This window comes from Phytohabitans sp. LZ39, from assembly GCF_059359075.1.
The window spans coordinates 115,344-172,512 of the sequence record NZ_JCADBM010000006.1 but is presented as its reverse complement, the minus strand read 5'-3'; the positions used below and the strand labels follow the sequence as shown (position 1 = coordinate 172,512).

Genomic DNA, 57,169 nt, shown 5'->3' with positions numbered 1-57,169 from the left:
CTCCTCGGCCACCACGACCGCCTCGTCCAGCCGTCCCTGCCGATAGCATGCTTGCAGCAGCAGCCAGCACAGTGCCGGGTCGCTGTCGGTGAGCATGGCGGCCCGCGCCGCCCTCTCCGCCTCCTCCGGCGCACCGTCCCACAGCAGGGCGCGAACCAGATGCAGGCGTAGCGCACCCGCCGCCGGTGCGTCACTGTCCACAGTGGCGAGAGCCTTTTCGAGCAGGGGCACGGCGAGCCGTGGCGCCCGTACGATCAACGCGTCCGCCTGACTGACCAGCCACTCAACGGTGACCGGAGCGAGCGCCGCCCCGGCGAGCAGGTGTTCGGCGACGCGTTCTACCGGGGCGCCAGACGCGGCCAACACCTGCCCGGCCCGCAGCCGGAGCGCGATGCGCACGGCCGCCGGCAGGTGCTCGGCCAGGGCTTCGCGGATCAGGTCGTGCCGGAACACGAACTGCCGGCCGTTGTCGACCAGCAGGCCGGCCTCCATGGCCTGGACCAGCGCCTCGGACACGGTCACCAGTGGGCCGTCCAGCACCGCGGCCAGCTCGGCGACGTCGATCGTCGGGCCCAGCACGGCGGCCATCTCCAGGGTGTCCCGGGCGGTGCGGGGCAGGAAGTCCAGCCGCCGTAGGACGCTCTCCACCAGCGTGGCGGGCAGCGCGGCACGCTCCTGGTCCGGCACGTCGGCCACGCCACGGTCGACCGTGATCGCGGCGGCGCGGTCCAGGGCGTCGACCAGCTCCGTGACGTACATCGGGTTGCCGCCCGCGCGGGCCACCAGCGTGGTCAGGGCGGGGCCGAGCTGGATGGCTCGCTCCGGCCCCGATCCGGGCCCAGGGCCGGCCGGCACCGCCAAGATCTGGCGGACCAGCGTGGCGACGGCGGCCTCGGGGAGCCGGTCGAGCCGGAGCACGTCGGCGCCCCGCGACTGTAGGCCGCGGACGAGCCCGGCGACCGGATCGGGGCGCGGCGCCGACCTCAACGCGACGATCATGAGTAGGGCCTGCTGGCCGATGCCCTGGCCCAGGCGGTGCAGCACCATGACGCTCGACGGGTCGGCCCAGTGTGCGTCGTCGACGATCAGCGCGACCGGTCCGGCGGCGCACCAGTAGTCGATCAGCTCCAGGATCGCCTCGGTGGCCGCGAACTCGTGGTTGGCCGCCGCCACGCTCTGCCCGAGGGCGTCCTCGCCACGCAGCAGCCCGGCGACACGGACGGCGATCTTGTCCCGTCCGTCCGGTTTGGCGCCGGTGCGCAGACCAAGGCAGGTGCCGATGGCGGCGAACGGGAGTCGCTGCTCCAGGTCTTCGGCGGCGCCGCGCAGCAGCCGCATCCCGAGGCGGGCGCACTCGGCACCGATGGCGTCGAGCAGCGTGGACTTGCCGATCCCGGGCTCGCCCTCGATCAGCACCGCCCGGCCCTGGCCCGCAGCGGCCCGCCGGGCCAGGGTGGACACCTGCTCGATCTCGCCTTGCCTGCCCACGAAGGGCGACATGGAGTGAGCGTATCGCCGCGTTGTCTCGTTTCGGCGCCCAAATTGGGCGCGGCGGGATGGCCCCGGACGGTGGTGGGAAGTGTGAGGTCCACCGTCCGGGGCCGCGCCGGTTGGGGGGAACCGGCGGCTATCTCGCGGTGAGAGGCGTGTTCACGATCGCGAGCACGTTGTCGATGGTGGTGTTGGCTCGCGTGGCGACCTGCTCGATCGGGACTCCGCCCGCAAGGGCCTGCCTGATCGCCGAGCGCCAGGTGACGTCGGCGCGGGCCAGCACCTCTGCGGCCTGGTCCAGCACGTAGAGTGCCCGCTCGGATGTTCCGTACATGGCCCAAGCCTCGTCCCGCAAGGCGGCGGGAACATCCGCCAGCATGCGGACGTCCACCGCAACCACACAGATCGATGTGATTCGCCACTTACTCATGCGCCGCGGCGGGCACGCCCCTACGCTGTTTCGCGGGTTCGGGAGAAATCCGCGCGGGTTTTTGGGGAGGAACTGCGATGAGGGTGACCCGACTGAAGACGGCCGCGTGCGCCGCGCTGGTGGCGGTGACCGGCGTGCTTGTCCTGCCGGCGGAGCCGGCGGCGGCCGCGTGTACCACTGGCACCGCACCGCTCACGGTGGAAGAACAGCGCTTGGAGAGTCAGCCCGTGCCTGGGCAGATCCTGGCCAGCAGCGGCTTCGACGCGCGGGTGACCGCGTTCGCGGCCGCGCTGTGCGCGACGACCGGCTACACGCAGGCCACGCAGGTCGTCACCACGCACGCCGGGCAGTTGTGGGAGGCGGCCGTCGACCGGGCCCAGGCCGGCTCCCCCGGCGGCCAGCTCGCCGCGGACGACGACCGGCCCCTGTACTGGGCCAGGCTGGGCATGACCCGCGCCCTGCGCCGGTGGGTGCCCACGTACTCGCTGTCGGCCGCCCGGCGCGCGGCGCTGGAACGGACACTGGAGCGTGCGTCGCGGGGCATCACCAGCAGCACGTTCGACGGCAGCGCCGGACGCCGGCTGCTCGTCACCGGCTTCGACCCGTTCCTGCTGGACGACGAGATCCGCCGGGGCAACCCGTCCGGGGCCGCCGCGCTGACCCTCGACGGCCAGGTGCTCACCGTGAACGGCGTGCGGATCCAGGTGCAGACGGTCGTGTTCCCGGTCCGCTACGCCGACTTCGACCGCGGCATCGTCGAGGAGGCCATCCGGCCGCACGTCGCCGCGGGTGGGCAACGGGCCGACGCGATCACCACCGTCAGCCAGGGGCGTGGCCAGTTCGACCTCGAGGTGTTCAACGGGCGCCGCCGTTCGGTCGACAGCATCGGCGACAACAACAACGTGCAGGGCGGTGGCTCGTTCAACGCACCGGTGGTCTTCCCCGGGGTCGGCTCCGGACCGGAGTTCCTGCGCACGTCGCTGCCGCTGGCCGCGATGCAGTCGGTCGGCGCGAACCCGTTCCCGATCAACATCAACCCGTCGGTGTGGGAGATCCCGGCCGGCGGCACCGGTCCGGAGTTCCGGCCGGACGGGCCGACCCCCGGTTCGATCGCGGTGGAGGGCAGCGGCGGCGGCTACCTGTCGAACGAGGTGGCGTACCGCAACACGCTGCTGCTGGCCGGCACCACGGGCGCGCCGGTCGGCGGGCACGTCCACACGCCGACACTCGGCTCGCCGGCCGACCCCGCCGCCATCACGGATCCCGCGTTCGAGCAGCAGCGGTCGGCGATCGTGGGTCAGGTCCGGGCCATCGTGGCCAGAGCCGTCATGTAGCGAGCCGGCGAGGCTACGGGGTGCTCCGGCGCAACGAGCGCCACACCTGGTACGCGACGGCGGTGATCGGCACCGCCACGAACGCGCCCGCGACACCGCCGGTCAACCCGCCGGCGGTGACCGCGACGAGCACCACGGCCGGGTGCAGCCGCAGCGTGCGCCCCATGATCAGCGGCTGGAGCACGTTGCCCTCGATCTGCTGGACCGCGATCACGACGGCGAGCAGGATCAGCGCGTCGACCGGGCCGTTCGCCGCGAGCGCGACGAGCACGGCTACCGCGCCGGCCACCGTGGCACCGATGACCGGCAGGAACGCGGCGACGAACGTGAGCACCACCAGCGGCAGGGCCAGCGGTACCCCGAGGATCAGCAGTCCGATCCCGATACCCACCGCGTCGATGGCGGCGACCACGACCGTGCCCCGCGCGTAGCCGGCCAGCGCGCCCCAACCTTCGCGGGCGGCGCCGGCCGCCCGGTCACGGTCGCGTTCGGGCAGCCGCGCCAGCGCCCAGTCGGCCATCCGCCCGCCGTCCTTGAGCAGGAAGAAGACGAGGACGAGGGCGAGCAGCGCGGCCCCCAGCGCCTCCACGACCCCGATGGCCGCGGAGGCCGCGCTGCTACCGGCGGCGCGAGCCCGCTCCTGGATCTGTTCGGTGAGGCCGCGCAGCTGCTCCTCGCTCAGGCCCGCACCGACGATCCACTCCCGCGTGCGGTCCCAGCCGGCCCCCATCTGTTGAGGCAGATCGGCCGCCTGCTCCGCGGTCGTCGGCCAGAGCAGCACCGCCGGGACCACCAGCACGGCGAACAGCACCAGGATCGCCGCGAGCGCGGCGACCGTGTCCGGGGCGCGCAGGCGGCGGCGGGCCAGGCCGGCCACCGGCTGGAGCAGCGCGGTCAACAGCAACGCCACGAAGATCGCCAGGGTCAGCGGCGCGACCAGCACCGCGAGGCGGATCAGCAGGTAGAGCGCCGCGGCGATGAGCAGCAGGCAGCCGCAGGCCACCGCACCGTACCGCAGCGACCAGGAAAGCGACTCCCACACGCCGCGCCTGGGGGCGGGAGCAGGAGCCGGGGCCCTCTCGGCAGCGACGTCCGTCGACACGCCCGCGATGTACCCAGCGGCGCCGCCCCGTACACGCCCACGGTCACCACCGTCATGGTGAGCGTCACAGTCACATTCCCGGTCCGCACTTCGTCTTGTGTTCGACGGGAGGGGATGGATGTGTCCAGGCTTACCACTCGGCGCCGGGCCCGTAGCGCGTCGGACACCCGGCTCGTGGCCGCCACACCGTTGCGCGGTCTTCTCAACAAGGTCTTTCCCGACCACTGGTCCTTCCTGCTGGGCGAGATCGCGCTGTACTCGTTCCTCGTGCTGCTGGTCACCGGTGCGTTTCTCGCGGTCTTCTTCGAAGCGTCGATGGACGACACCGTGTACGACGGGTCGTACACGCCGCTTCGGGGCACGCACATGTCGGCGGCCTACGCCTCGACGTTGGACATCTCGTTCGAGGTGCGTGGTGGTCTTCTCGTGCGCCAGATACACCACTGGGCGGCGATGCTGTTCATGGCGTCGATCGTCCTGCACCTGCTGCGGGTCTTCTTCACCGGCGCGTTCCGCAGGCCGAGGCGGTTGAAGTGGATCATCGCCCTGTCGGTGTTCTGGGTCGGCCTTGCCACCAGCTACACGGGATACATGGTCCTGGACGACGGCCTGTCCGGCACCGGCTTGCGGGTCCTGTCCGGCATCACCCTGTCGATACCCGTCGTCGGCACCTGGCTGACATCGTCGATCTTCGGCGGCGAGTTTCCGGGCGACGTGATCATTGGCCGCCTCTACTTCCTCCACGCGCTGGTGCTGCCCGCGCTGCTCGTCGCGCTGCTCTCCGCCCAAGTGGCGCTGCGGTTGCGCCTGAAGCCGAGCCAGTGGCCCGGTCCGCGCCGCACCAACGCGAACGTCGTGGGTGAGCGCCTGGCCCCGCGATACGCGATCAAGCAGGCCGGACTGTTCATGCTCGTCTGCGCGGTGACCGCGTTGCTCGGCGGCCTGTTCCAGATCAACCCCATTTGGCTCTTCGGGCCGTCGCAAGCCGCGGCCGTGTCGGCGGCGTCGCAGCCGGCCTGGTACGTCATGTTTCTCGACGGCGCGGTCCGGCTGATGCCGCCCTGGGAGGTCACGCTCCCCTTCGGCGACGGGTACGCCATCGCGCCGATCTTCTGGGCGGCGGTGGTGCTGCCCGGCCTCCTCGTCATACTGCCCGCGGTCTACCCGTTCATCGAGGCACGCGTGCGTCGGGACCACCGGGAGCACCACCTGCTCGATCGTCCGCGGGACGCGCCGACCCGCACCGCGCTGGGTGCCATGGCCGTCGCCTTCTATCTCGTGTTGACGTCGGCCGGCGCCGCCGACGTCATCGCCCTCGAACTCCATGTCAGCACCAACGTGATGACCTGGGCCGGCCGGATCGGGTTGCTGCTCCTGCCGCCCGCGGCGTACTGGATCACCCGCCGCGTCTGCCTGGGCCTCCAGCAGCACGACCGGCAGGTGCTGGCGCACGGCGTGGAAACCGGCATCATCCGGCGCGGTCCGGACGGCGGGTTCACGGAAGTCCACCAGCCGCTCGCGGCTCCCGGCACCGAGCTGCCGTACGCCGGCTGGGCCGTGCCGAAGAAGATGAACCGCCTCGGTGCGCTCACGCCCTCGGCCACCGGCTTCTTCACGCCGATCGAACAGCCGGCGCAGGCCCCCGCGACGCGAGACCGGCATCCGACCGTAGGTTGATACGTTCGTGCGTGGTTCGACAGGCGTGGAGGTGTGGTGGAGAGCAGCCGCGGCGGCGGCTCTACGACCTCGGACACCGACCCTGCCGGCCCGGCCGCGCGCGGCGATCACGCGGCGGCGTTGGGTACCGAGCCGGTCGGCCGGCTGCTCTGGCAGGCCTGCACCCAGACGACCATGGCGGTCGGCGTATATGGGATCTACGCGCTGACCAACGCCTGGTTCGTCGCGCGTGGCGTCGGCGCGGTCGCGTTCGCGGCGGTCAACCTCGTCGCCCCCGTGCTGCTGATCCTCGGCGCGGTCGCCACCACGGTCGGGGCCGGCGGCGCCTCGCTGGTCTCGCGCAGCCTCGGCCGCGGCGATCCGCGGACGGCGGCGCGGGCGGCCGGAAACGCGTTCGTCGTCTTCTGGGCCACCGCGCTCACGGTCAGCGTCGCCGGTGTCCTGCTGCTCGATCCGCTGCTGGACCTGCTGGGCGCCACCGGCCAGACCCACGCCTACGCGCGCGAGTACGGGCTGATCATCCTGGCCGGCGCGATCACCGCGACCGGGTTCTCCAGCCTCGTACGGGCCGAAGGGCGGATGCGGTTCTCCACCCTGCTGTGGGTGGTGGCGGTGCTCACTCAGATCATCCTCGACCCGATCCTGATCTTCGGCTTCGACCTGGGCGTACGCGGGGCGGCGCTGGGTACCGTCGGCGGTCAGGCGGTGGGGCTGGTGCTGAGCCTGTGGTTCTTCTTCGCCCTACCGGGACGCCCTTACCGCATCCGGCTGGCCGACCTGCGCCCGCACGGACCGACCATGCGGCAGGTGGTCACGCTCGGCGCGCCGTCGTTCCTGGCCGGCTTCGGCGCCACCGTGCTTGTCGCGGTGGCCAACAACCTGCTGGCCGGCTCCGGTGGGGCGGTGGCCCTGGCGGCGTTCGCGTTGTGCGCCCGGGTCGGCACCTTCGTCGCCATGCCGCAGCTGGGCATCGCGCAGGGGTTGCAGCCGGTGGTCGGGTACAACGCGGGCCTCGGCGCGACCGGACGCGTCGCGCGCGCCACCACCCTCACGCTGCGCGCCACCGTCGGGTACGGCACCGTGGTCTGCGGGCTTGTCGTCGTCCTGGCGGGACCGTTGACCGCGCTGTTCACCAACGACGCGGCAGTGCACGAGCAGGCCGTCACCGCGCTGCGCGTCCTGGCCCTGGCCTATCCCCTGGCCGGCGTCGCGCCGTTGATCTCGGCCCGCTTCCAGGCACTGGGCCAGCCCAGGGCGTCCTACCTGATCTCCGTCGGCACCCTGATCGCGATCAAGATCCCGTTCCTCGTCGCCTTCAGCCGGTACGGCCAGAGCGCGCTGTGGTGGAGCTTTCCGGCCGCCGAGCTCGCGGTCGCCGCCGTCGCGCTGCTGATCCTGCGCCGGCGACCCTTCTCATGAGAGCGCTCCCACGCCTATCCTGCGGGGTGCCGCTGTTGGACCGGCGGTGGAGGAAGCGTGGTTGGCATGGACGGCTCGAGACCGACGATCGAGGACGTGGCCCGGGTCGCGGGCGTGTCCCGCGCGACCGCCTCGCGGGTGATCAACGATGCGCCGGGAGCGTCCGACCTGCTCCGGCAACGCGTCCGCCAAGCCGTCGTCGACCTGGGCTACCGCCCCAACGAGACCGCGCGGGCGCTGGCTTCGGGCCGGCAGCGCAACGTCGACCTCGTCGCGGTCATCGACAACCCGGGCCTCGCCCTCGGCGCGCACCCCTACTTCGGCCGGGTCCTGGCCGGGGTCATGGCCGCCCTGGAGACCGTGCACGTCCAGCTGCGCATCCAGGTCGTCGCCGAGGCCGACGCGGTCAGCAGGATCGATACGATCGCGGCGGATCTCACCGCCGGCGCGATCCTGGCCAATGCCACCCCGGACCTCGCCGTCCGGCTCCACCGCCGCAGCCACAAGGTGGTCTCGCTCGTACCCACCGCGCCCTGGGTGCCGGCGGTCGAGGCCGACAACGTAGGCGGCGCCGACGCCGCCGTGCGACACCTGCACGCCCTCGGCCGGCGGCGAATCGCCGCGATCCACGGCCCGGAGTTCAACACCTGCGCCATCAACCGGCGCGCCGGATACCAGCGGGCCGTCCACACCTTCGGGCTCCCCGACGTCTGCGCCACGGGCGACTTCACCCGCAAAGGCGGGCACGCCGCGACGCTGCGGCTGCTCGACGAACATCCCGACGTCGACGCCATGTTCGTCGCCTGCGACCTGATGGCCGCCGGCGCGATCCAGGCGATCACCGCCACCGGCCGGCGGGTGCCGGACGACGTCTCCGTCATCGGGTTCGACGACAGTGTCGTCGCGATCTGCACCAACCCGCCGCTGACCACGATGCGGCTACCCGCCGAACAGATGGCCACCGCCGCCACGCGGATGCTGCTCACCGGCGACCTCTCGCCCGGACAGCGGGAGCGGTTTGCGGTCGAGCTCGTCGAGCGCGAGAGCACCAGCCCGATCTGACAGGTGGTGCCGCGGCCGGCTAGCGGTCGCAGCCACCGTCCTTGTCCGGCCGGACGTACGGCCGGGTGAGGTCGACGGTGCCCTTGTACGCGTACGGGTCCTCGCCGGCGACCAGGGCCACGTCGCGGTAGTCCCAGGAGGCGAGAGCCGCGCCGGGCGGCACCTTCCAGGCGAGCGGGGATTCGGCGCTCATGTAGTGGCTGGCCAGAGCCCGGCGGTAGCCGTGCCGGCCGGTGTTGGGCAGTGAGCGGTGCAGCAGGTACCCGTTGAAGATGACCGCGGAACCGGCGGGGACCTCGACCGGCACGGCGTCGTCGTCGGAGTACGGGAAGTCGTACGCCTCGATCGAGCAGTCGAAGCGCGGGTCGTTCTGGTCACGGTCGGGGTACAGCACGCCACGCCGGTGCGATCCCGGCAGCACCCAGAGGCAGCCGTTTTCCACCGTCGCGTCGTCGAGGGCGATCCAGACCGCGGTCAGCGAGCGGTCCCGCGTCGGGATGAAGAACTCGTCCTGGTGCCACGCCTGCCCGGGCTTGCCCTCCGCCTTGACGAAGAGCATCGACTGCATCGTCTTGACGTTCGGGCCGATCACCTTGGTGAGCACGTCCACGACCCGCTCGTGCGACACCGCGCGCCGGATCACGCCGGAGAGCTTGTGCGGGTGGTGGATGCACAGGTAGCGGCGGAGCACGTCGGCGTCGGCGTCGGTGGTCGCGACCGCCGGCCCCGACCCGATCTCGCCCAGCTCGCCGCGACAGAGCCGGACCGCCTCGGCGTTGATCTCGGCCACCTCGTCCGGCGTCAGCGCGCCGCGCAGCACGCCGTAGCCCTCTTCCCGAACCTGCTCGATCAGCGCCTCGGAGGCTTGGTCGTGCAGGACGGCCGAAGGGGTCGTCGCGGTGGTCCTTAGGTCGATGCTCATCGCTTCTCCCGGTCATGTCACGCGTTCACAGCCTCACCAGTATTGGCGGCGCCGGCTGTTCGGGCCATGTCCCAGGTTCTCGATAACATGTCTGTTCGTGACATCGGCATCTTTCCGGGTGCGCGTCCGCAACGGCCCGGCGGTCGCCCACTACCCGCCCGGCGCGAGCCTCGGCCCGCGAGTGCTGCCCTGCTTCGAGTTCGTCTGGATGCTCGACGGGCGGGCCACGTGGGAGCACATCCCGGACGGCGCCGAGCCGGCGCGCGTGCCGCTGCGCCCCGGCCTGCTTCTGCTGTCCCGGCCGGACCTGCGGGAGCGTTACCTGTGGGACCCGGACCACGCGTGTTCCCACGCGTACGTCTCCTTCTACGCCGACGGCGCGGACGACTACGGTCGCTGGCCGACCACCCAGCCCTTCACCGAGCCACTGACCGGGCTCTGCCGCTACCTGCTGTGGCTGGCCGGCGTGGACTCGGCGGCCGCGTCGGCCCGCACCGCGACAGTGCTGGGCTGGCTGCTGGACGTCTTCCTCGACGGCCCGCTCGGCGACCAGGCCGAGGCCGCGCTGCCGGAACATGTCCTGCGCCTCGCCGACCACGTGCGCGCGGCCTGGCGCGGCGGACCGGCGCGGCCGTTGAGCCTGGAGGAGATGGCCGCGGCGGCGCGCGTGTCGCCCGGTCACCTCGCCCGCCTCTTCCGCGAACGGTTCGGTGTCGGCCCGGTCGCGGCCGTGGAGTTGATCCGGCTCGCCCGCGCCGCGACGCTGCTCCAACGCAGCACGCTCACCATCGGCGCGGTCGCCGGCGCGTGCGGGTTCGTCAGCCCGTTCCACTTCTCCCGGCGCTTCCGCGTCGGGTACGGGGTCGCGCCGCGCGCCTACCGCGCCTTTCCGTCCCAGGACCCGCTCGACCCGGTACGCCGAGCGGGCCTGGCGCCACTGGCACGGCAGCTCCTCGTCGACGACGTGTAGCCGTGCGCGGCCCCGCCTCAGAAGCCGCTGCGGCGCAGGGCGTCGACGAGCATCATGTTGGCGATCAGGGCCTCGACCTCGTGCCAGATCTTCAGGTCGGCGGTGGCCCCGGCGGCCTGCCACGCGGCGGCCGGCAGTGCGGCGTACGTCCGGTCTCCCGGCGCCGGCCACAGCTTGAAGCCGTGCGGAAGGTAGGCCTTGATGTGTGTGGCGTCGAACTGGCGGTAGATGCGGATGCGCGGCCGCGGCTCGCCGGTGGGAACGCTCGCGGCCCAGGCCACCGCGGCGTCGAGCCATCTCTGGTCGTTGATGCCCTCGAAGCGGTACGCCTCGCGCAGGGTCCGGCGCAGGAAGGAGCTCGTGCTGGCGTTGCGGAGGAACGTCTCGGTGTCCTCGGCGCCGGAGGAGAAGGACGCCACGGCGAGCCGGTCGATCGCCGGCGGGATAGGCGCACCCGGCATGCGCCGGGCCGCGTGCGCCGCGATCTCCTGGAGCACCACCTCCAGCGTGCTGCCGTTGGCGAGCTTGCCAATCGACGTGTCCTTCGCGGCGACCTCCTCGAAGCGCGGCAGCGGCAGGACGAGCGCGACTCCGCGGCCGGCCGCCGCGAGCTGGAAGGCCAGGCCCTTGCCCGCGTTGAGACCGGAGAGCGGAGCGCCGGCGTAGTCCAGGTAGTGGTGGAGGCCGAACTCCATGTAGGCGTTGTCGCGCGGGTACGGCTTGCCGGCGTAGACCTTCTTGTTCTGGAGAAGGCGATGGTGGAGGTAGAGCAGGAACCGGAACGGCGACCCGGCGGTCATGCCGGCCGGCCAGCTCACCGACACCCACTTCGGCACGTCGAGGTGGGCGAGCTCGAATACCTCGGTGCGGGCCGGCGTCACCGTGGTGCTGGTGAAGTCCAGCTTGCCGGGCGGCGGGTCGGTCAGCACGTGCACGGCGCGGGTCGGCGGCTGCCACGTCCGGCCCAGCAGCGTCTGTGCCTCGCCGGTCACGTCGCGCACCCGTGGCAACACCACCGGAAGCCGGAACGTCGTGGTGCCGCCGGCTCCGACCGGCACCAGCGGCCCGACCTCCGGGGTCACCCGGTCGAGGAGCACCCGGTCCGGCGTCACGTCGACCTTGAGGTCCTGCGGGAAGACCTGGCCGCCGGCGCTGGATACGTGGATCCGGTACAACCCGACCGCGCGGGGCAGCTCGACGATCACATTGCCGCCCTGCCGCACCGGTGTGATGACCCGTCCCGCGGTGTCTACAACGGACACTTGGGCGTCGGTGACGAACGTCCGCATCGCCGACTGCGGCTCCAACACGATGCGTACGAACAGGGACGGCAGCGCCTGCGCCACACCGGCCGCCGGGTTGGCGGAGGCGACGGCCGGCGCGCGGCTGGTCGGCGCGGAGCTGAGCACGGAGCCGGCGCCCGCCGTCGCGGCCTGGTGCGCGACGGCGGCGCCGGGTGCCTTGTCTCGAAGGACGTCGGCCATCTGCTCACTCCGCGGACTGGCCGGGAGCGGCCGACGCGCCGCCCACGATGACGTGGCCGTCCTCGTCCGCGGCGACCGAGATGGTCCCGGGCAGCGCGACCGCGGTCGGGAAGACCATGCGGAAGAGCTTGGCCTCGTCGTCCTTGCTCTTCGTGACGATGTCGCGACCGAGGGCCTCGCGGTCGAGCTTGGCTTGCGCGGCGGCGTTTTCCAGCAGGCGCTGCTTGACCGCCGTCTCCTGCAACCCTTGCGAGTACGTGTCCAGCGCGTTGCCCTCACCGAGAACCGCGTCCACGAGCACGCCCTCGGTCCGCATGGTGTTCTTCATGACCGAGACGATCACGCCGGGCACGGTGATCTGGACGCCGGTCTGGTCGGTGTACGTGGTGGTGGCGTCTTTGCGGAACCGCCAGTAGAAGTCGGTTTCGCTCAGCTTCCGCTTCTCCACCACCGGCGGCGTCACCAACTGGTCCTTGTAGTCGAAGACGGTCTGGAGCTGAGCCAAGATGTTGTCCCGCACGCTGGCCCGGTGCTCCGCCTTGACGTGCCGTTCGAGCAGGTCGTCCAGGCGCGGCAGGGGCACCTCGTCCTTCGACTCCCCCACGCCGGTCCAGTACGCGACCCGCACGTCGACGAGGTGCAGGATCGAGATGTGTTCCTGGTTCATCTGGCGGAACACGAAGTTGAGCGTGCGGCCCACGTTGATGTTTTCCACCTGCCGGACGATGGAGGTTTCCTCGCCGCTGGACTCGCGTACCTCGCTGCTGGTGTTGATCTGGACGTCCCGCTTGCTGGAGGCCTTCGACGCATGCTTCTGCAAGGCGTTGCTGACGTTCTTGGCGAACTCCTCGCGGGCGGAGGTGGAGCCGCCCTTGATACCACCGCTGATCTTCGCGCTGCCCCAGCCCCAGCCGGCCGATGCCTCCGCCTCCGCGTGGTACTCGAAGTTTTCCGTGCTCGCCTGCTTGTCGGAGTTTTCCTGCATCGTCGAGTTTTCGAAGTCGTCCGAGCTCTCCTTGGTGAACGAGTCCAGCACGCTCGACGAGTCCTTGCGGCTGCTCTCGCTGCGGGTGAACGTCTTCACGCTGATCGTCGTGTTCTCCCCCGGCAGCAGGCTGAACGTTTTGAGCGTGCGGCCCTGCCCGTACGCGCCGAGGAAGGAGGAGAGCCGGTAGCTCTCGACGATCAGCAGCTGCGGCCGGCGCACCTCCGCCGGTGGGTCCGGCTGGAAGCGGTACACGTAGTCACCCCACAGGCTGCGGTGTACGTGCAGCCGGTTGCCGATCTTCGCCTGCTCCAGGACGGTGCCCACCTCGAGGTCGGTCATGCCCGGCCGCAGCGCGCGCGAGGTCAGGGCCGGCTCGGTGAAGGCCGCGGCACGGGCGGCGAGCGACAGCCGCGCGGTCTCGACGGGGGCGGCACCGTTCGAAGTGTCCATTGTGTCCGCCGCCTCGACGTGCGGCAGTGGCGACGGAGGAGGCGGCGGTGGGGTGCTGTCCTCGGGCGGGTTGACCACGCGGCTCACGTCCGGACCGACGGCGCCGGACACGACGGCCCGGCTCACGACGCTCGCGGTGGCCGGGTCGATACCGCCCGCCGACCGCAGCACCGAGGTCTGCGCGGCGAACAGCGAAGCACCGGTCGCCGCCGGCGCCGCCACGTTCGGGAAGACGCGGGTGTTGGCGGTGCGCAACGCCTCGGCGATCTGCTCGACCGACATCGCCGCGACATCTTCGATGGGCACCCGGCCGGACTCGTCCTGATCCTCGAGCGATGTGCTTTCCGCGAACACGTCGGGGGCGAGGTCGAGGGCGATGACATTGCGGCTGGCGTAGCTGATCGGCTCGGGAACGTTGTTGCTCAGAATCGGTCCAGCGGCCAATGATTCCACCCCGATTTGGTCATTCATGGCATCTCCTTTCGGTGATACCCACCCTCCGCCTTTGCCGGACGAATACGGCGGATCTGACCGCTAGTTGACTGTGTCGTCGGCCCGACTGAGTCACCCAAAAGTGTCTGTCCACAAACGACACGGATGTTCGGCGTGATCGATTGTCAGTGCCACCATCCTCCGGTACCGTCAGGAAAGTTTCCTGTCTGGATTGAGTCCCGCTGACGTCGTCGGAGCAGGGAGGCTGACCAGTGATCACGGTCGCTGATCGGGTTGTCGTGGCGTTCGAGGGGGACGGCGCCGGCGCCGGCGAGCTGTCCTGGGGGCAGATGGACATCTGGCAGGCGATGGTCCGCCAGCAGTCGTGGTTGCCCAACGGCGTGTGCGTCCCGTTGCCGGCCGGCACCACCGTCGACGAGCTCGCCGACCAGCTGCGGTACGTGATGAGCCGCTACCCCACCGCCCGCACCCGGCTCGTGTTCGAGCCGGACGGCACCCCGCGCCAGGTCGTGTCCGCCGCGGGCGAGATCGCACTGGAGGTGGTCGACGCCGGCGACGCCGACCCGGAGCAGGTCGCCGACGCGCTGCGGCTGCGGTACCAGGACGCCGCGTTCGACTTCACCGCCGACTGGCCGGTGCGGATGGGCGCCGTCCGCGGGCACGACGTGCTCACCCACCTCGTCGTCGTGATGTGCCACCTGGTGACCGACGGCTCCGGCGCCCGGATGCTGTTCGAGGAGCTCGCCGCGCGCTCGACGGCGGATGTACCCGCCGCGCAGCCGCTGGAGCAGGCACGCTGGCAGGCGTCACCGGCGGGGCGGAGACAGAACACGTCGGCGCTGCGGCACTGGGAGAGCGTCCTGCGCACGATGCCCCTGCGCCAGTTTCCCGAGCCGAGCGACCGGCGCCAGCCACGCCACTGGCGCGGCGAGTTCGTCTCGTACGCGCTGGGCCCCGCGCTCGACGCGGTGCGCGCCAACACCGGGGCCGCCGCGGCACCCGCGCTGCTGGGCCTCTTCGCGGTCGCGCTGGCCCGGGTCACCGGAATCAACCCGGTGGCGGTACGGCCGATGGTGCACAACCGGTTCCGGCCAGGGCTGGACCGGGTGGTGTGCATGCTCGCGCAGTACGGCGTGTGCCTGCTCGACGTGGCGGGTGTCTCGCTCGCCGAGGCCGTCGACCGGGCCCAGCGGGCATCCCTGACCAGCTACAAGAACGCGTACTACAACCCGGTGGAGCTGGACGACCTGGTGCGTCGAGTGGTGGCGGAACGCGGCGGTGAGCTGGAGCTGCCCTGCTACTTCAACGACCGCACGACGCTCGCGAAGCCGGCCGGGGCGCCACCGGCCGGGGCGCGGCCGCACGATGCGGTGTTTCGCTGGACGACCCGCCAGGACACACCCTTCGAGCCGCTGATCGTCCACGTGGACGACGTTCCCGGTGCGATGCAGGCGACCATATTCATGGATACCCACGTGATCTCACCCGCGGACGGCGAGGCGCTGCTGCGCGGCTTGGAGGCGGCGGCGGTGCAGGCGGCCCAGGACCCCGCCGCACCCACGACGATCACGACGCGAGCAGCCCACGCTTCGTCATGAAGGTCTCCAACGTCTCGGCGTCTTCCGCGGTCAGGTAGCGGCGCGGGATCACGGTCGCCGGCATCCGTCCGACGTACACGATCCAGAACTCAGGGTCGGCCACGACCCGCGCCACCCCGTCCCACGCGATACCGCTGGACTCCGAACCGCTGTGCATCATGATGTTGTCGTCGGTGATGTCGTAGCCGCCCTCCACGGCGTATTGGCTGGAGCGGCGCCGGGCCCTGCGCCGTACCCACGACGGGTACAGCATGGAGAGCACGCCGCCCAAGGCCAGCGTGAAGCACAACAGCAGGATCCGATCGCCCCAGTCGACCAGCCGCGAGACGGCCAGACCGATCGCCGCCACCGCCAGCAGCACAGCGCCGACGAAGCTGTACCTACGCAGCCGGGCCCTGCTGAGCGCCGCGGCCACCCGGGCCGGATAGGCCGGATCAGCCGGGATGTCGAATCGAATACGCACGCCAGAACGATAGTGGCCGCGCACTCCACTCCGCTGTGTCCACTCGCGGCGGTGTGCCTGTGCCCATCGGGCGACGACAGTGTGTGATCTTCCGATCACGAGGAGCGATACCACAGTTTTAAGATCATATATATTGAATAAGCGCGATTTTTGCCCCTGGCTCCAAAGTGATCCAGACGCCCTAGCCTAGCCCGGAATCGACCCCATACGGTTCGCATGTCCATATTCCAACTCCATACACGGGGGTTGAAAACATGCGGAAACGCACGAGGAACGTCGTCGCGGTGGTTCTGGCTGGGTTGCTGATGGCCATGGCCAGCCCGGCGGCCGCCCAGGCCGAGCCGACGAAGGGCAGCGAGTCGTACACGGTCGTTTCGCTCTCGGACCTGCGGACTCGGCTGGCCCCACCGTACGGGATCTTGAACCACAAGTCCGAGAAGGCCCTACAGCCGGGCAGCGCGACGAACGGCTCCGTGGTCACCCAGCAGACTCCCACCGGGATCAACTTGCAGAGGTGGGACATCTGCTGCCACGACGGTAACTACGTCACGTTCTGGAACGCACAGACCCCCCGGCTCAACATGGGCATCGACGGTGCCAGCACGGCACCGGGTGCGGCGGCCATCGTGGCGAACGGAGCCGCCCACTTCAACCAGGACTTCGACGTCATCGAGCGTACGGCTACCGAGTTCAACCTGAAGAACCGCCACAGCGGTCTCTGCCTGGGTATCGACGGTGCCAGCGAAAACAACGGCGCGCGCGCCATGCAGTTCGCGTGCAGCCCATCGGCTCCCAACCAGAACTGGAGCTTCATCGACTTCATCTAGCGAGGCGGCCCAGAGGCCCGAGCCCGCCATGGGCTCGGGCCTCTGGTGTTTGGGGCTCAGTTCCCCACGCCGAGGCCGGACATGAACGCGGCCGGGTATCTGTCGCCGCGTGCCGCACCCGGCGGCACCGCTTTCTCGATGTCGGTGAGGTCGTCGGCGGTGAGAGTCAGGCGCGTGGCGGGCAGCGCCTCGGCAAGCCGCTCGCGGGTGCGGGCGCCGACCAGCGGCACGATGTCTTCGCCCTGTGCGGCGACCCAGGCGATGGCCAGTTGGGCGACGGTGCAACCCTTCGCCTCGGCGACCCGGCGCAGCGCCTCGACGAGGGAGAGGTTGTGTTCCACGTTCTCGCGGGAGAACCTCGGGTTGAAGCCGCGGCTGTCGCCGGGGGCGGCTTGGCCGGCGGTCCAGTGTCCGGAGATGAGGCCGCGGCCGAGGACGCCGTACGCGGTCAGGCCGATGCCGAGCTCCCGCAGGGTGGGCAGGATGTCGCCCTCGACCGCGCGGGAAAGCAGCGAGTACTCGATCTGTAGGTCGGCGACCGGGTGCACGGCGTTCGCGCGGCGGATCGTCGCGGCGTCCACCTCGGAGAGGCCGAGGTGGCGGACGTGCCCGGCGTCGATCATCTCCTTGATCGCGCCGACGGTCTCCTCGATCGGCACCGCCGGGTCCAGCCGGGCGGGACGGTAGATGTCGATGTGGTCGGTGCCCAGCCTGGTCAGCGAGTAGGCCAGGAAGTTCTTCACCGCCTCGGGACGGCCGTCCGGCCCGCCGAACTCATGGCCCGGCCCCCGCAGCATGCCGAACTTGACGCTCAGCGTGTAGCTGTCCCGATCGCGGCCGCGCAGCGCCTCGGCGAGCAGCAACTCGTTGTGGCCCATCGCGTAGAAGTCGCCGGTGTCGATCAGCGTGACGCCGGCCTCCAGCGCGGCGTGCACGGTGGCGATGCTCTCCGCGCGGTCGGTCGCGCCGTAGACGCCGGACATGCCCATCGCGCCCAGGCCCAGCCCGGAGACGGCCGGACCGGTGTTTCCCAAGGTTCGTGTCTGCATGGGTCAACCCTGCGCCGGCACCGGAAGGCGCGGGAACGGAGCGTTTATCGTGGGAGAGCGGCTCCCTGGATCGGCTTGCCGGCCGCGAGGGAGCATGGGGTCATGGAGCGTGACCAGCTCGCCGACTTCCTGCGCCGCCGCCGCGAGGCGATCCGCCCGGCCGAGGTCGGCCTGGCCGGCGGCCCTCGCCGGCGCACCACCGGCCTGCGCCGGGAAGAGGTCGCGATGCTCGCCGGCATGTCGGTCGACTACGTCGTCCGCCTCGAGCAGGGCCGCAGCAGTCAGCCCTCGACCCAGCTGCTGGGCGCGCTGGCCCGGGCGTTACGCCTGTCCGACGACGAACGCGACCACCTGTTCCACCTGGCCGGCCATCAGCCCCCGCCCGCCGACGGGGTGGCCCGCCTGGCCCGCGCCGGCCTGCTTCGCATGCTCGACCTGCTCGGCGACACACCGGCCGTGGTGCTCTCCGACCTGGGTGAGGTGCTCGCGCAGAACAGGGCAGCCGTGCTGCTGATGGGCGACCACACCGGTTTCTCCGGCGACCGGCGCTACCTCGTCTACCGCTGGTTCACCGAACCCGCCGACCGCGCCGTCCACCCGCCCGAGGAGCAGGAGTACCACGGCCGCCAGTTCGTGGCCGACCTGCGCGCGACCGCTGGCCGGCGGTCCGGCGATCCCGCCGTCGCCGGGCTCGTCGACCGGTTGCGGGCGGTGAGCGCCGACTTCCGGCGGCTCTGGGCCGAGCACGAGGTGGCGGTCCGGCGGGCCGACCGCAAGACCATCGTGCACCCGCGGGTTGGCCCCGTCCTGGTCGACTGCGAGACCCTTGTCACGCCCGACCAGGGTCAGCAGCTGCTGGTGCTCACTCCCGCGGACGCCGACGCCCGCGAGCGACTGGACCTGCTACGCGTGCTCGGCACCGAGGAATTCCCCGATTACGCGCCGCGCGGTGCCGCGCCGTAGAGCGCGTGGTCGACCAGACGCACGACGATCGATTCGTCGAAGGGCGCTTTGAGCACGAGCATCCGGTGATAGCAGGCGCCCCACAGCTGGTCGACGATGATGTCGAGATCCGCGTCGTCACGCAGCTGCCCCTGCCGCTGTGCGCTCCTGAGGCGTGTGCGGGCGAGTTCGCGGCGGGGCAGCGCGTAGCTTTCGGACCACGCCTGGGCGAGGTCGGGGTCCATCTGGGCCGCGCCGATGAGCTCGGAGACGGGCTTCTCCGCGCCCCCGTCCTTCAGCAGGCGCACGAACGCGCTGATCTGTGTGATCAGGTCGGCGCGAAGATCGCCGGTGTCGGGGAAGTCGAGCGCGTCGCGGCTCTGGGCGAAGTACGCCTCGGCCGCGAGCGCACCGGGTGACGGCCACCACTTGTAGAGGGTCATCTTGCTCGCGCCCGCCTCGGTGGCCACGCGGTCGAACGTCACCGCTCGCATGCCGTCCCGCAGCAGGATGCGCCCCGCGGCCGCGAGCACGGCGGTGCGCACCTCGGCCGCCGGCCGTCGGCCGCGTCCCCGTCGGGTGGCAGAGGTCTCCGACATCCACGATCCCTTCTTGTGGACTGCTTGTACATTTCCGTGGGCCACAGTAATGTACAAGCTGTACACATACTAGCGGAGGTCAGATCATGACGAGCAACTCCGGTCGCGTCGCGATCGTCACCGGAGGGTCCGGCGGCATCGGCAGGGCGAGCGCCGAACGCCTCGGCGCCGACGGCTTCTCCGTCGTCGTGCACTACGCGGGCGGCAAGGACCGCGCCGACGAGGCCGCGAGTGCGGTGGCCCGCGCCGGCGGCCGAGCCATCGTGGCGGGCGGCGACGTGGCGGACGAGGCGGCGATGGCCGCTGTGTTCGATGCTGCCGAGCGCGAGTTCGGAGGCGTCGACGTCGTGGTGCACACCGCGGGCATCATGCCGCTCGCACCCGTCGCGCAGCTGAGCCTGGACACCCTCGACCGCGTTCTGCGCACCAACGTTCGTGGGACCTTCGTCGTCGACCAGCTCGCCGCCCAGCGCGTGCGCGACGGCGGCGCGATCGTCAACTTCTCCACGTCGGTCACCCGGCTACAGATCCCCGGCTACGGCGCCTACGCCGCGTCCAAGGGAGCCGTCGAGGCGTTGACGCTGATCCTCGCCCGCGAGCTGCGCGGCCGGGACGTCACGGTCAACGCGATCGCGCCCGGCCCCACCGCCACGCCGCTGTTCTTCGAAGGAAAGAGCCAGCAGGTGGTCGACCAGATCGCCGCGATGAACCCGATGGGTCGGCTCGGCACCCCCGCCGACATCACCGAAGCCGTCGCGTTCCTCGCCGGTCCCGCCCGCTGGGTCAACGGCCAGGTGCTCTACGTCAACGGCGGCGCCGCCTAGGAAGGAGACGGTCATATCGGCCGTACGGTTGCGCGCGGCGGTCGTCGCCGCGTCGATCACGGGCGCACTGGGTGGCTGCGCGGCCGCCTCCGACGGGCCTGCACAGACCGCGCGCTCGAACACCGCGGCGGCCGCCGCGATCGCGACCCTCGGGCAGCCGGTCCAGCTCACGACCGGCCTGCAAGCCCCGTGGGGACTCACCTTCCTGCCCGACAGGTCGGCGCTCGTGTCCGAGCGCATCACCGGAGATCGTGCGGATCCCCGCCCAAGGCGGCGAACCGCGAACCGTCGGCGTCGTGCCCGGCGTGCGCCCGACCTCCGAAGGAGGCCTGCTCGGCATCGTCGCCTCCCCCGACTTCGCGACCGACCGCACCGTCTTCGTAAACGAACGCTGACCGCCGCGGGTTGCCCTCTAGAGACCTGTCGGAGTCGACTCCCCTATTTAGACAGAGATTTGAGCTACCGCGACGTCCGTCGTGGTCCAGACCGCTGCTCCCGCGGCCTCACCCGTCCGCCGTTGGTCGCGCTCACCCTGCGCGCAACCGGCCGGGAGGAAAGGGGCGGGGTGACGGGCTCGCGCCAGGCGGTGGTCGACGTTTGTCCACAATGGTCTGTTCCCGGATCAGCGATCCTGGGAAAGCAACGGAGTTGTCGTCGCCGCGGGTAACCGCCACGAGGTTTCGGCGAGCGCTGCGAGCCGCCGGCCGGGAGCGAGCGGTGCCCGCGGAGACTCAGATGGAAGGCGAGCCGTACGAGCCGTAGTCACTCGCGGAGCCGTAGTCGCTTGAAGGGCCGTAGTCGATAAACCCGTAGGCAGGCAGATTGTTCATGCCCGGTCCGCGGAACGCCGCCGGGTCCAGTGACGTCAGCTGCCCGATCAGAGCCCGCCACGCCTCCACCGGGTCGTCGCTGCCGTGCCATTGCTTCAGTGCGCTGGCGGTGTGCTTGGAGAACTCCACCGACGTGCCCGGTGAGCGGGCACGTTCGGCCCACGCGGCGGCCTCGACCTGGGCGGCGGTCAGGTGCGGATTGGATCCCGGCCGATCATCGCCGATAGCGTGGAGCACTCCCCGGTCATCTCGGTAGAGCAGATAGATTATGAAGGTCCGGGCATACCACGGGCCAAGGCCAATGTCCACATTGTACGTCCAAACCGATTCGGTGATGGCGGCTATCGCGACCGTTTCCTGGCGCCTCGCTTCCGCTACCTCGCGCCTCCGACGCTCGTACCACTCGGCGTTCAGCCGCGCTGTCTCCTCGTCGATGCACGCTTGCAGGTCGTGCGTCTGCTCCCGGTAGGTCTGGACGGCCGCGGCGGCCTGCTGTTGCAGCTCTTCCAAGAAGGCGACGTAGCGGGTGAAGAACTCCCAACTGGTGGCTTTCTTCCTCCCCGACTCCACCTCCGCCATGACTTGCTCCAGTGACGCGACGGCGTCCAGCCACCTGCGGACATCGGCGGCGGGGGCCCGCAGGTCGCGCCCGTCGTCGCACGGCGGCCGCGCACAGACAAGGTCGCCACTCCACCCCACGCTGAACGTGGCTAGATCATCCGCGTCCACTCCGGCACCGCCTCATCGAACCATCCAAGTCTCGCACCAAAAGCGTGGCGTAACCACTGGGGTACCCGGTCAACGACCAGCGCGCACGTCCCGGAGCGAGGACCATCCGGCGAGGATGTCGCGCACGTCCGCCCGGGTCTCCTCGCGCAGCGCCTGCGCGTGGGCCAGCTCCAGGACGGCGTCCATGCGCTCGACCCGGCCGCTCGCCGCGGACCGCACCGCCGCCTCCACCATCGCCAGGCTCATCACGTTTTCGTGCACCTCGCCGGAGGGCGGTTCGCCGGTTTGCAGCGCCCGGACGAACACCTGGAGGGCGCCGGCGATCCCGGAGTACGGCGGGCCGGTCGGTTGGGCGGCGCGCACGTCGGCGTCGAGGACCGGCTCGTGGTCCCCGTCCCAGATGGCGGTGCCCTTCTCGCCGCTGGCGCGCCAGGCACCGTTCCACGACGTGGTGGCGCCGGGGCTGCACCAGCTGCCGTCGTAGAGGTACCGGGTGCCGCCCTCCATCTCGAACACCACCATCGCGTTGGCGTCTCCCGCGTACCAGCTCCACGGCGGGTTGTACGACTGGCAGTAGGCCGTCACCGGCTCCGCGCCCAGCAGGAACCGTGCCGCGTCGAAGGCGTGGATGGCCATGTCGACCAGCAGCGGGTACGCCATCAGCTCGCGGAACCCGCCGAACCGCTCGGCCCGGAAGAACGCCGTGCTCAGCGTCCCGATCGGGCCGAGCCGCGCGATCATCTCCCGCAACGCGGCGAGCTGCGGGTTCCAGCGGCGGGACTGGCTGACCATGAACAGTTCTCCGGTGACCTCGGCCGCGGCGGCAAGCGACAGCGCGCGGCTCACGTTCTCCGCGGCCGGCTTCTCGCCGAGCACCGGCAGGCCCGCGAACAACGCCGCGGTGGTCACCGGGTGGTGCGCCTCGGGGACGGTCACGTTGATCAGCGCCTGAGCGCCGGTCTGCCGCGCGAGGGCGACGGCCTCGGCACCGACCGCCAGGCCGGGCAGGCCGGCCGAGTCGGCGGCGGAACGCGCCAGGGTCACGTCCAGGTCGGCGATGCCGGTCAGGGTCACCTCGGGTGAGTCGGCGACGGTCGCGAGCCAGGCACGGCCCATGCCACCGGCGCCGACGATGACCACCCGGAGCGGATCCGACGGGCTGGAGGGGATCGTCCGGAATGTCACTGGAGCGGTCCGGCGTAGCCCTGGCCGTGGAAGAACTCCCCGGTCTCGTACCGCAGCAGCACGGGATGGCTGCGTTCAGGCCGGTCGGTGCGGGCCCAGGCGACGCCGTTGGCGATGACCCGGCGCACGTCCTTGTGGTGGTACGTGGGGTATGCCTGGTCTCCGGGCCGGAAGTAGAAGATCTTGCCGTAGCCTCGGCGAAACGTGCAGCCGCTGCGAAACACCTCTCCCCCGCTGAACGAGCTGACGAACACCAGCTCGTCCGGTGCCGGGATGTCGAAGAACTCCCCGTACATCTCGTCCTCCTCGATGACCAGCGGGTGCGGCACGCCCTTCGCGATGGGGTGCGTGGGGTCGACCGTCCAGACGAGCTCGCGGTCGTGCTCGTCGCGCCAGCGCAGGGTGCAGCTCGTACCCATGAGCTTGGTGAAGATCTTCGACCAGTGCCCGGAGTGCAGCACGACGAGCCCCATCCCGGACAGGACGTGCCGGTGGACGCGCTCGACGACCTCGTCGACGACCTCGCCGTGCGCCGCGTGCCCCCACCAGGTGAGCACGTCGGTGTCGGCCAGCACCTGCTCGGTCAGGCCGTGCTCCGGCTCGTCGAGGGTGGCGGTGCGGACGACGCAGCCGTCGCCGAGGTTTTCCGCGATGCCCTCCGCGATCGTCGTGTGCATCCCCTTCGGATAGATCTTCGCCACGTGCTCCTCGATCTGCTCGTGACGGTTTTCGCCCCACACCGTGACTCGCAGCGGGCCGGGTGTTCCGTTAGTCATGTCGCGCCTTTTCCGTCGGATACCAGAATCATTTACCGGCGCCGGCCGTCGTGCCCGCGGTGACGTATCGCTGGGCGACGACGAGCAGCACGATGGCCGGGATGGAGGAGAGCACGGCGGTGGCCATCACCGAGCTCCAGTCGTTGACGTAGGTCCCGATGTACGTGTAGAGCCCGAGTGTCACCGGGCGTACCTCCTCGGTGGTGGTGAGGGTGATGGCGAACAGGAAGTCCGCCCAGGAGAAGAGGAAGGTGAACAGGCCCGCGGTGATGATCGCGTTGCGGCTCATCGGCAGTGCGACGGAGACGAACGTGCGGACGTGGCCGGCTCCGTCGACCCGGCCGGCCTCCAGGACCTCCCGCGGGATGCTGGTCATGAAGGCGCGGACGATCAGGATGGCGAACGGGATGCCCGCGGTCGAGTCGGCGAGGATCAGGCCGGGGATCGAGTTGAGCATTCCCAGGTCGGTGTAGGCAGTGTAGAGCGCGTTCGCGATGACGATCCCCGGGATCATCTGTGAGATCAGGATTCCGAAGAGGAGCGCGCCCGCGAAGCGGACCTTGAACTGCGCCAGCGCGTACGCCGCCGGCATCGCGATCAGCAGGCTGAACACGACCGAGCCGAGCGCGACGGCCAGGCTCGTGACAAGGTTGCGGCCCTGCTGGCTGAGCGCGGTGGAGTAGCCGTCGAGGCTGAAGTCGAGCGGCAGCCACGGGGTGCCGACCGCCGAGCCGCTCGGCTGGAGCGAGACGTTGAGCATCCAGTAGATCGGAAACAGCAGGACGGCGAGGATGACGATTCCGGCGACCGTGCTGCCCCAGCCGGTCCGGGTCCGCCGGGCCGCGGGAGTTTTCGCTGTGGTCATGGCGGGGCTCATTCGTCCACGGCGCGCCGGTTGGCGCGCAGGTAAAGGATGGCGAACACCAGGGAGATCGCGATCAGGATGTTGCTGAGCGCGGCACCCTGGCCGAAGTCGAACTCCGTGAAGGACAGCCGGTACGACTGCGTGGCGATGGTCTGGCTGGCGTTGGCCGGGCCGCCGCCGGTCAGACCCAGGATCAGGTCGAGCACCTTGATGGTGTAGACCACCCCGAGCACCAGCACGACGCTCACCACCGGGCGCAGCAGCGGCCAGGTCAGGTAGCGGAACCGCTGCCATCCGCTCGCCCCGTCCAGCGCGGCCGCCTCGTACAGGTCCCGCGGGATGTCCTGGAGCCCGCCGTAGAGGATGGTCAGGTTGAACGGGACGCCGATCCAGATGTTCACGAGGATCACCGCCACGAGCGCCAGTGAGGTGCTGGTCAGCCAGCCGGGGTGGTCGGTCACGCCGATCGCGGCGAGAAACCGGTTGAGCGCGCCGTTGTCCTTGTCGAGGATCCACCGCCAGACCGCGCTGGAGACGATCAGCGGGATCAGCCACGGCACGAGCATCAGCGAGCGGAGCACGCCGTTGAGCGGGAAGTGGCGCCGGAAGAACACCGCCAGGGCGAGCCCGATGGCGAACTGTCCGGCGATCGAGCCGACCGTGAACAGGACGGTGTTCAGCATGGCCTTGCTGAACACCGGTGACGACACCACCTCGGAGTAGTTGGCGAACCCCACCCACGGCGCCTCGCCGGTGTAGAAGGTGCGTGTCGTGTACTCCTGGAACGCCATCAGGAAGTTCTTGACGATCGGGTAGCCGAAGAACGCCACCATGTAGATCACGGCCGGGGCCAGAAACAGCACCTGGACGGCGCGGTGCTGAAACCGGTATGCCTGCCAGAAACGTGGTGGTGCGGCAGCCTCGACGATCGACGGCGGCGGTGGATCTGCCTGACGCACCACAGTGGACCCTGGTCGACGCTCAACCATTCTGGGCCTGTTCGAGGGCCTTGGCCGGGGCGGCCTGTCCGGTCAGTGCGGCCTGCATCGCCGTGTAGATCTTCGTGGCCGCCTTCGGCCAGTCCGCGCCGAGCTCACCGGTGCGGGCCCGCGCGGTCGGGATCTGGTCGACGAAGCCGGCCATGTTCGGGTTGCTGGAGCTGAAGTTGGTCAGCAGCGCGGTCTTGGTGGGGATGGTCTGTGTGCCCGCGGCGATGCTGAGCTGGTTGGCGTCCGCGTTGAGGCAGCCGACGACCTTCGCGGCCTTGGCCTGCTTGTCCTTGTTACCGGTCTGCGGCACGGTCCACGTCTCACCGCCGAGCGGGGCGACGATCGGCTTTCCCGCGGCCGGTGCCGGAATCTTGACGACCTCGTACTTCAGGCTCTTGTCCTCGTCCAGGGTGGGAAACTGCCACGGCCCGTTGACCATCATCGCGGCCTTGCCCGCCCGGAACTGGTCGTTGACATCCGCCTGGGTCCAGTTGAGCGCGGACTTCGACACCGAGCCGTCGTTCATCAGGTCGACCCACAGCTGGAGGGCCTGCGCGGCCTCGGGCGTCGCGATGTTCTTCTCGTCGCCACCGTTGGACCACATGAACGGCAGGAACTGCCAGGTGCCCTCGTAGTTCGCCGGAGCCGAGAAGGCCAGCCCGTACGTGCCGCCGGCGGTCAGCTTCTTCGCCGCGGTACGCAGCTCCTCCCAGGTGGTCGGCGGGGTGACGCCCGCCTTGGCGAGCAGGTCCTTGTTGTAGAACAGCGCGATGGTGTTGGTGATCGGCTGTAGGCCGTAGAGCTTGCCCTCGTACGTCGACGCGCTGACCACGCCTTCGGCGTATCCGTCGGCCTTGAGCCCGAGGTCGTTCAACGGCACGAGGGCGCCGGTCTGGGCGATCTGCTGAAGGTCGGGGTTGTCCAGCATGAGAACGTCCGGAAGGGTCTTGGACGAAGCCTGCTGGAGCACCTTCTGGATCAGGGACGCGCCGGGCACCGCCTCGCGCTCGATGGTGACACCGGCCTCCTGCCCGCAGGCCTCGATGGCCTTCTGCCAGACCGTCCTCGCGGGTTCGTTGTTGTAGTAGTCGAGCACCCGCAGCGTCACGGAGCCGCCGCCACCGTCCGAGCCGCCGCCGGACCCTCCGCCGCAGGCACCGAGTGCGAGGGGCAGAGTGAGAATCGAGGCGAGGGCGGCCTGGGCTCGGCGGGATCGAGCAAAGCGGATCATTTGTCGAATCCTTTCCGGGATATGGGGTTCGCAGATCGAGGGAGGCTTGTCGATACGCATCGATTACGCGCCGCGCGAATCGGTCGATGCGCATCGACGGAGGGTGGTCGAGGGCCGGTGGCCGGGGCCGCCGGTGATCAGTTGGAGGGGGGTGGCAGCACGGTCGTACGACGGGTGAGTCGTGGCGCGACCAGGTCGATCGCGGGACGTTCCACCCCGGAACTCGGGTCGAGCAACCAGAAAAGCGTCTCCATCGCGCGCCGCGAGACGTCGCGTGGTTCCTCGGAGACATTCGTGTAGGGCGGATCGGACTCCTCGGCCTCACGGTCGGGGCTGATGCCGATCAGGGAGATGTCACGGCCGGGCACGACGTCCCGCTTACGCAGGGCGTGCATTATCGGCGCGATCGAATCGTTGTGCGGCACCAGCACGCCGAGACGTCCGCCGCTCCGCCGGGCGAGAAGCTGGTCGACCGCCTTCGCGGCGGCCTCCCGTCCACGCTCGACCGGTTCGATCACCGTCAGCGGAAGGCCGCGCTCGCGCGCCCACCGCCGCGCCGACCGCAGGACGCGGACGGCGAAGTTGAGGCCACGCTCCATCGCCGAGGCCGTGTAACCCACCACGACGATCTCGTCGTGCCCGGTGTCGGCCAGCTCCTCGACGGCGATCCGCGCCGCCGCCTCGAAGTCGAGGTCGACGCAGTGCAGCCCGGCCGGGTCGGCCGGGACACCGATGAGCACCACCGGAACCGACAGCGCCGCGGCCACCGGCACCCGGTCGTCCTGCTCCTCGATGTCCATCATGATGATCGCGTCGCACAGGGCGCGTCCGGCGAGGCGCCGCAAGCCCGCGGAGCCCTCGTCCGCGGTCACGAGCAGCACCTCGTGGTCGTGGGCGCGGGCCGAGCTGGCGATGGTCTCGATGAACGGCATCAACCCGAAAGTCTGGCCGCCGGCCCCGAAGGGCACGACCAGACCGACGACCTGGGTGCGCCGTCCCGCGAGAGCCCGGGCACCGGAGTGCGGCTCGTAGGTGAGCTGCTCCATCGCGTCCAGGACCCGCCGCCGGGTCCGCTCGGAGATGGGTCGCTTGCCGGTCATCACGTAGGACACGGTGCTCTGCGAGACACCGGCGATGCGCGCGACGTCCTTGCTGGTGAACGCCGCCATGACACCTCCCGGAGGAATTGTCGATGCGCATCGAGTCGTCGGTGCCCGTCAGGCTACGACGGCGGTCGTCCCAGCCACAAGACATCTCCCGGCAACATTCCTGCAATCAGCCGCGGAGGAACTCGAGGGTGGCGGCGTGCAGCGCGGCGACCACGGCCGCCACCGCCGGGTAGGCGGCCGCACCGCGGCGGTAGCCGATCCGGGTGCGCCGCCGGGTCGGCGCGGCGATCAGCCGTACGCCGGGATCTGGTGTGACCGCCGCGAGCTGGGGCACCAGCGCGACCCCCTGGCCGGCCGCGACAAGGGCGAGCACCGCACCGAAGTCGTCGACGTGGTGGCGGACCCGCGGCGTGAAGCCGGCGCCCCGGCAGACCCGGGACGCGACCTCGTGGCACAGCGTGCCGGGGCTGGCCAGGATCCAGGCGACGTCGCGGGCGTCGGCGAGCGTGGTGATCGGCGCGTCCGGCGCGACGGCCAGGTACACCGTCTCGTCCAGCAACGCCACCGACTCCAGCGCCGGGTCGGCGGCGGCCGGCACCACGTCGTAGTCGTGCAGCAGACCCACGTCGAGCCGGCGGTCGCGCAGCGCGCCGGGCACCGCGACCGGGTCGAGTTCGCTGACCGACAGTTCCAGCGCGGGATGGTCGCGGCCGAGCGCGACCAGCGCCGCGGGCAGCACCGTGCGTGCCGCGGTGGGATGGGCGCCGATGCGGATCAGCCCGGCGGGCCCGGACCGCACGGCGGCGAGCGCGGCGCTCGTCTCCTCCAGCGCGGTCAGCACCGTCGCGGCGTGGCGGACAAGCACCTGCCCGGCCGCCGTGAGCGCGACCCGGCGGCCGCTGCGCTGGAGCAGCGCGACGCCGGCCTCGCGTTCCAACGCCGCCAACTGCTGGGAGACCGCCGAAGGCGTATACGCGTGGACGGCCGCGACGGCGGCGATCGTGCCGAGCCGGTCCAGGTCGCTGAGCAGCCGCAGCCGTCGCGCGTCGAGCATTAGCTCAGGTTACGGATCTGTACAGAAATCGGAACTGGATCTTATGTGTGGCGGGCTCCAGGGTGGGACCCATGACGTTGACCGGTGTGTACGTCCCGCTGATCACTCCCTTCGACGAGGACGGGACGGTGGCCTTCGGGGCGCTGGAGACCCTCGCCCACGACGCGCTGGCGGCCGGCGCCGCCGGGCTGGTGGCCCTCGGCACCACCGCCGAGCCGAGCGCGCTGAGCACCGCCGAGCGCGCCGGGGTGCTGGACGTGCTGAACGCGATCTGCCAGCGACGCGGCGTACCGCTTTTGGCCGGGGCCAACACCGCCGAGGAGCTACGCACACTGCAAGGGCACCCGGCGGTGACCGCCTCGCTGTGCCTGGTGCCGCCCTTCGTACGTCCCGGCGAGGACGGCGTGGTGGCGCATTTCGCCGCGCTGGCGGTGGCGAGCCACGTGCCTATGGTGGTGTACCACGTGCCACACCGCACCGGGCAGGAGCTGTCCGCCGACGCGGTGCGCCGGCTGGCCGCCATCGACGCGGTGATCGGCGTCAAGTACGCGCCCACCGCCCTCGACGCCGACGCGGTCGATCTGATCACCGACCCGCCGGCCGGGTTCGCCGTACTGGCCGCCACCGACGTGCTGCTGTCGCCGATGCTCGCACTCGGCGCGCACGGCGCCATCGCGGCCTCCGCCCACCTGGCCACGGCGGACTTCGTCGCGCTGGACGAGGCCTGGCACGCCGGACGGACGACGCGGGGACGGACGCTGGGCCGCCATCTCGCGCGACTGTCCGCCGCCCTTTTCGCCGAGCCCAACCCCGCGGTGATCAAGGGCGTGCTGCACGCGCGGGGCCGCATCCCCAGCCCGCACGTCCGGCTCCCGTTGCTGCCGGCCGCCAAAGCGAGCGTCGATGCCGCGGCGCGCAGCCTGCTGAGCACCGCGTCGGCGGGCGTGCCACAGGCTGGCCAGCTTCCGCAGTCGGGGCGGCTTGGCCTCTGATCCCGATATAAACCAGAGGATTCGAGCTACCGCGATGTCCGCCGTGGTCCAGACCGTCGCTCCCGCGGCCTCACTCTTCGCGGTTGGTCGCGGTCACCCGCGAAGACCGCTCGGGGCTTGTCCCGCGGACCCGGCAGCGGACGGCCGGAGGTTTCGGCTCGCCCGCGAGCCGCCGGCCGGGAGCGGTGCCCGCGGGAGCATACGGTCCGCCGCTGACGCGGACGCGGGCAAATCCGCCTCGAAGGAACCTCACGACGGACGGCGACCCTGCCCCCGAAAGCTCTTCCGAAGGGGGCGCCCCGGCCAGTGTGGACAAAGGACCGGATGCACCATCGAGCGGGAACGATCCGCTAGCTTTTCAAGATTCCAATCAAAGTTGCAGATGTATCGACGTAAACATCTGGACACATCGACGAAAGTCACCTAGCGTGTCGCTCACGACAGTTGGCCATTCGGCGATGCCACGTCGGTCGCAAGGAGATCCGCGTTTCCCTCCGATGGGTGACGCCGGCATCGCCCTGACAACGTTGTCCCGCGTCGGGCCCTCGCCGCCGTTGCCCGTACCCCCGTTCAAGGAGAAACGATGGGCAGTTGGCAGCGATGGCGGCGTGGCCGCCACCCGAGAACATCCGTCATGTTGGCGCTGGCCACGGCGATGGCGGTCACCGCCGTGCCGTCCGGGGCGCAGGCGGCTCCACCACCGCAGGAGCCGGGCGTGACCTTGCGGGTCTACGACGTGCAGACACCGCTCAGCCAGCTCTGCGTCCTCAAGTCCGGGCAGACGCCCAATGTGGACAAGCTGATGCCCACGATCAACTGGTCGGCCGTCAGCGACTTCGGCTTCGACAACTTCTTCGTCGCGCACGTCCTCGGCAACATCAACATCAGTCAGGCCGGCAGCTACACGTTCCGGCTGACCAGCGATGACGGATCCCGGCTGTTCATCGACGACACCCTCGTCGTCAACCACGACGGCCTGCACGGCGCCACCCCGATGGAAGGCACCATCGATCTGTCGACCGGGTACCACTCGCTCCGGATCGAGCACTTCGAGCGCGAGGTCGATCAGCAGCTCACCCTGGACTGGCGGCCGCCGGGCGCGTCCGCGTTCACGCTCGTGCCCAACTCGGTACTCAGCACCGACGCCGGTGTCGTGCGGGTGACCGCGCCCGGCCGCAAGGAGTGCGAAGCCACCGGCGACTCCCCCGGCGACGGCCTCCAGCTCACCGGCGTGCATCCCGGCTACACCCTGACCAACCTGCGCCCGGCCAGCTTCCAGCCGAAGGTGACCGGCATGGACTGGCTGCCCGACGGCCGCCTCGTCGTCAGCACCTGGGGTGGCAGCGACGACTCCGGCACGTCCCAGGCGGGCGAGGTGTTCATCCTCGGCAACACCTCCGGGCCGGGCACCGTCACGGTCAAGAAGATCGGCGGCAACCTCAAGGAGCCGATGGGACTCAAGATCGTCGACGGCATCGTGTACGTCACCGAGAAACAGCGGCTGACCGCATTGGTCGACACCAACGGCGACGAGGTGGCCGACCAGTACAACACGATCGCCACGTGGCCGTACGGCGGGACGTTCCACGAGTTCGCGTTCGGCCTGCTCTACCGGGACGGGTTCTTCTACGTCAACCTCTCCGTGGGCATCGACTACGGCGGCGCGACGACCAACCCGCAACCCGCGGCCAACCGTGGCACGACCATCAGGATCAACCGGTCGACCGGTGCGGTGTCCTATGTGGCCGGTGGCCTGCGCACCCCGCACGGCATCGGCTGGGGTCCGGAAGACAGCGTCTTCGTCACCGACAACCAGGGCGGCTGGCTGCCGTCGTCGAAGCTGCTGCACGTCAAGCAGGACCGGTTCTTCAACCACTACATGAACCCGTCCGGCCCGTTCGACGGCAACCCGCCCACCGCGCCGGTGCTGTGGATGCCGCAAAACGAGATCGCCAACTCGCCCAGCACGCCGGTGCTGCTGCCGAACGGCATCTTCGCCGGGCAGATGGTCATCGGTGACGTCACCTACGGCGGCCTCCAGCGGGCGTTCCTGGAGAAGGTCAACGGGGAGTACCAGGGCGCCCTGTTCCGGATGACCCAGGGCCTGGAGGCCGGCGTCTCGGAGGTCAACGTCGGCCCCGACGGTGCCATCTACGTCGGCGGGCTCGGCGCCGGCGGCAACTGGGGCCAGACCGGCAAGCTCACCTACGGCCTGCAAAAGCTGACCCCGAACGGCGCCAACCCCTTCGACATGCTGGCGATGCGGGCGTTGCCCAACGGGTTCGAGATCGAGTACACCCAACCGCTGTCGGCCGCGACGGCCACCGCCCTGGCCACCAAGTACCGGGTCAAGCAGTGGCGCTACGTGCCGACCGCGGCGTACGGCGGACCGAAGGTCGACGAGGAGACCCTGGCGGTCAGCTCGGCCACCCTGTCGGCGGACGGCAAGAAGGTCACCCTGGCGATCAGCGGTCTCAAGGCCGGCCGGGTGGTGCACATCCGGTCGCCCAAGCCGTTCAGCGCCGCCAACGGGCAGTCGCTGTGGAGCACCGAGGTCTGGTACACCCTCAACGCCATCCCGGGCCAGCAGGCCGCCACCAACCTGGCGCTGGGCAGGCCGGCCACCGCGGACAGCTCGTGCGCGACCACCGAGGGCCCGGCGAAGGCGGTCAATGGCACCGTCACCGGCGGCAACCTCGACAAGTGGTGCTCGCAGGGCGCCAGCAAGTGGCTCCAGGTGGATCTCGGCTTCACCCAGACGGTCAGCCAGTTCGTGGTCAGGCACGCCGGCGCCGGCGGTGAGAACACCGCGTGGAACACCCGCGACTTCACCATCCAGGTCAGCACCAACGGCACCGCCTGGACGACCGTCGCGACCGTCACCGGCAACACGGCCAACGTCACCACCCACAACATCACCGCCACCCAGGCCAGGTACCTCCGCCTGAACGTCACGGCGCCGAGCAGCGACGGAAACACCGCGGCCCGGATCTACGAGTTCGAGGCGTACGGCTCGGCGGCGCCACCGCCGACGAACCTCGCGCTGGGCCGGCCGGCCACCGCGGACAGCTCCTGCAACGCGAACGAGGGCCCGGCTCAGGCGGTCAACGGCAGCACCACCGGCGGCAACACCGACAAGTGGTGCTCGTCGGGCGCGACCAAGTGGCTCCAGGTCGACCTGGGCGCCACCCAGACGGTCAGCCAGTTCGTGGTCAAGCACGCCGGCGCCGGCGGCGAGAACACCGCCTGGAACACCCGCGACTTCACCATCCAGGTCAGCACCAACGGCACCGCCTGGACAACCGTCGCGACCGTCACCGGCAACACGGCCAACACCACCACCCACAACATCACCGCCACCCAAGCCAGGTACGTACGGCTGAACATCACCGCACCGACCAACAACACCGACACCGCGGCCCGCATCTACGAGTTCGAGGCGTACGGCACCGGCTCGAACCCCGGACGCGTGGTGCTGTTCGACGGCTCCAATATGGACAACTTCGTCAGCGGCAACGGTGGCGCGGTGACCTGGCCGCTGGGCAACGGCGGGGTCGAGGTGCTCGGCGGCGACATCCGCAGCCGGCAGAGCTTCGGCGACTTCCGGCTGCACATCGAGTTCTGGCTGCCCAACCTTCCGCCGGACGTCACCGGGCAGGCCCGGGCCAACAGCGGGATCTACCTACAGGACCGCTACGAGCTCCAGGTGCTGGACTCGTGGGGCGACACCACGCCGGCCAACGACGAATGCGGCTCCATCTACGGCAAGCTGGCGCCGTCCGTCAACGCGGCCACCGCGCCGCAGACCTGGCAGACCTACGACGTCACCTTCCGCGCCGCCCGCTTCAACGCCTCCGGCGTCAAGACCGAGAACGCCCGCGTCACGGTCGTGTGGAACGGCGTCACCATCCACAACAACGCCCAGATCGACGGACCCACCGGCGCCGGCGCGCCCGAGGGGCCGTCGGTAGGCCCGATCCGGCTACAGGACCACGGCGACCCGGGCCCGAACCTGTACTACCGCAACATCTGGGTGGAGCCGATGACCTGACCCCGTCGGGAGGCGGCGCGTCCCAGCGCGCCGCCTCCCCCAAGGTGGTCAGCCGGGCAGTCGGGCCGCCTCGCGGTCCCGCCAGGCGGTCGCCATCTTCGTGCGGCCGTTGGTACGCAGCAGCGAGCCCTCGTAGATCCTGGCTCCCACGAGCACCATCGCCGCCGAGGTGAGGGCCAGCAGCGCCAGTGACAGCACCGGCTCCCAGCCGGCGGCCTCCCCGTCGAACAGTCGGGCCGGCATCGCCGTCGGCGAGGACAACGGCAGGTACGACAGAAGCTTCATCACCGGCGCGTTGTCCTGTAGGACGATCACGGCGAAGAACGGCAGCATCATCGCGATCTGGACGGGCATCGACGCGCCGGCGATGTCTTCCTGGCGGTTGACCAGCGCGCCGACGGCCGCCCACAGCGCCGCCAGCATCACGAAGCCGAGAACGAAGAACGGGATGAACCACCCGATCGCCGGGCCGAGCAGCGACAGCAGGTTGTCCGGCGCGTCGCCGAACTGGACGCCGACGACGCCCACCGCGGCGATCAGCGCGATCTGCCCGAACGCGAGCACGGTGCCGCCGACGACCTTGCCGGCCAGCAGCACGCGTACCGGGATGGTCGCGACGAGGATCTCCACCACGCGGGTCTGCTTCTCCTCGGTGATGCTCTGGGCGATCTGGAGGCCGAACGTCAGCGAGGTGATGAAGAAGACGAACGCGAACGCGTACGGGACGAGGAACGCGAGCGTCTCGTTGACGGCTTCCGGGTCGAGCAGCTCGACGGGCGGTTGCGCACTGAGCGCCTCCACGACGTCGGAGGGCGCTTCTTCCATGGCCAGTACCCGCGGGCCGGCGACCACGGCCGCGTCGACGTCACCGTCGCGGACCAGCCGCTCGGCCGCGGCGTCGTCGGCGACGGTACGGACGTCAAGACCGGCGTCGGCCAACGCGGTCGCGGCCGGGCCGGGGGCGGCGGCCACCGACGACGCGTCGTCGCCGCCGTCGAGGAGTCCCGGCAGTACCGTCGCGGCGATCACGACGAGCAGGAAGATGGCCGTACTCACGAGGAACGTCTTGTCCCGCAGCTTGACCCGGATCTCCCGGGCGGCGACAAGGCGCACGGTGTCGAACGTGGTCATCGGGCGACCTCCCGGAAGATCTCGGCCAGCGACGGGGAGACGGGGCTGAACGCGCGTACCGGCCCGCGGTCGAGCGCCGCCCGCAACACGGACTGCTCCTCGACCCCGGCGTCGAGGTCGAACACCGCGCGCGGCCCGTCGAGGTCGACCATGGTCACGCCGGGCTGGTCGCGCAGCCACCCGGCGTCGCCGTCGACCCGGATCTCGTACCGGGGAAGGGCGTACGCCGCCCGGAGCTCGTCCCGGCGGCCGGCGGTGAGGACGGCGCCGTCGCCGATGATGACAAGGTCGTCGCAGAGTCGCTCGACCACGTCGAGCTGGTGGCTGGAGAACAGCACCGGTACGCCGCGAGCGGTCTGCTCGCGCAGCACGGCCACCACGGTGTCCACGGCGATCGGGTCGAGGCCGGAGAACGGCTCGTCCAGGACCAGCAGCTCCGGCCCGTGCACCAGCGCGGCCGCGATCTGGGCCCGCTGCTGGTTGCCCAGCGACAGCTTCTCCAGTTGCTCGTCGGCCCGCTCCCCGATCCCGAGCCGGTCGAGCAGGCCCGTGATGTTCCGCGCGACCGTGCCGGCGGCGAGGCCGTGCAGGCGGCCGAGGTAGGTCAGCTGTTCCCGGACGGTCATCTTGGGGTAGAGGCCGCGCTCCTCCGGCATGTAGCCGAAGCGCCGCCGGTCGGCCCGGGTGAGCGGGGCGCCGCCCCAGGTCACCGTGCCGGAGTCGGCGGCGAGTACGCCGAGGATGATCCGCATGGTGGTCGTTTTGCCGGCGCCGTTGGCGCCGACGAAGCCGGTCAGCCGTCCCGGTGCCACGTCGAACGTGACGTCCTTGAGCGCCTGCCGCTCGCCGAAGGCCCGGTTCAGCCCGTCGAGACGCAGCAACTGTGTCATGCCTCGACGCTATGGAGGCCGGACCGCCGGCGCGTCCGACGTGGGATCGATCGTCGAGGTCCCCCGCGCGACGGACCCGGGTCAGCCGCCCGGCGTAACGACCCCGTGCTCGTACGCGAACACGACGGCCTGGGTGCGGTCGCGCAGGCCCAGCTTGGCGAGCACCCGGCTGACATGGGTCTTGACGGTGGCCTCGCCGAGTACGAGCGTGTCGGCGATCTCGGCGTTGGTCGCACCGCCGGCCAGCAGCACCAGCACCTCGTGCTCGCGGGGGGTCAGCTCGGACAGCCGTGCGCCGTCGGAGCGGGTGCTCCCGCCCCGCTTGGTGAACGTCGCGATGACCCGGCGGGTGATCTCTGGCGCCAGCAGCGCGTCGCCGCGGGCGACCACGCGGATGGCGTCAACCAGGGCCTCCGGCGTTCCGTTCTTCAGCAGGAAGCCGCTAGCCCCGGCTTGCAGCGCGGCGAAGAGGTAGTCGTCGCGGTCGAACGTGGTGAGGATCAGCACGGCCGGACCGGCGTCCGCGGCCACGATGCGGCGGGTCGCCTCGAGCCCGTCGACGCCCGGCATCTCCACGTCCATCAGCACCACGTCAGGGCGGGCGGCGGCGGCGAGCTCGACGGCCTGCGCCCCGTCGGACGCCTCCCCGATCACCTCGATGTCCTCCTCGATCTCGAGGATGACCCGGAACCCCGTCCGCACGAGCTGGTGGTCGTCGACCACCAGCACCCGGATCACGCCGGCACCGCCTGGTTTTCGGCGAGCGGAAAGCGTGCGCGGACCCGGTAGCCGCCGCCGGAACGCGAGCGGGCCTCCAGCGTGCCGTCATGCGCGGCGACCCGCTCCCGCATGCCGATCAGGCCCAGCCCGACCCCGGCGGGCGCGCCGGGCGGGGCGCCGCTGCCGTCGTCGGTGACGTCGATTTCCAGCTCCGCGGCGTGGTACCGGACGCGCACGTCGATCGCGGAGGCGTTCGCGTGCTTGAGCGTGTTCGTGACCGCCTCCTGCACGATCCGGAACGCCGCCTGGGACAGTGACTCGGGAAGCGGCACCGGCTCACCGTACACACCCAGGGTCGCCGTGAGCCCGGCGTCGCGGGCGTTGGCGACCAGCTCGTCGAGACGGTCCACACCGGACACGCTGGGCCGTTCCTCCGCGCCGCCGGTCGCCCGCAGCAGGTTGAGCATGCGGCGCAGTTCGTCGACGGCGGTGCGGGCGCTCTGCTCGACGGCGGCGAGCGCGGTGCGCGCCTTGGCCGGATCCCGGTCCATCACCCGGCGCGTGGCCGAGGCCTGCACGCCCATCACCGACACGTGGTGGGCGACGACATCGTGCAACTCGCGGGCGATGCGCACCCGCTCCCCGATCACCGCCTGCTCCCCGACCTCCGCCGCCAACCGCCGCAGCTCCTGCGCCTGCACCTCCAGCTGATGCCGGCGGCGGGCCGAGGTCCACGCGGTCTCGCCGAAGACGTAGGCGAACCCGAAGAAGAGCGCGTTCAGCAGCACCCCGCTGGCGATGGCCGCGAGTAGCGGCTCCAGCGGACCGGCGGCGTCGGAGAAGGCGTCCTCCGGCAGGTCGGACGCGTCGAGGACCATCGCGACGGCCAGCCAGCCGAACATCGCGGCGATGATGGCGATCCGCACCCACCGGGCCCGCCTCCGGTCCCGGCCCCAGGCCCCGAGCGTGTAAATCGCCACATAGAGGGCGCCGTTGGACACCTGCTGCTCCGGCGAGTGGCGAATCTGCGCCACGATGAAGGCCGCCGAGATCACGATCGCCACCGCTTCCGGCCACCGCCGGCGCACCGTGAGCGGCAACGTGACCGCGAGCGGCCACAGGATCTGCTCCAGCCGGCTCGGTGGCGGGCCGATGATGAACGCGCCGGCGCTCGTCGCCAACACAAGGTTGAGCTGGGCGACCGCCGCGACCGCCAGCCCGACGAAGACGTCGTTGCGTCGCTGCTCCGCCGTCGGCCCGGGCCGACGCCACACCGCCGGTTCGATGCTCATGCCCGCGACGATGACACAGGCGCCGCGCCGGCCGCGAACCACCCAGCGAATGCGGCCTCGGTGTGCACGGTCAGCGATCCCGATCCGAAAGACGGAGATTTGAGCTACCGCGACGTTCGTCGTGGTTGCTGTCCGTTGCTCCCGCGGCCTCACCCGTCCGCTGTTGGTCGCGCTCACCAGTTGCTGTCGAGCTGCCCCGTTCGTGCGCCCGGGCGGCGGCCGCGTGCGTGGTTGCGGTTAGTTCGGCGCCTCCGGCAGGGCCTCGGGCTCCGGCCTTGTTGGTGGGTGGTTGCGGTGGGAGCCGTGCTTCGCATGCTGGCTGCGGCTTTGGGGGTGGCTGGCGGTGATGGGGGTCATGATCGGTGTGGTTGATATTTATGCATCGTCTGGAAGTAGATCTAGAGACCTTTCGGAGTTAGGGTCGCCGCGGTCTCGGGCTCGCTTCAAGCAGATTCGAGCTACCGCGATGTCCGTCGTGGTCCAGACCGCTGCTCCCGCGGCCTCACCCGTCCGCCGCTGGTCACGCTCACCCCGCGCGTAGTTCGTTTGTCCACAATGCCCCGTGCCGAAGCGACGGGCAACAGACCGGACAGATGCGCCGTCACCGCGAGTAACCGCCGCGGTGGCGTGAACGGTGTCCGGTGCGAGATCTTGGAGAGTTAGGGCGCTATTTCAACCCTAAGCGTTCTAGATCCAAAGCCCGACACCGCAGCTGGTGACGCTGTGTCAGGATGCTGGCGGTGGTCGGGGCTTGTCCCGCGGAGCTGGCAGTGGACGGCCGGGGGTTTCGGCTCGCCCGCGAGCCGCCGGCCGGGAGCGGTGCCCGCGGGAGCATACGGTCTCCAGCTGACGCGGACCTGGGAAGAATCCTGTCTCGGATTTGACCGTGCGTTGTGGTCGCCCTCGCGAACCCTGACTCCGAAAGGTCTTTCGAGACCCTTCGGGGTCGGGATCCCCTCGAAACAGGTTTCCCGGGTTGTGTCAGCACCGCCGCTCCCGCCGGAGTCCGCTGCGGCCGGCGGCTCGCAGCGCTCGCCGAAACCCCCGGCCTCCCCTGCCGGCTCCGCGCGCCAAGCCCAACCCCGCCGCGGCCCACCGGTCCTCAACGGCCTCCCAAATTCCCGTCTGGACGGGTATATGGGAGCCCTTCACAGAATTCATCCCCAAGAGGGCTGCCCTCTTGGGGCCGGGCCGGGCCGGGCCGGGGCGGACCGGGGCGGGTGGACGTGACCAGCGGCGGGTGAGTGAGGCCGCGGGAGCAGCGGTCGGGACCACGACGGTGTGCCGAGGGGGTCTGTATGGGTCGCATGGTTATGCGCTTCGTGGCATCTCTGCGAGAGGACGGAGGCCGGGGCTTGCACCGCGGGCCCGGCAGTGGACGGCCGGGGGTCTCGGCTCGCCCTGCGAGCCGCCGGCCGGGAGCGGTGCCCGCGGGAGCATACGGTCCACAGGTGACGCGGACATGGGCAAATATGTCTACAGCCACTCACGAAGGGCGAGACACCCCGACTCCGGAAGCTTCATAGCAGGTCTTCCAGCGTGTCCAGCGGGAGCGGCCCGTGGGCGAGCACCTCGTGGTGGAACGCGCGGATGTCGAACGCCGGGCCGCGCGCGGCGCGGGCGCGGTCACGTAGCTGGCGGATGCGCAGGCGCCCGATCATGTAGGCCAGTGCCTGCCCTGGCATCGCGATGTACCGGTCGACCTCGTTGGCGATGTTGGTCTCCGACAGCGCGGTGTTGACGCGCATGTAGGCGATGGCGTGTTCGCGGGACCAGCCGAGGTGGTGCATGCCGGTGTCGACCACCAGGCGGCACGCCCGCCAGGCGTCGAACGACACCATGCCGAGCCGGCTCAGGTCGTTGGTGTACAGGCCCATCTCGTCGCTAAGTCGCTCGGTGTACAGCCCCCAGCCCTCGCCGTGCGCGTCGAAGAACGCGAAGCGCCGGAACCGCGGCAGGTCGTCGCGGGACTGGGCGACCGCGATCTGGAGGTGGTGCCCGGGAACGCTCTCGTGGAAGGCCAGCACCTCGTACTCGAACCGCGGCCGCAGGTCGGGCCGGTAGGTGTTCACCACGTGCGCGCCGGGGCGCGAGCCGTCCGCGGCGGGGGCGACGTAGTAGCCGAGCACCGAGTTTTCCGCCTCGGCCGGATCCATCTCGCGCACCACGCACGGCGCGATGTCGTAGCTGGAGAACCAGTCCGGGACCGCCTCCTCGGCCCGCCGCAGGGCGCCCGTCACGGTGTCGACGATCTCCCGCGCGGCGCCGAACCGGAGCCCGGGATCCTCGCGCAGCCGCACGAGCACCTCGTCGACGTCGCTGGTCCCCAGCGTCCGGCCGCCGCGCTCGGCGAACTCCTCTCGCAACTCCGCCACCAGGTCCAGGCCGATCTGGTGGATCTCCTCCGGCCCGAGCTCGGTCGTCGTGTAGGCGCGGACCAGGCCGAGGTAGGCGTCGGTGCCGCCGGGCACGTGGCACAGCCCGACGCGCTCAGCGGCCCGGCCGACGGGCAGCAGGTGCTCGGCGAGCGCCGTCCGGAAGCGGGCCAGCGCCGGACGTACCCCCGAAGCGACGACCTCGGCGACGCGCGCGTCCGGTCCGGCCGCCGGGCGCAGCAGCGGGTCGCGGTCGACAGGCGTGGCGAGGTAGGCGTCGACCTGGGCTATCGCCTGGCGTACGCCGAGCTCGGTGGGAAACCGCCCGTCGGTGGCCGCCTGCCGGTACCGCTCGGCGTGCCGGTCGAAGAAGCCGCTGAGCTTCTCGAGCCTGGCCAGGTACGCCTCGCCGGAACCGGTCCCCACCGGCACGGTCGACACCACTTGTGCCAGCGGCCCGGCGATGCTGGCGGTGACGGCGACCTCGGTGACACCGCCGCGCAGGGTCTGCCGCTCGTCGTGCAGCAGCCGGCTCAGGATCGCGTGGCTGATCCGGTCTTCCCGGTCGAGGGCGTCGCGGTCGACGGTGGCGAGCTCCGCGGCGAGCCGGGCCAGCTCGGCCTGCCGCCGCTCGGCCGCGGCCCGACTCGGGTCGGGCACCTCCGCGTCGTATCCGGGCACGCCGAAGACGGCGGCTTGGAACGGATCGCCGGCGAAATGCAGGCGGAAGTACTCCTCACCCAACCGGCCCAGCGTGTCCATCGGTGCGGCTCCCATCATCCAGACCGGCCGGACCCACCCTATGCCGGCACGCGGTTATGGCGGGGCATGCCGGCCGGGGGCGCGTCCATCGACCGGTGGACGCCGGGTTCCATCGGTCGAGCCTGTCGGCGGCGGCACGGCGGCGACCAGCATGAATGCTATGAGAAGCCGAATGCTTCTGGCCCTGCTGCCGCCCGCCGCGGTCGTCGGCTACGCGATTTGGAAATGGCCGTCGCTGGTCTCCGCGGGGCGTGCTCTCGCCAATGCCGACCTGACGTGGCTTGCCGTGGGCGCCTGCGCCATCGCGCTGACCTACGCCGCCGGGGCGGCCAGCCAGCAGGGCGCTGTGGCGCTTGCGCTGCCGCGCCGCCAGCTGTTCGTCAGCCAGCTCGCCGGCGTTTGCGTCAACGCTTTCCTGCCGGCGGGGCTCGGCGCCGCGCTCGTCTCACACCGGTTCCTGCGCCGGCGTGGCCTCTCCGCCCCCGACGCGTTCACCGCTCTGGCGCTCACCAGCGTCGCGGGTGCGATCATCCACGCGACGGCTCTGGTGAGCCTGTGCCTGATCGCGCCCGACCGGTTGCCGGTCTGCCGTCCCGACCTGGGCACGCCGCATGTACTGGTGCTGTCGGTCGTGGCCGCGGCTGTCGTGGGCTCGGTGGCGTGGGTCCTTGCCAGCGCGCGTGGCTCGGTGCTGCGGGCCCGCGTGCGCGAACAGGTCGCCGCCGTGCGCGCGACGCTGACGGACCGGCGGCAGGCACTGTTGCTGTGGGGCGGCTCGGCGGCCGGGCCGCTGCTGCACACGGTCACCGTCACCGCGGTGCTGCACGCGATCGGCCGGCCGCTGCCGGTGCTGGACGTCCTCGTCGCGTACCTCGCCGCCAGTGCGGCCGCCGCGCTGGTGCCGTCACCGGGCAGTGTGGGGAGCCTCGACATCCTTCTCGGTCTGACGCTCACCGGAGTCGGCGCGGACCCGCAGACCGCCGTGACCGCGGTGCTCGGATACCGGCTGCTGGCCACGTGGCTGCCGCTGCTGCCCTCGGCGCTGGCCCTGGCCCACCTCCACGGCGGCGCGCGGGCGCACCCGCGACGCGACGCGGCGCTCGCTCAGGCCGGATGACGACTACGGGAGCGGGCGGGTGATGAGGCCCCGTTCGAGGGCGACGACCACCGCGTGGGTGCGGTCGCTGACGTCGAGCTTCGCGAAGATGCGCAGCAGGTGGGTCTTCACGGTGGCCTCCGCGATGACCAGCCGCCGGCCGATGTCCGCATTGGACAGTCCGTCCGCCACGGCGTTGAGCACGTCCACCTCCCGCGCCGTCAGCGCCACCGGGGCGGGTTGCCGCATCCGGGCCACCAGCCGCTGGGCGACCCGCGGCGCGAGCACGGTCTCGCCCCGGGCCGCCGCACGGATCGCGTCGACGAGCTGCTCGCGCGTGGTGTCCTTGAGGAGGTAGCCGATCGCGCCCGCTTCGACCGCCCGCTCGATGTCCGCGTCGGTCTCGTAGGTGGTGAGGATCAGCACCCGGGTGCCGGGCCCGCGCGAGACGATCTCGGTGGTCGCCTCGACCCCGTCGAGTACCGGCATCCGCAGGTCGACCAGCGCCACGTCGGGCCGGAGCCGCTCGACGAGTTCGACCGCTTCCCGGCCGTTCGCCGCCTCGGCGACGACCTCGATGCCCGGTGCGGAGGCGAGCAGCGCGACGACCCCGGCGCGCATGACCGCGTGGTCGTCGACGACGACGATGCGGACCTTGTCGTCCGTCATGTCACCCCTGGCCGTTGGTGGGAATCGTGGCGAGGACCCGGGTGCCTTCGCCGGGAGAGCTGGTGACGACGAGTTCGCCGCCGAGCTCGGCCAGGCGCTTGCGCATGCCCTCGAGGCCAAAACCCTGGGATGTCGCCACGGTGAAGCCGCGCCCGTCGTCCGTGATCTCCAGGTCGATGCCGTCGGGCCGGCGCGCCAGCACGACGCCCACGGTCGTGGCGCCGGCGTGTTTGCGGACGTTGGCCAGCGACTCCTGGGTGCAGCGCAGCAGCGCGATGCGGGTCGGTTGGTCGCATGCGAGATCGGGCAGGTCCGCGTCGACGGCCAGCCCGGTGTCTTCGGCGAACCGGTCCAGGGTCCGGCGCAGCGTCTGGGCGATCGAGCCCGCGACGGTGCCGCTCGGGGGTGCGGACCCGACGAGCACGCGCGCCTCGGCGAGGTTTTCCCGGGCGGTCTGCTCGATGGACAGCAGCTGGCGGGCGGCGCGGTCCGGCGCGGTCGCCAGGCCCGCGCGGGCGGCCTCGGCCAGTACGACGATCGACGCGAAGCCCTGCGCGAGGGTGTCGTGGATCTCCCGGGCCATCCGTTCACGCTCGTCGGCGGCGCCCTGACGCTGGTGCGCCTCGGTCAGCCGCCGCTGGGTGGCGGCCAGCTCGGCGCGCAACCGGTCGGTGCGCGCGGCGTTCTCGTCGAGAATCCGGTGTACGAGCAGCCCGAGCCCGACACCGACGGCGTAGCCGAGGACGGTGAACAAGGCGTTGCCGGTGACCAGCCCGTGCCGCAGGGCGCCGCCGGCCACGGTCAGCGCGGCGGCGGCCCCGCTGACGGCTACCGCGTTCCGCGGGCCGCGCGCGAGGAGCCAGAACTGGGGAAGCGTCGCGATGAACAGGGCAGCGCCACCGCCGAGCAGGTACGACATCCCACCCAGGCCGAGAGCCAGCACCCCGAGGTACGCGGGCGGACGCAGCACGGGATTGCCCGGGAACACCTGGACGATCCCATAGCTCACGCCGAGCGTGGCCAGCAAAGCCAGCGACGAGTACCGCGTGGCGGCGGATTGGTCCCACACCGCGACGACCGGCGGGCCGAGCCCGAGGAGCACCCAGGCCGCGGTGTACCCCCGGTGCAGCGCTCGCGAGCGGTACCGGTCCCCTTCCCGCGACCGTTGATCCATTCCCGCCAGCCTACGCGGGTCCCCTTACTGGAGCGCGGCTTTGTGCCGCCGCCAGACGAACGCGGCCCCGAGGACGAACGCGATCGTCGTCACCAGCGTGCAGCCGAGCATGGCGTACGCCACTGGGTCGCGCAGGATCGCGTCGTCCGGGTTCTGCGGGTCGGCGCTGGCGACCGCGGCGCCGCACAGCGCCGTCAGCGCCGCCGTGATCGTGGCCAGAACGAGCAGTACCACGGCGCCGGGTGACCATTGGGCCGGCCGTTTCGCCGGGACGGCCGGCGGCGGCGCCGCGGGTGCGGGCGGCTGCGGGATCGCGCCCGGATCCCGCGCGGGCATCCACACCACGTTGGCCGGGGGCACGCTGGCGTCGATGTGCGCGATCAGGCCCGGGGGCAGGTGATACAGCGTGGGCTCGACGCGCACCGAAACGCCGTCGAGGCCGATGAGTTGGCGGCCGCCGTCGGGCCAGGCCACGGCGATCGCGCATTCGGCGTAGCGCACGGCGGCGACGCCGTCGGCGTGGACGACGCTGACCCCTTCGGCGCCGACGACGAGCGCGATGTCGTCGCTTTGCCGGGACGCGTAACGCTGCCCGGCGAGCGCGGCCGTGGAGCTTGTCGGGGCGGGTGTGTAGCCGGCCCACCGCGCGTTGAGCCCAGCCGGGACTTGCAGCAGCGCGGCGCCGGTCGCCTCCACCGCCACCGCTGTTATGTCGTCGACCGTGACGCCGCGTACCTCGTCGACCAGGGCCTCGACGGCCGGGTTGGGATATCCGGTGAGCGCGTTCATAGCCGCCGTCGGAAGCCGCGCCCAACCGTAGTCCTCGTGGCGCAGCATCTCCTCCACCTTCGCGCGCACACTGTCCAGATCGGACTGTTCGATGCGACCGACCCGGAGCCTGGCCAGCACGTCGACGAAGCCGCCGAGCACCGCGTCCTGCTTGTCGGGCAGCGCGTCGGCGAGCGCGGTGACGGTGCAGAAGCCGTCGCCGCGCGGCTCGTAGTTGGTGCTGGTCACGTAGGAGTAGCCGCCCTCCTGGCGCAGGCTGCGGTACATCTCCCGCTCCAGCACCGCCGAGAACATCGAGGCGGCCATCCGCCGGCGGACCACGGTGTCGAAGACGACGCCGTTCACGCGTTCGTTGAAGTACGCCGGCGTGGTCGGCAGCGCGGACGAGGGCCGGGGCACCGGCCGGCGGACGCCTTCGGGAAGGCGAAGGCGCAGACCCGCGGGCACCTGGGCCGAGGTGATCCACAACACGGCGTTCTGGCGGGTGAACCATGTGGCGGCCCAGCGACGGACGTCGTCGGTGCTCAGCCTGTACAGCCCCATCTCGTCGTAGCTGACCAGGCCGTAGCCCTGCGCGCCGTAGCGCCACAGCGGCATGGAGTCGGCAACCCCCACGCTGCGTCCGGCCGCCTCGGTGCGAAGGATGTCCTTTTCGGTCTCCAGCCGCCCCACCGGCAGGTTGCCGAGCGCATCGCACACTCCGGCCAGGTACCTGACCACGTCTTCCTCGGAGCCCTCCATGTGGAAGTGGGTGACCACCGAACCCGTCGCGCCGTTGTAGTGGTAGTCGCTCAGGCCGAGGTGAAACAGCGCGAGGTGTTCGAGCAGGTGGGTGACGCCGGCCGTGGCGAGAGTCTCGTCGGCCCGCCCCACCCGGAAGGTGAGGCCGGCCATGAGCGGGCCGCTCTTCGGCGCCAGGAGCGTCTGTACCCCGTCGACCGACGTCTCCCGGATCATCTGCGGAACCCGTTCTGGAACGCGCGGTCGCGGTGGGCGACGAACTCGGTCGGCCCGTCACCGAGGTAGTCCCACGGCGACTCGGCGGCGAGGTTGCCGTGCGCGTAGAGCGCGTTGAAGTGCGCCGCCGCGGCCGGGTAGTTCTCGGCCAGGCTGAACGCCATCGCGAACGAGCTGTGCGCCTCCACCCAGCCGACCGCCGGCCGGCAGGCCGGGTTGAGCACCGAATGCCCCGCCGCCCACAGCAGCTCCTGCTGGACCTCCGGACGCCGCAGGTACGTCGCCGCGGCCTGCTCGCCGTCATCGCGATCCAGCAGCAGCCAGTGCTCGATATGCGCGTCGGCGACCACCGCACCGTTTACCGAGCCAGGCGGCGAGGCCTTGGTGCAGTCGACCGCGAACCGGTGCATCGCCTCGTACGAGCCGCTCCACTTGGGGCACAGCTGCTGGACCATGGCGGCCTGTGCCTGGTGCAGCCGCGGTGCCACCTTCATGACCGCGTCGTACCGGCGCCGCGCCTCGGCCTGGCCAAGGCTGAGGCCCCGCGCCGTGTGCAGGCGCTCGACCCACCCGCTGGCGTAGCCGGGATGCCGCGCGGTCACCTCGATGAGGATCTGCTCGGCCCGGTGCAGGTGCTCGTGAAACCCCTTCCACTGCTCGGCGCTGACGTGCCGGGCCCAGCCGCCCGTGCGGATCGCCCAACCGTCCTCGACGAGCCGCCACGCCAGCAGAGTCCCGGCCGGCGCGGAGGTCGGGTTGTGGGCGAAGACCTGTTCGACGAAGCCCCGGTCGGTCACCCTGGCGACGCCGCGCAGTGCGTCCAGGTACACGGCCGGGTCCGTGAACCGGGCGAGGCCGGCGTCGACCGTCCACCAGTCGTGCGCCTTCGCGGCGTCGCGGAGCGCGCGAGCCTCAGGAAAAGCTGCGAGAGGGTCGAAATCGGGCGTACGTAAGGGGGCGACGGGAGCCGGCACAGCGGCGAGCATACGGCCTGCGGATCACGCTATCCCGCAGCCCTTGCAAGTCGCGGCCGAGCGGTGGGTACGCGGGGTTGGCGCGGCGGGGTCCGGCACAGGTGACGGGGAACCGCCGTTGTTTACCGCCGGGACCGGCTACCAAACAACCGAAACCGGTGCTGACCTGGTATTTCAAGGGGCTCACGCCGATGAGCCTTCGTACCCCGAAGAGGTGGTTGCCATGGCAGAAATCGACGAGCCCACCGACCGGCGGCGGCTGCTGCGCCGCATGGGCACGCTCGCGGCGGGTGCCGCGGGTGCCGGCGTCGCGGGCGCGGTGGCCGCGACGCCCGCCCGGGCGGACGACGGCCAACCGGTCCTCCAGGGACGGGTCAACGAGGCCGGGGGCACGACCGTGATCAGGAGCCACGGCCCGAACGCCCCGACGTTGGAGCTGTTCAACACGTTCGAGGACGCCGTCGGCACCGGCGGCGGCGGCGCGGGCCCGTCGCTGCGTCTCCGACCGCTCAGCGACTCGCTCTACGACGAGGCACCGGCCGGCTCGCTCAGCGCCGACCGGCTCGGCATCCCCTGGGTGTCGATCCAGGCGTTCCAGGAACAGACACACTCCTATCAGGTGCACACGGACTTCAACTCGACCACCACCGTGCCGGTCGTCCCGACCCGCGTGGTCGACACCCGCGGCGCGGCCGGCCGCACTCGGATCCTCAACAGCTCGGCGCTGGACAGCGCCGGCCGGCTGCTGAAGGGCCAGACCATGTACGTCGACCTCGGCGACATCGCGTTCTTCCCGGAGGCGGTGCTGCTCAACGCCACGGTGACCGGTCAGGGCGCCGCCGGCTACCTGACCGTGCACGCCTACGGCAGCGCGCGTCCGGGCGTCGCCAGCATCAACTACTCACCCAACGAGAACCTGTCCAACTTCGTCTTCACCGCGAGTGGCGAGGGCTGGCCGAGCCCGGACGCCGCCATCTCGGTCTACACCAGCCAGCTCACCCACGTCGTCCTCGACGTGGTCGGCTTCGTGGTCGGCACCGGCGGGGTCAACCCGGACATCATGCCGGGCGCGCTGGCGTCCGCCGGCGGCGCCGCTCCCACCGACGCGGCGAGGCGGCGCGAGCAGGAGATCCGAAAGCGCAAGCCAGCCTGGAAGTAGCAGCCTCGCGGGCGCCCGCCGGCCGGGGGCGGGCGCCTCGGCCCTACAGCCAGCCGCGGTGTTTGAAGACCGCGTACAGGCTGACGCAGGTCAACGCCATCAGCGCGATCGCGAACGGGTATCCGAACGCCCAGTGCAGCTCCGGCATGTGGTCGAAGTTCATGCCGTAGATGGTGCCGATCAGCGTCGGCGCGAACAGGATCGCCGCCCACGCCGAGACCCGCTTGATCTCCTCGTTCTGCGCGAACGAGGCGACGGTGAGCCGGCGGATCTCCTCGTTCTGCGCCTGCGAGACAAGCGTCGCGTTGAGCGTGAGGATGTCCGCGAGGATCTGCCGGAAGCCGTCCACCCGCTCAGCCGCGGTGGTGGCGTGGTCGGCGACGTCCGCCAGGTAGCGGCGCAGCTCGTCGTCCGTGCCGTACTTGTCGAACCCCGCGGTCAGCCCGGCCAGGATGTCCAGCAGCGGACGGGCGGCCCGCTGAAAATCGACCACCTCCCGGGACAGCTCGTAGATGCGGCGGGACACCTTCGGGTCGCCACCGAACACCTGCGTCTCGATCTCGTCGATGTCGTTCTGCAAGCCCGCGATCACCGGCGCGTATCCGTCGACGACGGCGTCCAGGATCGCGTACAGCACGGCCTCCGGGCCCCGCGCCAGCAGCTCCGGATCCGCCTCCAGCCGGCGCCGCACGGCCGGCAGGTCCGGCGCCGCACCGTGCCGCACGGTGAGCACGAAGTTGCGGCCCACGAACAGGTGCAGCTCGCCGAAGTCGACCTCTTCCACGTCGTCGAGGTAGCGGGCCGCGCGGAGGACCACGAAGAGCGTGTCGCCGTACCGCTCGAGCTTGGGCCGCTGGTGCGCGACGATCGCGTCCTCGACGGCCAGCTCGTGCAGCCCGAACTCCTCGGCCACGGTCAGCAGCTGCGCCTCCGCCGGCCGGTACAGGCCGATCCACGCGATCCCGTCCGGCGTCTCGCGCAGCCGCTCGTACGTCTGTGCCAGCGTCGGTGGAGTTTCCACCCGCCGGCCGCGGGAGTAGATGGCCGAGGTGACGACGCTCTCCTCGACCGGCGCCGCCTGCTCGGTATCGGCCACCCCGCGCGGATCCATCGACAGCTCCGGCGGCGGAACGTGGGGGTGCCGGCCATCCAAACGGAGCAACCTGCGCGGACGCACGCGCGCACGCCAGTTGTCGGCCATGGCAAGCCTCCACAGAACCGGGATGGAAGACCGGCATCGGCCCGCTCGCGGAAGCAGCCTACACCGCCGCTCACCTGGGCACGTTATGCCTTCGACGGCTTCGATTAGATGAAATGGCCCCCGTCGTTTCGTGGGGCATCTTTCGGGTACGCGGCCCCCACGTCCATCGAGGGAGGCCACATGTTCAATCCGCTGGAGCACAAAGGTCTGGCGCTGGACCAGCAGTTACGGTCGTGGCGTGAGCTGAACGTCGACCCGATCGACCCGGAGGCCGTCGATCCGTACACGCGGTGCCGGATCATCACGATGAACGGGATCGAGGTGGAGTCGATCCTGTTCTCGCACCAGTTCGCCCGCAACTGCCCGGACGACGAGGTGCGCCGGCAGCTGGCCTACACGCGGTACGTGGAGAACCAGCAGCAGCGGGTGGTCAACTGGCTGCTGCCCGGGCTGGCCAGCGTGCTGGAGACGACGCTGGGCTACGAGCAGGTGGCGGTCGACCTGACCGCGTGGGTGGCGCGGCACGAGCCTGATCCGTACCTGCGGCAGGCGTACGAGTTCGGCGTGCTGGAGGACTTCGACCACCTGTACCGGTACGCGAACCTGTACGAGATGGTGGAGCGCCGCAAGGCGGAGAAGGTCGTGGACGCCCTGACCGAGGTGATGCCGGGCCGCCCGACCGCGGCCGAGCACCGCCACCCGTTCGACGAGGTCCGTGCGCCGTACGACAAGGACTCGGTCAACCCGCAGTCGAAGCTGAACGCGTTGACGATCCTCTCCGCCGAGCAGCAGGTGGCGATCTACTACATGAACGTCGGCCCGCAGTACATGGAGCCGATCGCCCGCCAGCTCTACCAGGAGATCAGCCTGATCGAGCAGGAGCACGTCACGCACTACGAGTCGCTGCTGGACGCCGGTGAGAACTGGTGGGAGCGGCTGCTGACCCACGAGTACAACGAGTGCTGGCTCTACCACTCGTTCATGGAGCAGGAGAGCGACCCGCGGATCAAGGCCGTGTGGGAGCTGCACCTACAGATGGAGTTGGGCCAGCTCCAGCAGGCCGCCGACCTGCTGCGCCGGCACGACGGACGGGAGCCGGAGGAGATCGTCGGGTCGGTGGGCGTGCCGGAGCCGCTGCTGTTCGAGCCGAACAAGCAGTTCCTGCGGAACCTGCTGGCGACCCAGATCGACCTGAACAAGCTGGGCGAGGGCTACGTCCGTGAGGCGCACGAACGGTTCGAGTGGATGCAGGAGCAGCTGCACGCGGGCGAGAAGCCGCCCAGCGAGCAGGTCATCGACATGCACCGGGAGCAGTTCGGCGACGAGTACCGCATCGAGACCGAGGGACCGCACCCGGTGGAGTCGCTGCGCGTCGCCGAAGGAGACCGCCGTGCCTGAAAAACCGGCCACTCCCGGTCCGAACGAAGACGTGGTCAGCCTGCTGCTGACCCAGCACGCCCAGATCGAGGAGCTGTTCCTGCTCGTCGCGGGCAGCACCGGCCAGGCCAGGGCCGAGGCGTTCAACGACTTGGTCCGGCTCCTGGCGGTGCACGAGACCGCGGAGGAAGAGGTCGTCCACCCGCTGAGCCGCACCTTGCCCGGCGACAACGACGCCGTCATCGACGAACGCCTGGCGGAGGAGCGGCAGGCCAAGGAGACCCTGAAGGTCTTGATCGACGGCGGCGTCGACGCGGACGGCTTCGACGAGGGCGTGCTGCTGCTGCGCACCAGCGTGCTGGCACACGCCCGGCACGAGGAACGCTACGAGTTTCCCCGGCTACGCCAACACGTGCCCGCCGACCGGCTGCGGCAGCTCGCCACCGCCGTCCGCGCCGCCGAGGCCGCCGCACCGACCCGCCCCCATCCCGGTACGGAGTCGGCGACCGCGAACGCCGTGGCCGGAGTCCCGCTCGCCGTCGTCGACCGGATCCGCGACGCCATCCGGAGCGCCGCCGACTGACCCCCAATCCCCCAACGCGGTAAGGAGCACACCATGGCGGCTGACGATGCGGTAACGCTGATCGAAAAGGACCACCGCGCTCTCGAGGCCCTCTTCGACCGGGTGACCGCCGGCGACGGCGATCGGGACGCCCTGATCGAGCAGATCAACGTCCGGCTGGCCGCGCATTCCCGCGCGGAGGAGGCCGAGGTATACCCGGCCATCGTCCAGGCTCAACCCGGAGAAGAGGAGGACGTCGAACACGCCCACCACGAGCACCACGAAGCCGAGCACCTGTTGCGCAAGGCCCGCAACCTCACCGTGTCGCCACACTTCGACGAGGCCTTCCAAGCCTTCGTCGGCGCTGTGCGCCACCACGTCGAAGAAGAGGAACAGAAGATCCTGCCCGCTTTGCGCAAAGCGGTGGACCAGGCCACCCTCGAACAGCTCGGAGCCGCTTTCGAACAGGCGCGCACCGAACTGCTCGGCGACGAATCGGGTGAGGACCTGGGACAGGCGACAAAGACCGAGCTCTACGAAATGGCCAAGGAAGCCGAAATACCGGGCCGCTCCACCATGACCAAGGACGAACTCGCCGAAGCACTACGCGACAACGAATGACCACCACGGCCGGGCGACGTCTCAGCGGCGTCGCCCGGCTCGTTCACAGCGCCCGCGGCTCCGTCACGCTCGCGAGGTACCGCGGCGCGGCGACAACAGCAGGCCAAGTGCGATCATGCCGACGGCCAGCCCCAAATGCAGCCAGTTGTCGGCCGTGTTGAGCGGCACGAAGTTGGCCCCGCTGCCGTGGTCGATCACCAGGCCGTAAAGCCACAGCACGGCGTACACGGCCCCGCCACCGATCAGGTAAAGGCGGGCGCCGGAGACTGTACGCGCGAGTGCGAGCCCGGCGATGCCGAATAGCAGGTGGACGATATTGTGCAGGATCGACACCTGGAACACGCCCAGCAGTTTGGCTTCGGACTCATGACCGGCGAACTGCATGTCGCTGAAGTTGGTCGTGATGCCCGGGATGAAACCCAGGATGCCGACCAGCAGAAACACTATCGCGACCGCGAGGGCGACGGTGCTGACGAGCGGTCTGGCGTGGATCTGATCCGCGGCGGCGGATCCGGATCTCGTGGCCATTGTTGACACCTCCCAAAAGAACGTGGCAGGCGCTTTCCCCACCCGGCAGCGAATAAACGGCGCAAACCACCCGGCCTTGGCACGGTTTAGTGGCGGTGCGCGGTACGGAAGCCCGTTCGGAGGTGGAGCGGGACCGCGGGAAGCGGATGTGACCGCGGGACGCGCCGGTACCACGTGGCGAACAAGGCGATGGCCAGCAGCAGCTCGGCGACGTCGCCGCCGTAGTACATCAGCTGGGCGGCGGTGCGCATGGCGTCGGCGTCGTGTCCGGCACCGGGAGGCAGGGTTTCGGCGTGGGCGTAGAGGTACTTGGCGAGTACCGCATGCCCGGCGGCCGCGGCCACGAGCGTGACGGCGCGCGCCGGCAGGCCCGGGCGGCGTGGGGCCGGGTCCGCACCGGCGATGGCCCAGGCGAACAGGTATCCGGCCGCCAGGTAGTGAAGGTGGACGCCGTGGTGTAGCAGCTCGTGATGCTCGGCCGCCGCGTACAACGGGGTCAGCAGCACCAGGAACATCCCTCCGGTGCTCAGCACGGCCGCGGTCACCGGGTGGGCCAGCACGCGCACCGGCGTCGTGCGCAACATCCGCACCAGCGCGCGCCGCACCGGCGACGGACCGGCGCGTAGCAGCAGGGTGACCGGGGCGCCCAGCACCAGCCCCAATGGCGCCAGCATGCCCAGCAGCAGATGCTGGACCATGTGCGCCCGCGGATCCCCGTTCACGTGAGGGGTCGGCGCGACCGCCGCGGCGGCGACGACCGCGCAACCGGCCAGCCACGCGCCGGTTCGCCACCGGCTCCAGGGACGCCGGTGCCGGGCGACCGTCAGCAGGTAACCGCCCGCGAGAAGGCCGGCAAGGAGCAGCAAGACACCGGCCGAGGGACCACCACCCGCGCCGGCGTGCGTGGCGTGGGCCGCCACGCTCATTGCGGGCCGTATCCGCGCCGCCCCGCGGACCGCGCACGCCCGATCACCACGAGACCCACTACCAGCAGCAGCGCCCCGGCGGCGTTCCACGCCAGGTCATAGGGCGGAAGGTGTACGCCGTAGCGGATCTGGTGCACGCGCAGCACCTTGTGATCCACCAGACCGTCGAAAAGCTGGAACACGCCGGCGCAGGCCAGAAAGCCACCCCACGCGGCCAGCCGGTGCAACACCCCCAGCCGGCGCAGGTCGGCCAGCCAGAACGCCCCGGCCACCAAGGCGAGCAGCTCCCCGGCGTGCAGGAGCCCATCCGACAGCAGCGCCACCGAGAGCGTGGACCGGTCGTAGAAATGATGCCAGCCAAGAAGCTGGTGAAACACGATCTCGTCCACCGCCGCCATCACCGCGACGCCGACCAGACCGGCGGCCAACACCGACGAACGCACATCCGCCAGACGTCGACCCCGCCTCTCAGTCATGTTGCTCGCTGCGCCGGGCAGCCGCGTACGCGAACTGTAGGAAGTCTGAGGCGGTGACCGCCGTCATGATCGTGGCCACGAGCCGGGTGGCTCGAGGTGCGAGCACCAGCCCACCGGTCAGCGCGCCAGCCACCCACACAGCCATGCAGAACGGGCAGCTGACCAACTCGCCGACCGCGTGCCGGGTAGCGCTGCCGTCGTCGCGGACCTCTTCGCGCAGCTCGGCGCTGCCCGCCGGTCCCTGATACCGGGTGAACGGCGCCCGCAGCGGGCTGGTCACCGCCTCTTTGGTCAGCAGCCGACTCAGCTTGTGCGTCGCGATCGACACCAGCACGACGTCGGCCAACGCCGGCCGTTCCGGCAGCCGCCGGCCGGTAGCCCGCACCAGGCCGGCGAACCCGGCCGCGGCCACGGTGAACCCGGCCATCGAGGCGACATAACCCGCCAACGGACGGCGCTCCCGCGGAGCGTACCTGCGCCCGATAGCTGCCGCACGGGCACGAAACCCCGCAACGACGGCGGTGGATTGCTGGTTCATGGTCACCTCTGTCCTGACCCGGATCCACGTCCAGCTCCCCGCGGCCGCGGACCTGGGTTGTGCAGCGGGTGTACCCCCCAAGAGCGGCATCAACCGCCACCTGCCTTTCATTCCCCGAGGAGTACGGCGTCCGCGAACGGGCGGACACGGCAATCGCCACCGTGCCCGGCGCCGCCCACAACGCGGTCACCACCGCGGGCGGGCAGGTCGCCGCCCTGACCGACCGGTTTCTGGCATCGAACTGACCTACGCCTAGCGGTTCTCGTCGGCGCGCGGCGACGCCATCCGCGTCTCGGCGTTCTCCACGCCGTCTTCGGCGCCGGCCGGGTTCACCATTCCGTCGTAGTTGTAGGCCAGGAGGTCGACCTCGCCGACCGGTCGCGTTTGCTTGGTGGGGATGTAGCGGTGCACCATGCCGCCGACCTCGATTTCGACCAAGCCGGCGCCGCCGGCCTCCACGACGTCGCCGTCTCGGGGTCCACCGACCAGAACCACTTCACCGTTGGTTGCCATGACCGTCAGCTACCCGCCACTCGACCAGCCAAAACTGCGGGAACTCCGGCCGGCTGTTCCTCGGCCGAGCCGGGTTCGGACATCTTGCGGTGCCGGAGGCCCCGCCCCGGCTCGCACCGTCGCTGGACGAGGACCTGCTACGGGTCGCTCCGGTCGTCCGCCGGAGAAGACGGCGCCGCTGGCCGGTCGGCGCCGCTCTGCGCCGATACCGGGCCGGCCTGGCCCGCGTCGCGTTTCTGGCCCTCGTCCGGTGCGGCCGGGCCACTCGCGGCTGGATCGTGATCGTCGGGCGTGACGGGCTGGAGCGAGCCGCTGTCGTGGTGCGGCAAAGCCATCAGCTGGATCATGACAACCAACGTCGGGACAATGATCGAAATCAGCGTGACCGGCACATACATCGTCGGTCTGGTCCCGCCCTCCCAGTAGCTCTTGTCCAAGCCTGTGAGCACTCCGAACACAGCCGCGCAGATCACGATATACGCTATCGATACGTATGCGGCCAGTTCGACCGCGCGGTGGGCCAAATGACGGATGCGTCGATTGAAGGCCGCGTGAGCGGCGACGGCGACGACACTCAACGCCAAGCAGCTGTTCAGCAGCCAGCCGATCCAGCCTGGATATGAGTCCCCTGTGACGTCTCGCAGGTAGTCGCGAGCCGTCACGGTCAGCTGCCCGACGACGATGACGGCGAGCGCGTACGCGACGACCCGTGTGATCCGAAAAGGCATCGAGTCGGACTCGCCGTGGGCACGGAGAAGCCAAGCGACACCGGCGAACAGGCCAAGAGCGCCGAAGCCGAGCAGCCCAGCCGCGATCATGGTCTCCGTCCAGGCCCGCGCACATGTCCTCTCGCCGGCCACGACGGCAAAGAAGAAGCTGTCCAAGGCGAACGTGAAGAAACCGACGACGAACAGAGCCAGGGCCTCCAAGGACCGCCTTGTCGGTGATCGACGTTCAAGGATCACGACGATCCCGGCGAAAACGAGGCTGGCGACCACTCCGGTCAACTGTGAGTGCAGTCCGGCCGAGCCGATCGGATTCCAGTCGACGCCGATTGACTCACATGTACCGTCCACGTAAACCCTTCCCGCAATCTTGATCAGGCTGTGGCGTAGGCGACGCCGACGGACGCGTCTCCCATGCCGAAGTACAACAGCCACTGGCCGCCGTGGTTCGCCAGGCCGCTGGCGAAGACGACGTCGGGTACCGCGCCGTCGCGTTCGGCGTCGTCGGTGACGGAGAGGATCGGGCCGCCGCCGCGGCGTAGGACCCGCGTGGGGTCGGTGGGCGAGATCAGCGCCTGCCCGACCGCGTACCGCAGCCCGGTGTCCGCGCCGTTGTAGACCAGGACCAGTCCCTCGGCGGTGCGGACCGGAGCCGGGCCCGGCTCGACCAGCCTGGCGTCGAACCGACCCGGGCGGGGCGACAGCACGGGTTGGCGTACCACGCGCCAGCCCCGCAGGTCCTGGTCCTTCGTCCAGGCCGCCCAGATGTGGGTGTCCCCGAAGTACATCCACCATCGCCCGTCGATGGGTTCGGGTAGCAGGACCGCCGACTTGGTCCAGCCCTGCGGCGTGTCGGGGAAGTCGGCGGCCGGAAACCAGTTGAGCCAGTCTTCGTCGGAGAACACGAGGCCGGCGCGTTGCCAGCGCCGCAGGTCGTGCGAGAACGCCATCGCGACCCGGGCGACCTCGCCGTCGTAGGCGGTGTAGGTCATGACGTACCGGCCATTGATCCAGGCCAACCGCGGGTCTTCGCATCCGCCGGGCAGCTCCCACGGCTGTTCCGGGACGAGGACGGGGCTCCCCGGCCAATGGTCGAAGTGGCGGCCGTCCGCGCTCGTCACCGCGGTGATGATCGACGGTGGCGGTAGTCCGCCCGCCGAAGGTCGCGCGGCGACCACCCGGCACAGCAGGGTTACGCCGCCGCTGTCCGCCCACGCGGCGGGATTGAACACAGCGACACCGCGGATCGGGCGCTCGCGGGGCCCGAGTACCGGATTGGCCGGGTCTTTGACGAACGGGCCGAGTCCCCAATGCCCGGCGAGCGTCGCCCACGAGCTTTCGGCGGGGCGGAAGACCGCGGCCGCCTGGCTGTACCCCGCCTCGCCCCACGCCGTGCGCACAGTGTCGAGCAGCTCGTGTACCTCGCCGAGGCGGGCGTGCCCGAGCTCGTCGAACAGCGGCTCGGCCAGCCAGAGCACCTCCGCCGCCTCCTCGTAACGTCCCTGGCCGGCGAAGAACTCGCCGATCTGGAACAGCCACTTGCCCGTCCCCTCGAGGCTTTCGAGCTGGTCGCGTTCCAACGCCAGCGCGACACGCAGCTCCGGTAGCCCGTGCTCCTCGTCGCCGAGATGGCAGGCGGACAGCCCGATCCACCCGCGGGCCGCGGCCTCCCGGATCGGTGAACGCAGCTCAAGCGCGTACCGCAGAGCCCGGCGCAGGTGCGGGATCGCCTCTGCCCATCGCCCCTGTTCGGCCAGCAGCTCGCCGCGCAGCTGGGCGAGGACCGCCGGCTGGTCGGGATAGTCCGGCACCGGTGTGT

Annotated in this window: 51 protein-coding genes (2 of these 51 only partly in view); 17 read left to right on the top strand and 34 right to left on the bottom strand. The window is 70.7% G+C overall.

What is annotated here, in order from left to right; all coding sequences use genetic code 11:
* Positions 1–1,500, bottom strand: the 5' portion of a protein-coding gene (locus tag AC5L36_RS14470) for an AAA family ATPase (RefSeq protein WP_441218916.1). Its footprint begins 1,344 nt before the window's first position; only the first 1,500 of its 2,844 coding nucleotides appear in the window; the start codon lies at positions 1,498–1,500; its stop codon lies beyond the left edge, outside the window.
* A 127-nt stretch (positions 1,501–1,627) separates the two neighbouring features.
* Positions 1,628–1,882: a hypothetical protein gene (locus AC5L36_RS14465; RefSeq protein ID WP_441218914.1), complete on the bottom strand. Its 255-nt coding sequence runs from the start codon at positions 1,880–1,882 to the stop codon at positions 1,628–1,630.
* A gap of 116 nt (positions 1,883–1,998) precedes the next feature.
* Here AC5L36_RS14465 and AC5L36_RS14460 point away from each other — a divergent pair, with 116 nt between their 5' ends.
* Complete coding sequence (locus AC5L36_RS14460) at positions 1,999–3,255, top strand: PA0049 family protein (RefSeq protein WP_441218912.1); 1,257 nt, start codon at positions 1,999–2,001, stop codon at positions 3,253–3,255.
* 13 nt (positions 3,256–3,268) lie between these two features.
* Here AC5L36_RS14460 and AC5L36_RS14455 read toward each other — a convergent pair whose 3' ends face one another.
* A complete protein-coding gene (locus AC5L36_RS14455) occupies positions 3,269–4,297 on the bottom strand; it encodes an AI-2E family transporter (RefSeq protein WP_441218910.1) in 1,029 nt (342 codons plus the stop codon).
* A gap of 174 nt (positions 4,298–4,471) precedes the next feature.
* Here AC5L36_RS14455 and qcrB point away from each other — a divergent pair, with 174 nt between their 5' ends.
* The 3 genes from qcrB to AC5L36_RS14440 all read left to right on the top strand — a co-directional run bounded on the left by qcrB (position 4,472) and on the right by AC5L36_RS14440 (position 8,515).
* Positions 4,472–6,034, top strand: a complete 1,563-nt coding sequence (gene qcrB / locus AC5L36_RS14450) for a cytochrome bc1 complex cytochrome b subunit (RefSeq protein ID WP_441218908.1) — start codon at positions 4,472–4,474, stop codon at positions 6,032–6,034.
* Positions 6,035–6,070: 36 nt separating this feature from the next.
* On the top strand, positions 6,071–7,453 hold the full coding sequence (locus AC5L36_RS14445) for an MATE family efflux transporter (RefSeq protein ID WP_441218906.1): 1,383 nt from the start codon (positions 6,071–6,073) through the stop codon (positions 7,451–7,453).
* Positions 7,454–7,519: 66 nt separating this feature from the next.
* Positions 7,520–8,515, top strand: a complete 996-nt coding sequence (locus AC5L36_RS14440) for a LacI family DNA-binding transcriptional regulator (RefSeq protein ID WP_441218904.1) — start codon at positions 7,520–7,522, stop codon at positions 8,513–8,515.
* Between the two features lie 19 nt (positions 8,516–8,534).
* Here AC5L36_RS14440 and AC5L36_RS14435 read toward each other — a convergent pair whose 3' ends face one another.
* Positions 8,535–9,437 (bottom strand): phytanoyl-CoA dioxygenase family protein, encoded by a 903-nt coding sequence (locus AC5L36_RS14435; protein ID WP_441218902.1) that lies wholly within the window; start codon positions 9,435–9,437, stop codon positions 8,535–8,537.
* 97 nt (positions 9,438–9,534) lie between these two features.
* Here AC5L36_RS14435 and AC5L36_RS14430 point away from each other — a divergent pair, with 97 nt between their 5' ends.
* Positions 9,535–10,407, top strand: coding sequence for a helix-turn-helix transcriptional regulator (locus AC5L36_RS14430; protein WP_441218900.1), 873 nt, complete (start codon positions 9,535–9,537; stop codon positions 10,405–10,407).
* 17 nt (positions 10,408–10,424) lie between these two features.
* On the opposite strand, the gene AC5L36_RS14425 is transcribed toward AC5L36_RS14430, so the two are convergent.
* Both AC5L36_RS14425 and AC5L36_RS14420 read right to left on the bottom strand, forming a co-directional pair.
* Positions 10,425–11,891: a hypothetical protein gene (locus AC5L36_RS14425; RefSeq protein WP_441218898.1), complete on the bottom strand. Its 1,467-nt coding sequence runs from the start codon at positions 11,889–11,891 to the stop codon at positions 10,425–10,427.
* A gap of 4 nt (positions 11,892–11,895) precedes the next feature.
* Positions 11,896–13,800, bottom strand: coding sequence for a hypothetical protein (locus AC5L36_RS14420; RefSeq protein WP_441218896.1), 1,905 nt, complete (start codon positions 13,798–13,800; stop codon positions 11,896–11,898).
* 233 nt (positions 13,801–14,033) lie between these two features.
* Here AC5L36_RS14420 and AC5L36_RS14415 point away from each other — a divergent pair, with 233 nt between their 5' ends.
* Positions 14,034–15,380 (top strand): condensation domain-containing protein, encoded by a 1,347-nt coding sequence (locus AC5L36_RS14415; protein WP_441218894.1) that lies wholly within the window; start codon positions 14,034–14,036, stop codon positions 15,378–15,380.
* Here the strand turns inward: AC5L36_RS14415 and AC5L36_RS14410 are convergent.
* Positions 15,349–15,843, bottom strand: a complete 495-nt coding sequence (locus AC5L36_RS14410; protein ID WP_441218892.1) for a YcxB family protein — start codon at positions 15,841–15,843, stop codon at positions 15,349–15,351. The genes AC5L36_RS14415 and AC5L36_RS14410 overlap by 32 nt on opposite strands.
* Before the next feature lie 254 nt (positions 15,844–16,097).
* Between AC5L36_RS14410 and AC5L36_RS14405 the strand changes: the two genes are divergently transcribed.
* Positions 16,098–16,670, top strand: coding sequence for an RICIN domain-containing protein (locus tag AC5L36_RS14405; protein ID WP_441218890.1), 573 nt, complete (start codon positions 16,098–16,100; stop codon positions 16,668–16,670).
* 56 nt (positions 16,671–16,726) lie between these two features.
* Here AC5L36_RS14405 and AC5L36_RS14400 read toward each other — a convergent pair whose 3' ends face one another.
* Positions 16,727–17,719, bottom strand: a complete 993-nt coding sequence (locus AC5L36_RS14400; protein WP_441218888.1) for an aldo/keto reductase — start codon at positions 17,717–17,719, stop codon at positions 16,727–16,729.
* A gap of 102 nt (positions 17,720–17,821) precedes the next feature.
* Here AC5L36_RS14400 and AC5L36_RS14395 point away from each other — a divergent pair, with 102 nt between their 5' ends.
* Positions 17,822–18,682 carry a helix-turn-helix transcriptional regulator gene (locus AC5L36_RS14395; protein WP_441218886.1) on the top strand — a complete coding sequence of 287 codons (861 nt, stop codon included), beginning with the start codon at positions 17,822–17,824 and terminating at the stop codon, positions 18,680–18,682.
* Here the strand turns inward: AC5L36_RS14395 and AC5L36_RS14390 are convergent.
* Positions 18,655–19,260, bottom strand: coding sequence for a TetR/AcrR family transcriptional regulator (locus AC5L36_RS14390; protein WP_441218884.1), 606 nt, complete (start codon positions 19,258–19,260; stop codon positions 18,655–18,657). The genes AC5L36_RS14395 and AC5L36_RS14390 overlap by 28 nt on opposite strands.
* An 83-nt stretch (positions 19,261–19,343) precedes the next feature.
* Here AC5L36_RS14390 and AC5L36_RS14385 point away from each other — a divergent pair, with 83 nt between their 5' ends.
* Complete coding sequence (locus AC5L36_RS14385) at positions 19,344–20,084, top strand: SDR family oxidoreductase (protein WP_441219285.1); 741 nt, start codon at positions 19,344–19,346, stop codon at positions 20,082–20,084.
* A 731-nt stretch (positions 20,085–20,815) separates the two neighbouring features.
* Here the strand turns inward: AC5L36_RS14385 and AC5L36_RS14380 are convergent.
* The 8 genes from AC5L36_RS14380 to AC5L36_RS14345 all read right to left on the bottom strand — a co-directional run bounded on the left by AC5L36_RS14380 (position 20,816) and on the right by AC5L36_RS14345 (position 28,852).
* The gene (locus AC5L36_RS14380; protein WP_441218880.1) at positions 20,816–21,493 is read right to left on the bottom strand and encodes a hypothetical protein; all 678 of its coding nucleotides are present in this window, start codon (positions 21,491–21,493) and stop codon (positions 20,816–20,818) included.
* Positions 21,494–21,712: 219 nt separating this feature from the next.
* On the bottom strand, positions 21,713–22,828 hold the full coding sequence (locus AC5L36_RS14375; RefSeq protein WP_441218878.1) for a Gfo/Idh/MocA family protein: 1,116 nt from the start codon (positions 22,826–22,828) through the stop codon (positions 21,713–21,715).
* Complete coding sequence (locus AC5L36_RS14370) at positions 22,825–23,604, bottom strand: ThuA domain-containing protein (RefSeq protein WP_441218876.1); 780 nt, start codon at positions 23,602–23,604, stop codon at positions 22,825–22,827. Before AC5L36_RS14370 ends, AC5L36_RS14375 begins: the two co-directional genes overlap by 4 nt.
* A gap of 28 nt (positions 23,605–23,632) precedes the next feature.
* The gene (locus AC5L36_RS14365) at positions 23,633–24,469 is read right to left on the bottom strand and encodes a carbohydrate ABC transporter permease (RefSeq protein ID WP_441218874.1); all 837 of its coding nucleotides are present in this window, start codon (positions 24,467–24,469) and stop codon (positions 23,633–23,635) included.
* Between the two features lie 8 nt (positions 24,470–24,477).
* Positions 24,478–25,428 carry a carbohydrate ABC transporter permease gene (locus tag AC5L36_RS14360; protein ID WP_441218872.1) on the bottom strand — a complete coding sequence of 317 codons (951 nt, stop codon included), beginning with the start codon at positions 25,426–25,428 and terminating at the stop codon, positions 24,478–24,480.
* A gap of 22 nt (positions 25,429–25,450) precedes the next feature.
* Positions 25,451–26,689, bottom strand: coding sequence for a sugar ABC transporter substrate-binding protein (locus tag AC5L36_RS14355; protein ID WP_441218870.1), 1,239 nt, complete (start codon positions 26,687–26,689; stop codon positions 25,451–25,453).
* 137 nt (positions 26,690–26,826) lie between these two features.
* Positions 26,827–27,858, bottom strand: coding sequence for a LacI family DNA-binding transcriptional regulator (locus AC5L36_RS14350; RefSeq protein ID WP_441218868.1), 1,032 nt, complete (start codon positions 27,856–27,858; stop codon positions 26,827–26,829).
* A gap of 106 nt (positions 27,859–27,964) precedes the next feature.
* On the bottom strand, positions 27,965–28,852 hold the full coding sequence (locus AC5L36_RS14345; protein WP_441218866.1) for a LysR substrate-binding domain-containing protein: 888 nt from the start codon (positions 28,850–28,852) through the stop codon (positions 27,965–27,967).
* Positions 28,853–28,923: 71 nt separating this feature from the next.
* On the opposite strand from AC5L36_RS14345, the gene AC5L36_RS14340 reads away from it, so the two are divergent.
* Both AC5L36_RS14340 and AC5L36_RS14335 read left to right on the top strand, forming a co-directional pair.
* A complete protein-coding gene (locus AC5L36_RS14340; RefSeq protein WP_441218864.1) occupies positions 28,924–29,844 on the top strand; it encodes a dihydrodipicolinate synthase family protein in 921 nt (306 codons plus the stop codon).
* 634 nt (positions 29,845–30,478) lie between these two features.
* Entirely contained in the window at positions 30,479–33,895 is a 3,417-nt protein-coding gene (locus AC5L36_RS14335; protein WP_441218863.1) for a discoidin domain-containing protein, read from the top strand.
* A 48-nt stretch (positions 33,896–33,943) separates the two neighbouring features.
* Here the strand turns inward: AC5L36_RS14335 and AC5L36_RS14330 are convergent, their stop codons facing one another.
* From AC5L36_RS14330 to AC5L36_RS14310, 5 genes are all read right to left on the bottom strand, one after another.
* Positions 33,944–35,026: an ABC transporter permease gene (locus AC5L36_RS14330; RefSeq protein ID WP_441218861.1), complete on the bottom strand. Its 1,083-nt coding sequence runs from the start codon at positions 35,024–35,026 to the stop codon at positions 33,944–33,946.
* Positions 35,023–35,916, bottom strand: a complete 894-nt coding sequence (locus tag AC5L36_RS14325) for an ABC transporter ATP-binding protein (RefSeq protein WP_441218859.1) — start codon at positions 35,914–35,916, stop codon at positions 35,023–35,025. The genes AC5L36_RS14330 and AC5L36_RS14325 overlap by 4 nt, the downstream gene beginning before the upstream one ends.
* A gap of 81 nt (positions 35,917–35,997) precedes the next feature.
* A complete protein-coding gene (locus tag AC5L36_RS14320) occupies positions 35,998–36,654 on the bottom strand; it encodes a response regulator (protein ID WP_441218857.1) in 657 nt (218 codons plus the stop codon).
* On the bottom strand, positions 36,651–37,928 hold the full coding sequence (locus tag AC5L36_RS14315; protein ID WP_441218855.1) for a sensor histidine kinase: 1,278 nt from the start codon (positions 37,926–37,928) through the stop codon (positions 36,651–36,653). Before AC5L36_RS14315 ends, AC5L36_RS14320 begins: the two co-directional genes overlap by 4 nt.
* 1,520 nt (positions 37,929–39,448) lie before the next feature.
* Positions 39,449–41,065, bottom strand: coding sequence for a DUF885 domain-containing protein (locus AC5L36_RS14310; protein ID WP_441218853.1), 1,617 nt, complete (start codon positions 41,063–41,065; stop codon positions 39,449–39,451).
* A gap of 160 nt (positions 41,066–41,225) precedes the next feature.
* Here AC5L36_RS14310 and AC5L36_RS14305 point away from each other — a divergent pair, with 160 nt between their 5' ends.
* Positions 41,226–42,182, top strand: a complete 957-nt coding sequence (locus AC5L36_RS14305; RefSeq protein ID WP_441218851.1) for a lysylphosphatidylglycerol synthase transmembrane domain-containing protein — start codon at positions 41,226–41,228, stop codon at positions 42,180–42,182.
* Between the two features lie 3 nt (positions 42,183–42,185).
* Here the strand turns inward: AC5L36_RS14305 and AC5L36_RS14300 are convergent, their stop codons facing one another.
* Genes AC5L36_RS14300 through AC5L36_RS14285 form a run of 4 tightly spaced genes read right to left on the bottom strand, consistent with a single transcriptional unit; the run spans position 42,186 to position 46,724 of the window.
* Positions 42,186–42,830 (bottom strand): response regulator, encoded by a 645-nt coding sequence (locus tag AC5L36_RS14300; protein ID WP_441218849.1) that lies wholly within the window; start codon positions 42,828–42,830, stop codon positions 42,186–42,188.
* Between the two features lies 1 nt (position 42,831).
* Positions 42,832–44,004 carry a sensor histidine kinase gene (locus AC5L36_RS14295; protein WP_441218847.1) on the bottom strand — a complete coding sequence of 391 codons (1,173 nt, stop codon included), beginning with the start codon at positions 44,002–44,004 and terminating at the stop codon, positions 42,832–42,834.
* A 24-nt stretch (positions 44,005–44,028) separates the two neighbouring features.
* A complete protein-coding gene (locus tag AC5L36_RS14290; protein ID WP_441218845.1) occupies positions 44,029–45,750 on the bottom strand; it encodes a peptidase M16 family protein in 1,722 nt (573 codons plus the stop codon).
* Positions 45,747–46,724, bottom strand: coding sequence for a hypothetical protein (locus AC5L36_RS14285; RefSeq protein ID WP_441218843.1), 978 nt, complete (start codon positions 46,722–46,724; stop codon positions 45,747–45,749). The genes AC5L36_RS14290 and AC5L36_RS14285 overlap by 4 nt, the downstream gene beginning before the upstream one ends.
* Before the next feature lie 223 nt (positions 46,725–46,947).
* On the opposite strand from AC5L36_RS14285, the gene AC5L36_RS14280 reads away from it, so the two are divergent.
* Positions 46,948–47,883 (top strand): hypothetical protein, encoded by a 936-nt coding sequence (locus AC5L36_RS14280; RefSeq protein WP_441218841.1) that lies wholly within the window; start codon positions 46,948–46,950, stop codon positions 47,881–47,883.
* Between the two features lie 43 nt (positions 47,884–47,926).
* On the opposite strand, the gene AC5L36_RS14275 is transcribed toward AC5L36_RS14280, so the two are convergent.
* On the bottom strand, positions 47,927–48,994 hold the full coding sequence (locus AC5L36_RS14275; protein WP_441218839.1) for a magnesium and cobalt transport protein CorA: 1,068 nt from the start codon (positions 48,992–48,994) through the stop codon (positions 47,927–47,929).
* Between the two features lie 270 nt (positions 48,995–49,264).
* Here AC5L36_RS14275 and AC5L36_RS14270 point away from each other — a divergent pair, with 270 nt between their 5' ends.
* The 3 genes from AC5L36_RS14270 to AC5L36_RS14260 are packed head-to-tail and all read left to right on the top strand — an operon-like array spanning position 49,265 to position 51,644.
* Positions 49,265–50,482, top strand: coding sequence for a hypothetical protein (locus AC5L36_RS14270; protein ID WP_441218838.1), 1,218 nt, complete (start codon positions 49,265–49,267; stop codon positions 50,480–50,482).
* Positions 50,475–51,044 carry a hemerythrin domain-containing protein gene (locus AC5L36_RS14265; RefSeq protein ID WP_441218837.1) on the top strand — a complete coding sequence of 190 codons (570 nt, stop codon included), beginning with the start codon at positions 50,475–50,477 and terminating at the stop codon, positions 51,042–51,044. Before AC5L36_RS14270 ends, AC5L36_RS14265 begins: the two co-directional genes overlap by 8 nt.
* Before the next feature lie 33 nt (positions 51,045–51,077).
* Complete coding sequence (locus tag AC5L36_RS14260) at positions 51,078–51,644, top strand: hemerythrin domain-containing protein (RefSeq protein WP_441218836.1); 567 nt, start codon at positions 51,078–51,080, stop codon at positions 51,642–51,644.
* Between the two features lie 63 nt (positions 51,645–51,707).
* Here AC5L36_RS14260 and AC5L36_RS14255 read toward each other — a convergent pair whose 3' ends face one another.
* The 4 genes from AC5L36_RS14255 to AC5L36_RS14240 form a co-directional block, all read right to left on the bottom strand.
* A complete protein-coding gene (locus tag AC5L36_RS14255) occupies positions 51,708–52,172 on the bottom strand; it encodes a DUF4383 domain-containing protein (protein ID WP_441218834.1) in 465 nt (154 codons plus the stop codon).
* 86 nt (positions 52,173–52,258) lie between these two features.
* Entirely contained in the window at positions 52,259–53,098 is an 840-nt protein-coding gene (locus AC5L36_RS14250) for a cytochrome c oxidase assembly protein (RefSeq protein ID WP_441218832.1), read from the bottom strand.
* Complete coding sequence (locus tag AC5L36_RS14245; RefSeq protein ID WP_494908252.1) at positions 53,095–53,529, bottom strand: DUF2243 domain-containing protein; 435 nt, start codon at positions 53,527–53,529, stop codon at positions 53,095–53,097. Before AC5L36_RS14245 ends, AC5L36_RS14250 begins: the two co-directional genes overlap by 4 nt.
* Positions 53,530–53,566: 37 nt before the next feature.
* Entirely contained in the window at positions 53,567–54,112 is a 546-nt protein-coding gene (locus tag AC5L36_RS14240) for a DUF1360 domain-containing protein (protein ID WP_441218828.1), read from the bottom strand.
* Positions 54,113–54,180: 68 nt separating this feature from the next.
* Between AC5L36_RS14240 and AC5L36_RS14235 the strand changes: the two genes are divergently transcribed.
* A complete protein-coding gene (locus AC5L36_RS14235; protein ID WP_441218827.1) occupies positions 54,181–54,357 on the top strand; it encodes a hypothetical protein in 177 nt (58 codons plus the stop codon).
* Positions 54,358–54,364: 7 nt separating this feature from the next.
* On the opposite strand, the gene AC5L36_RS14230 is transcribed toward AC5L36_RS14235, so the two are convergent.
* The 3 genes from AC5L36_RS14230 to AC5L36_RS14220 all read right to left on the bottom strand — a co-directional run.
* A complete protein-coding gene (locus AC5L36_RS14230) occupies positions 54,365–54,625 on the bottom strand; it encodes a hypothetical protein (RefSeq protein ID WP_441218825.1) in 261 nt (86 codons plus the stop codon).
* A gap of 137 nt (positions 54,626–54,762) precedes the next feature.
* Entirely contained in the window at positions 54,763–55,701 is a 939-nt protein-coding gene (locus AC5L36_RS14225) for a hypothetical protein (protein WP_441218823.1), read from the bottom strand.
* A 23-nt stretch (positions 55,702–55,724) separates the two neighbouring features.
* Positions 55,725–57,169: the 3' portion of a glycoside hydrolase family 130 protein gene (locus AC5L36_RS14220; protein WP_441218821.1), read on the bottom strand. The gene runs 1,774 nt beyond the window's last position; 1,445 of the gene's 3,219 nt are visible here — the last part of the coding sequence; its start codon lies beyond the right edge, outside the window; the stop codon is at positions 55,725–55,727.

Bases quoted from the DNA above. Each gene is read 5' to 3' on its own strand.
- AC5L36_RS14460 (WP_441218912.1), top strand. From the start codon at position 1,999: ATGAGGGTGACCCGACTGAAGACGGCCGCGTGCGCCGCGCTGGTGGCG.
- qcrB (WP_441218908.1), top strand. From the start codon at position 4,472: ATGGATGTGTCCAGGCTTACCACTCGGCGCCGGGCCCGTAGCGCGTCG.
- AC5L36_RS14440 (WP_441218904.1), top strand. From the start codon at position 7,520: ATGGACGGCTCGAGACCGACGATCGAGGACGTGGCCCGGGTCGCGGGC.
- AC5L36_RS14435 (WP_441218902.1), bottom strand. From the start codon at position 9,437: ATGAGCATCGACCTAAGGACCACCGCGACGACCCCTTCGGCCGTCCTG.
- AC5L36_RS14425 (WP_441218898.1), bottom strand. From the start codon at position 11,891: ATGGCCGACGTCCTTCGAGACAAGGCACCCGGCGCCGCCGTCGCGCAC.
- AC5L36_RS14420 (WP_441218896.1), bottom strand. From the start codon at position 13,800: ATGAATGACCAAATCGGGGTGGAATCATTGGCCGCTGGACCGATTCTG.
- AC5L36_RS14405 (WP_441218890.1), top strand. From the start codon at position 16,098: ATGCGGAAACGCACGAGGAACGTCGTCGCGGTGGTTCTGGCTGGGTTG.
- AC5L36_RS14400 (WP_441218888.1), bottom strand. From the start codon at position 17,719: ATGCAGACACGAACCTTGGGAAACACCGGTCCGGCCGTCTCCGGGCTG.
- AC5L36_RS14395 (WP_441218886.1), top strand. From the start codon at position 17,822: ATGGAGCGTGACCAGCTCGCCGACTTCCTGCGCCGCCGCCGCGAGGCG.
- AC5L36_RS14390 (WP_441218884.1), bottom strand. From the start codon at position 19,260: ATGTCGGAGACCTCTGCCACCCGACGGGGACGCGGCCGACGGCCGGCG.
- AC5L36_RS14380 (WP_441218880.1), bottom strand. From the start codon at position 21,493: ATGGCGGAGGTGGAGTCGGGGAGGAAGAAAGCCACCAGTTGGGAGTTC.
- AC5L36_RS14370 (WP_441218876.1), bottom strand. From the start codon at position 23,604: ATGACTAACGGAACACCCGGCCCGCTGCGAGTCACGGTGTGGGGCGAA.
- AC5L36_RS14365 (WP_441218874.1), bottom strand. From the start codon at position 24,469: ATGACCACAGCGAAAACTCCCGCGGCCCGGCGGACCCGGACCGGCTGG.
- AC5L36_RS14355 (WP_441218870.1), bottom strand. From the start codon at position 26,689: ATGATCCGCTTTGCTCGATCCCGCCGAGCCCAGGCCGCCCTCGCCTCG.
- AC5L36_RS14350 (WP_441218868.1), bottom strand. From the start codon at position 27,858: ATGGCGGCGTTCACCAGCAAGGACGTCGCGCGCATCGCCGGTGTCTCG.
- AC5L36_RS14345 (WP_441218866.1), bottom strand. From the start codon at position 28,852: ATGCTCGACGCGCGACGGCTGCGGCTGCTCAGCGACCTGGACCGGCTC.
- AC5L36_RS14340 (WP_441218864.1), top strand. From the start codon at position 28,924: ATGACGTTGACCGGTGTGTACGTCCCGCTGATCACTCCCTTCGACGAG.
- AC5L36_RS14335 (WP_441218863.1), top strand. From the start codon at position 30,479: ATGTTGGCGCTGGCCACGGCGATGGCGGTCACCGCCGTGCCGTCCGGG.
- AC5L36_RS14330 (WP_441218861.1), bottom strand. From the start codon at position 35,026: ATGACCACGTTCGACACCGTGCGCCTTGTCGCCGCCCGGGAGATCCGG.
- AC5L36_RS14325 (WP_441218859.1), bottom strand. From the start codon at position 35,916: ATGACACAGTTGCTGCGTCTCGACGGGCTGAACCGGGCCTTCGGCGAG.
- AC5L36_RS14315 (WP_441218855.1), bottom strand. From the start codon at position 37,928: ATGAGCATCGAACCGGCGGTGTGGCGTCGGCCCGGGCCGACGGCGGAG.
- AC5L36_RS14310 (WP_441218853.1), bottom strand. From the start codon at position 41,065: ATGGACACGCTGGGCCGGTTGGGTGAGGAGTACTTCCGCCTGCATTTC.
- AC5L36_RS14305 (WP_441218851.1), top strand. From the start codon at position 41,226: ATGAGAAGCCGAATGCTTCTGGCCCTGCTGCCGCCCGCCGCGGTCGTC.
- AC5L36_RS14300 (WP_441218849.1), bottom strand. From the start codon at position 42,830: ATGACGGACGACAAGGTCCGCATCGTCGTCGTCGACGACCACGCGGTC.
- AC5L36_RS14295 (WP_441218847.1), bottom strand. From the start codon at position 44,004: ATGGATCAACGGTCGCGGGAAGGGGACCGGTACCGCTCGCGAGCGCTG.
- AC5L36_RS14290 (WP_441218845.1), bottom strand. From the start codon at position 45,750: ATGATCCGGGAGACGTCGGTCGACGGGGTACAGACGCTCCTGGCGCCG.
- AC5L36_RS14280 (WP_441218841.1), top strand. From the start codon at position 46,948: ATGGCAGAAATCGACGAGCCCACCGACCGGCGGCGGCTGCTGCGCCGC.
- AC5L36_RS14275 (WP_441218839.1), bottom strand. From the start codon at position 48,994: ATGGATCCGCGCGGGGTGGCCGATACCGAGCAGGCGGCGCCGGTCGAG.
- AC5L36_RS14270 (WP_441218838.1), top strand. From the start codon at position 49,265: ATGTTCAATCCGCTGGAGCACAAAGGTCTGGCGCTGGACCAGCAGTTA.
- AC5L36_RS14260 (WP_441218836.1), top strand. From the start codon at position 51,078: ATGGCGGCTGACGATGCGGTAACGCTGATCGAAAAGGACCACCGCGCT.
- AC5L36_RS14255 (WP_441218834.1), bottom strand. From the start codon at position 52,172: ATGGCCACGAGATCCGGATCCGCCGCCGCGGATCAGATCCACGCCAGA.
- AC5L36_RS14250 (WP_441218832.1), bottom strand. From the start codon at position 53,098: ATGAGCGTGGCGGCCCACGCCACGCACGCCGGCGCGGGTGGTGGTCCC.
- AC5L36_RS14240 (WP_441218828.1), bottom strand. From the start codon at position 54,112: ATGAACCAGCAATCCACCGCCGTCGTTGCGGGGTTTCGTGCCCGTGCG.
- AC5L36_RS14230 (WP_441218825.1), bottom strand. From the start codon at position 54,625: ATGGCAACCAACGGTGAAGTGGTTCTGGTCGGTGGACCCCGAGACGGC.